Source organism: Pseudomonas sp. PDM01 (assembly GCF_014852325.1).
In the GTDB taxonomy this organism is placed as follows: Bacteria; Pseudomonadota; Gammaproteobacteria; order Pseudomonadales; family Pseudomonadaceae; genus Aquipseudomonas; species Aquipseudomonas migulae.
Map to the genome: position 1 here is coordinate 115,344 of NZ_JACVBK010000013.1, position 41,342 is coordinate 156,685.

At 61.4% G+C, this 41,342-nt stretch carries 38 protein-coding genes (1 of these 38 only partly in view); 21 read left to right on the forward strand and 17 right to left on the reverse strand.

The features are described 5' to 3' along the window. The 4 genes in view from lpdA to IB246_RS27175 are tightly spaced (at most 3 nt apart) and all read right to left on the reverse strand, a layout consistent with a single transcriptional unit that may run on beyond the window. On the reverse strand, nt 1-183 hold the beginning of the coding sequence (gene lpdA, locus IB246_RS27160; protein WP_008040034.1) for a dihydrolipoyl dehydrogenase. The gene continues 1,200 nt to the left of window position 1, outside the view; the window shows 183 of its 1,383 coding nt (coding positions 1-183); its start codon is at nt 181-183; its stop codon lies beyond the left edge, outside the window. A gap of 3 nt (nt 184-186) precedes the next feature. Then, the gene (locus IB246_RS27165; protein ID WP_008040033.1) at nt 187-1,458 is read right to left on the reverse strand and encodes a dihydrolipoamide acetyltransferase family protein; all 1,272 of its coding nucleotides are present in this window, start codon (nt 1,456-1,458) and stop codon (nt 187-189) included. Next, complete coding sequence (locus tag IB246_RS27170; protein ID WP_008040031.1) at nt 1,459-2,517, reverse strand: alpha-ketoacid dehydrogenase subunit beta; 1,059 nt, start codon at nt 2,515-2,517, stop codon at nt 1,459-1,461. Nucleotide 2,518: 1 nt separating this feature from the next. Further along, complete coding sequence (locus tag IB246_RS27175) at nt 2,519-3,754, reverse strand: 3-methyl-2-oxobutanoate dehydrogenase (2-methylpropanoyl-transferring) subunit alpha (RefSeq protein ID WP_008034068.1); 1,236 nt, start codon at nt 3,752-3,754, stop codon at nt 2,519-2,521. A gap of 186 nt (nt 3,755-3,940) precedes the next feature. On the opposite strand from IB246_RS27175, the gene bkdR reads away from it, so the two are divergent. Continuing rightward, on the forward strand, nt 3,941-4,429 hold the full coding sequence (gene bkdR, locus IB246_RS27180) for a Bkd operon transcriptional regulator BkdR (RefSeq protein WP_008034067.1): 489 nt from the start codon (nt 3,941-3,943) through the stop codon (nt 4,427-4,429). 209 nt (nt 4,430-4,638) lie between these two features. On the opposite strand, the gene IB246_RS27185 is transcribed toward bkdR, so the two are convergent. Then, nucleotides 4,639-5,502, reverse strand: a complete 864-nt coding sequence (locus tag IB246_RS27185; RefSeq protein ID WP_008040030.1) for an MBL fold metallo-hydrolase — start codon at nt 5,500-5,502, stop codon at nt 4,639-4,641. 160 nt (nt 5,503-5,662) lie between these two features. Here IB246_RS27185 and IB246_RS27190 point away from each other — a divergent pair, with 160 nt between their 5' ends. From IB246_RS27190 to nahK, 4 genes are all read left to right on the forward strand, one after another. Next, nucleotides 5,663-6,469, forward strand: coding sequence for a sulfite exporter TauE/SafE family protein (locus IB246_RS27190; protein ID WP_008034065.1), 807 nt, complete (start codon nt 5,663-5,665; stop codon nt 6,467-6,469). A gap of 175 nt (nt 6,470-6,644) precedes the next feature. After that, entirely contained in the window at nt 6,645-7,829 is a 1,185-nt protein-coding gene (locus tag IB246_RS27195) for a porin (protein WP_008040029.1), read from the forward strand. Nucleotides 7,830-8,465: 636 nt separating this feature from the next. Continuing rightward, complete coding sequence (nosP, locus tag IB246_RS27200; protein ID WP_008024902.1) at nt 8,466-9,629, forward strand: nitric oxide-sensing protein NosP; 1,164 nt, start codon at nt 8,466-8,468, stop codon at nt 9,627-9,629. Then, nucleotides 9,559-12,192 (forward strand): hybrid sensor histidine kinase/response regulator NahK/ErcS', encoded by a 2,634-nt coding sequence (gene nahK / locus IB246_RS27205; RefSeq protein ID WP_162130703.1) that lies wholly within the window; start codon nt 9,559-9,561, stop codon nt 12,190-12,192. The genes nosP and nahK overlap by 71 nt, the downstream gene beginning before the upstream one ends. Nucleotides 12,193-12,512: 320 nt before the next feature. Here nahK and IB246_RS27210 read toward each other — a convergent pair whose 3' ends face one another. The 6 genes from IB246_RS27210 to IB246_RS27235 form a co-directional block, all read right to left on the reverse strand. Then, the gene (locus IB246_RS27210; RefSeq protein WP_008024898.1) at nt 12,513-13,178 is read right to left on the reverse strand and encodes a response regulator transcription factor; all 666 of its coding nucleotides are present in this window, start codon (nt 13,176-13,178) and stop codon (nt 12,513-12,515) included. A 56-nt stretch (nt 13,179-13,234) separates the two neighbouring features. Continuing rightward, a complete protein-coding gene (locus IB246_RS27215; protein ID WP_008036724.1) occupies nt 13,235-13,792 on the reverse strand; it encodes a PQQ-dependent catabolism-associated CXXCW motif protein in 558 nt (185 codons plus the stop codon). Between the two features lie 626 nt (nt 13,793-14,418). Next, on the reverse strand, nt 14,419-15,210 hold the full coding sequence (locus IB246_RS27220) for an ABC transporter permease (protein WP_008024895.1): 792 nt from the start codon (nt 15,208-15,210) through the stop codon (nt 14,419-14,421). Continuing rightward, on the reverse strand, nt 15,207-15,938 hold the full coding sequence (locus tag IB246_RS27225) for an ABC transporter ATP-binding protein (protein ID WP_008036725.1): 732 nt from the start codon (nt 15,936-15,938) through the stop codon (nt 15,207-15,209). The genes IB246_RS27220 and IB246_RS27225 overlap by 4 nt, the downstream gene beginning before the upstream one ends. Then, nucleotides 15,935-16,894 carry a YVTN family beta-propeller repeat protein gene (locus IB246_RS27230; protein WP_008036726.1) on the reverse strand — a complete coding sequence of 320 codons (960 nt, stop codon included), beginning with the start codon at nt 16,892-16,894 and terminating at the stop codon, nt 15,935-15,937. The genes IB246_RS27225 and IB246_RS27230 overlap by 4 nt, the downstream gene beginning before the upstream one ends. A 29-nt stretch (nt 16,895-16,923) precedes the next feature. Continuing rightward, entirely contained in the window at nt 16,924-18,108 is a 1,185-nt protein-coding gene (locus tag IB246_RS27235) for an ABC transporter substrate-binding protein (RefSeq protein WP_008036728.1), read from the reverse strand. Between the two features lie 157 nt (nt 18,109-18,265). On the opposite strand from IB246_RS27235, the gene IB246_RS28870 reads away from it, so the two are divergent. Genes IB246_RS28870 through IB246_RS27245 form a run of 3 tightly spaced genes read left to right on the forward strand, consistent with a single transcriptional unit; the run spans nt 18,266 to nt 20,288 of the window. Beyond that, nucleotides 18,266-18,388, forward strand: a complete 123-nt coding sequence (locus IB246_RS28870) for a hypothetical protein (RefSeq protein WP_008024888.1) — start codon at nt 18,266-18,268, stop codon at nt 18,386-18,388. A 2-nt stretch (nt 18,389-18,390) separates the two neighbouring features. Then, entirely contained in the window at nt 18,391-19,653 is a 1,263-nt protein-coding gene (locus tag IB246_RS27240; protein ID WP_032832317.1) for a histidine kinase, read from the forward strand. Next, a complete protein-coding gene (locus IB246_RS27245) occupies nt 19,650-20,288 on the forward strand; it encodes a response regulator transcription factor (protein WP_008036736.1) in 639 nt (212 codons plus the stop codon). Before IB246_RS27240 ends, IB246_RS27245 begins: the two co-directional genes overlap by 4 nt. Nucleotides 20,289-20,411: 123 nt before the next feature. Here IB246_RS27245 and IB246_RS27250 read toward each other — a convergent pair whose 3' ends face one another. Both IB246_RS27250 and exaA read right to left on the reverse strand, forming a co-directional pair. Then, on the reverse strand, nt 20,412-21,059 hold the full coding sequence (locus IB246_RS27250) for a pentapeptide repeat-containing protein (RefSeq protein WP_008036737.1): 648 nt from the start codon (nt 21,057-21,059) through the stop codon (nt 20,412-20,414). Between the two features lie 138 nt (nt 21,060-21,197). Continuing rightward, nucleotides 21,198-23,090 (reverse strand): quinoprotein ethanol dehydrogenase, encoded by a 1,893-nt coding sequence (exaA, locus tag IB246_RS27255; protein WP_008036738.1) that lies wholly within the window; start codon nt 23,088-23,090, stop codon nt 21,198-21,200. Nucleotides 23,091-23,344: 254 nt separating this feature from the next. On the opposite strand from exaA, the gene pedF reads away from it, so the two are divergent. The 13 genes from pedF (at nt 23,345) to IB246_RS27320 (ending at nt 36,825) form a co-directional block, all read left to right on the forward strand. After that, the gene (gene pedF / locus IB246_RS27260) at nt 23,345-23,806 is read left to right on the forward strand and encodes a cytochrome c-550 PedF (RefSeq protein ID WP_008036739.1); all 462 of its coding nucleotides are present in this window, start codon (nt 23,345-23,347) and stop codon (nt 23,804-23,806) included. A gap of 3 nt (nt 23,807-23,809) precedes the next feature. Then, nucleotides 23,810-24,688: a substrate-binding periplasmic protein gene (locus IB246_RS27265; RefSeq protein WP_008036746.1), complete on the forward strand. Its 879-nt coding sequence runs from the start codon at nt 23,810-23,812 to the stop codon at nt 24,686-24,688. Continuing rightward, nucleotides 24,685-25,446, forward strand: coding sequence for a quinoprotein dehydrogenase-associated SoxYZ-like carrier (locus IB246_RS27270; RefSeq protein ID WP_008036748.1), 762 nt, complete (start codon nt 24,685-24,687; stop codon nt 25,444-25,446). The genes IB246_RS27265 and IB246_RS27270 overlap by 4 nt, the downstream gene beginning before the upstream one ends. Nucleotides 25,447-25,462: 16 nt before the next feature. Beyond that, entirely contained in the window at nt 25,463-26,404 is a 942-nt protein-coding gene (locus IB246_RS27275; RefSeq protein ID WP_008036749.1) for a quinoprotein relay system zinc metallohydrolase 1, read from the forward strand. Between the two features lie 248 nt (nt 26,405-26,652). Continuing rightward, entirely contained in the window at nt 26,653-28,428 is a 1,776-nt protein-coding gene (locus tag IB246_RS27280) for a PQQ-dependent methanol/ethanol family dehydrogenase (protein WP_008024869.1), read from the forward strand. Between the two features lie 242 nt (nt 28,429-28,670). Continuing rightward, entirely contained in the window at nt 28,671-30,191 is a 1,521-nt protein-coding gene (locus IB246_RS27285) for an aldehyde dehydrogenase family protein (RefSeq protein ID WP_008024867.1), read from the forward strand. A gap of 260 nt (nt 30,192-30,451) precedes the next feature. Next, nucleotides 30,452-30,523, forward strand: coding sequence for a pyrroloquinoline quinone precursor peptide PqqA (gene pqqA, locus IB246_RS27290; RefSeq protein ID WP_003253598.1), 72 nt, complete (start codon nt 30,452-30,454; stop codon nt 30,521-30,523). Between the two features lie 55 nt (nt 30,524-30,578). Continuing rightward, a complete protein-coding gene (gene pqqB, locus IB246_RS27295) occupies nt 30,579-31,493 on the forward strand; it encodes a pyrroloquinoline quinone biosynthesis protein PqqB (protein WP_008036758.1) in 915 nt (304 codons plus the stop codon). Between the two features lie 119 nt (nt 31,494-31,612). Beyond that, the gene (gene pqqC / locus IB246_RS27300; RefSeq protein ID WP_008036760.1) at nt 31,613-32,365 is read left to right on the forward strand and encodes a pyrroloquinoline-quinone synthase PqqC; all 753 of its coding nucleotides are present in this window, start codon (nt 31,613-31,615) and stop codon (nt 32,363-32,365) included. Further along, the gene (gene pqqD / locus IB246_RS27305; protein WP_008036762.1) at nt 32,362-32,634 is read left to right on the forward strand and encodes a pyrroloquinoline quinone biosynthesis peptide chaperone PqqD; all 273 of its coding nucleotides are present in this window, start codon (nt 32,362-32,364) and stop codon (nt 32,632-32,634) included. The genes pqqC and pqqD overlap by 4 nt, the downstream gene beginning before the upstream one ends. Then, nucleotides 32,612-33,754 carry a pyrroloquinoline quinone biosynthesis protein PqqE gene (pqqE, locus tag IB246_RS27310; RefSeq protein WP_008036765.1) on the forward strand — a complete coding sequence of 381 codons (1,143 nt, stop codon included), beginning with the start codon at nt 32,612-32,614 and terminating at the stop codon, nt 33,752-33,754. The genes pqqD and pqqE overlap by 23 nt, the downstream gene beginning before the upstream one ends. A 196-nt stretch (nt 33,755-33,950) precedes the next feature. Then, nucleotides 33,951-35,114: an alcohol dehydrogenase-like regulatory protein ErcA gene (ercA, locus tag IB246_RS27315; RefSeq protein ID WP_008024858.1), complete on the forward strand. Its 1,164-nt coding sequence runs from the start codon at nt 33,951-33,953 to the stop codon at nt 35,112-35,114. Further along, nucleotides 35,098-36,825 (forward strand): NahK/ErcS family hybrid sensor histidine kinase/response regulator, encoded by a 1,728-nt coding sequence (locus IB246_RS27320; RefSeq protein ID WP_008036767.1) that lies wholly within the window; start codon nt 35,098-35,100, stop codon nt 36,823-36,825. Before ercA ends, IB246_RS27320 begins: the two co-directional genes overlap by 17 nt. Here the strand turns inward: IB246_RS27320 and IB246_RS27325 are convergent. From IB246_RS27325 to IB246_RS27340, 4 genes are all read right to left on the reverse strand, one after another. Further along, entirely contained in the window at nt 36,810-37,688 is an 879-nt protein-coding gene (locus IB246_RS27325) for an aldose 1-epimerase (protein WP_008036769.1), read from the reverse strand. The two genes, IB246_RS27320 and IB246_RS27325, sit on opposite strands and share 16 nt — an antisense overlap. Nucleotides 37,689-37,817: 129 nt before the next feature. Beyond that, nucleotides 37,818-38,705 (reverse strand): SMP-30/gluconolactonase/LRE family protein, encoded by an 888-nt coding sequence (locus IB246_RS27330; RefSeq protein WP_008036771.1) that lies wholly within the window; start codon nt 38,703-38,705, stop codon nt 37,818-37,820. A gap of 52 nt (nt 38,706-38,757) precedes the next feature. Continuing rightward, nucleotides 38,758-39,576, reverse strand: a complete 819-nt coding sequence (locus tag IB246_RS27335; RefSeq protein ID WP_008024848.1) for an NAD-dependent epimerase/dehydratase family protein — start codon at nt 39,574-39,576, stop codon at nt 38,758-38,760. A 262-nt stretch (nt 39,577-39,838) separates the two neighbouring features. After that, nucleotides 39,839-41,137: an OprD family porin gene (locus tag IB246_RS27340; RefSeq protein ID WP_008024846.1), complete on the reverse strand. Its 1,299-nt coding sequence runs from the start codon at nt 41,135-41,137 to the stop codon at nt 39,839-39,841. Nucleotides 41,138-41,342: the final 205 nt, after the last annotated feature.

Sequence of the window (41,342 nt, forward strand, 5' to 3'; positions counted from 1 at the left end):
GAACTGCTCGGCAACGTGGATCAGCGCCTTCGACGGAATGCAGCCGATGTTCAGGCAGGTACCGCCCAACGATTCGCCTTCCACCAGTATGGTCGAGATGCCCAGCTGACCGGCACGGATCGCCGTCACATAACCGCCAGGGCCGCCGCCGATGATCAGCAGCGTGGTGTTCAAAATCTGCATGCCTTACTCCACAAACAAGGTAGCGGGTTGTTCGAGCAAGCCACGAACGGCCTGGATGAATTGCGCCGCGTCCATGCCATCGACCACGCGGTGATCGAAGGAGCTGGAGAGGTTCATCATCTTGCGGATCACGATCTGGCCTTTGACCACCATTGGGCGTTCGACGATTTTGTTGACGCCGACGATCGCCACTTCCGGCAGGTTCAGCACCGGGGTGCTGACGATTCCACCCAACGCGCCGAGGCTGGTCAGGGTGATGCTCGAACCGGACAATTCATCGCGGCTGGCCTTGCCGTTACGCGCGGCGTTGGCCAAGCGGGAGATTTCGGCGGCGTTATCCCACAGGCTGCGGGCTTCGGCGTGACGCACCACGGGCACCATCAAACCGATGTCGGCTTGGGTGGCGATGCCCACATGCACCGCGCCGAGGCGGGTGATGACCTGGGCTTCGTCGTCGTAACGGGCGTTGATCTGCGGGAAGTCGCGCAGGGCGACGACCAGGGCGCGGACCAAAAATGGCAACAGGGTCAGCTTGCCACGGGTCGCACCGTGTTTTTCGTTCAGGTGCGCACGCAGTTCTTCCACGGCCGTGACGTCGATTTCTTCTACATAACTGAAGTGGGCGGCGCGCTGGGTGGCGTCCTGCATGCGCTGGGCGATCTTGCGGCGCATGCCGATCACCGGGATCTGTTCTTCGTCGTTGCGCTGAGCATAAGCGGCGGTGGCAGTCGTTGCATTCGACTGACCTTGCGCCAGATAGGCGTCCAGGTCTTCGTGCAGCACGCGACCGGCAGGGCCGGTGCCACGCACCAGGCGCAATTGAATGCCAAGGTCCAGCGCATGTTTACGCACGGCCGGGGAGGCCAGCGGACGCTCGTCGGCTTCGCGAGCCACCATCGGGCCCTGGCAGACGGCCGCTCGCGGCGCTGCGGCAGGAGCCGGTTTGGTTGCCACAACTGCTTCGACTTTGGGTGCCGGTGCTTCTTTCGCGGCGGCAACCGCAGGCTGGGCCGACTCTTTAACGTTGCCCGCGCCTTCGACTTCAATGCTGATCAGGATGCTGCCAACCGCCATGACTTCGCCGGGCACGCCGCCCAGCGCAATCACCTTGCCGTGCACCGGCGAAGGGATGTCGACCATCGCCTTGTCGGTCATGACATCGGCCAGCACCTGATCTTCGACGACCATGTCGCCGACTTTGACGTGCCATACCGACAGTTCAACTTCTGCAATGCCTTCACCAATGTCCGGCATTTTAATAACGTGCGTGCCCATTCAGACCTCCATAACCCGATGCAAAGCCGCGCCCACTCGGGACGGACCAGGGAAATACGCCCACTCTTGCGCGTGCGGGTAGGGGGTGTCCCAACCGGTGACGCGTTCGATCGGCGCTTCCAGGTAGTGGAAGCAATGCTCTTGCACCAGCGCAGCCAGTTCGGCACCGAAACCGCAGGTGCGGGTCGCTTCGTGAACGATCACGCAACGGCCGGTTTTCTTCACGGACTTGGTGATGGTTTCCAGGTCCAGCGGCCACAAGCTGCGCAGGTCGATGACTTCAGCGTCGATCCCGCTTTCTTCAGCGGCGACTTGCGACACATAAACGGTGGTGCCGTAAGTCAGGATGGTCACATCCTTGCCCGGGCGGGTGATGGCGGCGACGTCCAGCGGCACGGTGTAGTAACCGTCCGGGACTTGCGCGGCCGGGTGTTTCGACCATGGCGTGACCGGACGTTCGTGGTGACCATCGAACGGGCCGTTGTACAGGCGTTTTGGCTCCAGGAAGATCACCGGGTCATCGTTTTCGATGGAGGCAATCAGCAGGCCCTTGGCGTCGTAAGGGTTGGACGGCATCACCGTGCGCAAGCCGCAGACTTGGGTAAACATCGCCTCGATACTCTGGCTGTGCGTCTGGCCGCCGTAGATGCCGCCGCCGCATGGCATGCGCAGGGTCATCGGTGCGGTGAACTCGCCGGCCGAGCGATAACGCAGGCGGGCGGCTTCGGAAATGATCTGGTCCGATGCCGGGTACACGTAGTCGGCGAACTGGATTTCGGCCACCGGACGCAAACCGTAGGCGCCCATGCCCACGGCAACACCGACGATGCCGCTTTCGGAGATCGGCGCATCGAACACGCGGGAGGTGCCGTACTTGTTCTGCAAGCCTTCGGTGCAACGGAACACGCCACCGAAGTAGCCAACGTCCTGACCAAACACCACGACGTTGTCGTCACGTTCAAGCATCACATCCATGGCCGAGCGCAGGGCCTGGATCATGGTCATGGTGGTCGTGGTCATGGCGGTTTCCGGTTGAATATTGTTGTTGTGATCGTTCATGTCAGATCCCCAACTCTTGACGCTGGCGCTTCAAGTGCTCCGGCATCTCTTTGTAGACGTCTTCGAACATGGTCGCGGCGCTCGGAATCTGGCCGCCGGCGAGGGTGCCGTACTGCTCGGCTTCTTTCTGCGCGGCGATGACTTCGGCTTCCAGTTCGGCGCTGACGGCGACGTGTTCCTCTTCGGACCAGTGACCGATTTTCACCAGGTGCTGCTTCAGGCGCGCAATCGGGTCGCCCAACGGGAAGTGGCTCCAGTCGTCGGCAGGACGGTATTTGGACGGATCGTCGGAGGTCGAGTGCGGGCCGGCGCGGTAGGTGACCCATTCGATCATGGTCGGGCCAAGGTTGCGGCGGGCGCGCTCGGCAGCCCAGGCGGAAGCGGCATAGACCGCGTAGAAATCGTTACCGTCGACGCGCAGGGAGGCGATGCCGCAACCGACGCCACGACCGGCGAATGTAGTGGCTTCACCACCGGCAATCGCCTGGAAGGTGGAGATGGCCCATTGGTTGTTGACCACGTTGAGGATCACCGGCGCGCGGTACACGTGGGCGAAGGTCAGGGCGGTGTGGAAGTCCGACTCGGCAGTGGCGCCGTCGCCGATCCAGGCCGAGGCGATTTTGGTGTCGCCCTTGATCGCCGAGGCCATGCCCCAGCCGACAGCCTGGACGAATTGGGTGGCGAGGTTGCCGGAAATGGTGAAGAAACCGGCTTCCTTGACCGAGTACATGATCGGCAACTGACGGCCCTTGAGCGGATCGCGCTCGTTGGACAGCAACTGGCAGATCAGGTCCACCAGCGGCACTTCACGTGCCATCAGGATGCTTTGCTGGCGGTAGGTCGGGAAGCACATGTCGTCGATGTTCAAGGCCAGGGCCTGGGCGCTGCCGATGGCTTCTTCGCCAAGGCTTTGCATGTAGAACGACATTTTTTTCTGACGCTGGGCGACCACCATGCGGTTGTCGTAGATCCGCGTCTTGAGCATGGCGCGCATGCCTTTACGCAGGATCTCTACCGGTACGCCTTCGGCCCACGGGCCCAGGGCATTGCCCTGATCGTCGAGCACGCGAATCAGGCCGCGGGCCAGATCGGCCGTGTCGGCGGGTTCAACGTCGATTGGGGGTTTGCGCACCGTGCCGGCATCGGTCAGATGCAGGTAGGAGAAGTCGGTTTTACAGCCGGGACGGCCCGAGGGTTCAGGGACGTGCAGGCGCAGCGGTTCATACGCTTGGTTCATGGCTTCTACGCTCGATCTTGTGAATTTCTTGTAGTGAGCTGACCGTCATTCCACGTGTTATGGAAATCTTGTCCTACAAACATCATAGGCCCGGCGCAGGAGAATATTTATCTGTGTTTCGTTGCGTTGGTGGTCATTTGAGGTTAAAAAATCTGCATAAACAAAAATAACAGGTGGTTTTTTCTCATGCGCAAATTGGACCGTACCGATATCGGCATTCTCAACAGCCTTCAGGAGAACGCGCGCATCACCAACGCCGACCTCGCACGCTCGGTGAATCTGTCGCCGACACCGTGCTTCAACCGGGTCAAGGCGATGGAAGAATTGGGACTGATTCGCGAGCAAGTGACGCTGTTGGACGCCGACCTGTTGGGGCTGCATGTGAATGTGTTCATTCATGTCAGCCTGGAGAAACAGGTGGAGGAGGCGTTGCAGCATTTCGAAGAAGCGATCTCGGATCGTCCGGAAGTGATGGAGTGCTATTTGATGGCGGGTGATCCGGATTATCTGATCCGGGTGCTGGTGCCGACCATTCAGTCGCTGGAGCGTTTCATGATGGACTTCCTCACCAAAGTGCCCGGTGTGGCGAACATCCGCTCAAGCTTTGCGCTCAAGCAAGTGCGCTATAAAACCGCGCTGCCGCTGCCGGCGAATGGATTGACCCTGACCAATTGACCGCCCCCCAACACCACATAACTGTAGGAGCCGGCTTGCTGGCGATGGCGGCGCATCAGCCACCATCATTGTTGCCTGACACACCGCCATCGCCAGCAAGCTGGCTCCTACAGATTTTGTGGTGGGTTCGGGCTGGTGCGGCACCGCGCAATTGTGGGAGCCTGGCTTGCCAGCGATGGCGGTTTCGGGATCGCCATCGCCAGCAAGAGTCAGAGTTTGTTCAGGGGGATTTTCAGGTAGGTGACGCCGTTTTCCTCGGGCGGTGGCAAATTCCCGGCTCGTACGTTGACCTGAATCGCCGGCAACAACAGCGTCGGCATGCCCAGCCCCGCATCGCGCCGGGTGCGCATGGCGACGAATGCCGCTTCGTCGATGCCGTCATGGATGTGGATGTTGCTCTTGCGCTGCTCGCCCACTGTGGTCTGGCACTGGGGCTTGCGATTTTCAGGCGGATAGTCGTGGCAAACGTAAAGCCGCACGCTGGCCGGAAACGCCAGCAGCTTGTGGATCGAGGCGAACAATTGATTGGCATTCCCGCCGGGAAAGTCGCAGCGCGCAGTGCCGACATCCGGCATGAACAACGTATCGCCCACCAGAATGACGCTGCTGTCGATCAAATAGGCCATGTCCGCCGGCGTGTGACCGGGCACGTGCAGCGCCGTGGCCTTGAGGTTGCCGATCATGAACGATTCGTCGGGGGCGAACAGGTGATCGAACTGCGAACCGTCCACGGCAAATTCCGGTTCAAGGTTGAACAGGCCTTTGAACACGCCCTGCACCTTGCTGATCGACTGACCAATCGCAATCCTGCCGCCCAGCTCCCGACGCAGATAAGGCGCGGCAGACATATGATCGGCGTGGGCATGGGTTTCCAGCAGCCATTGCACCTGCAACTGATGTTCACCCACGAAAGCGATGATTTTATCGGCCTGGGTGGTGGCGGTGCGCCCGGCGGCCGGGTCGTAGTCGAGTACCGGGTCGACGATTGCACACTGACCGCCGTCGGCCTCGTAAACGACGTAACTGTAGGTCGATGAGGCGGGGTCGAGGAAGGCTTCAATCAAGGCGGGCATGGTGGCCGTTTCTTTTGGGACAGGTGTTCAGGGTAGTTTCATTTTCCCTGCGCTGACCAGCCCCGATCAATTCAATGCAGGAAAAAAGCTGCGCGGGCTCTATCCTGTCAGTCATCGATACCGGGCGTTCCCGGCTCTTCTCACGGATCACGAGCGTTTTATGTTGCTGGCAAGTTTTTTTGGTGTGGCCATGGGCCTGGTCCTCGGATTGACCGGTGCCGGTGGCGGCATTCTTGCGGTTCCGGCCCTGGTGCTGGGGTTGGGTTTGACCATGACACAAGCGGCCCCCGTTGCATTGTTTGCGGTGGGCAGTGCGGCGGCGGTCGGGGCCGTCGATGGGTTGCGCCATGGCCTGGTGCGTTATCGCGCAGCGTTGTTGATCGCCTTGCTGGGGGCGATTTTTTCCCCGGTCGGCATCTACTTTGCCCATCAACTGCCGGAAAAAATCCTGATGATTCTGTTCAGCCTGCTGATGGTCATGGTGGCCTGGCGGATGCTGCGCCGCGAGCGCCATGAAGAAGGGCCGAGCGACCACGGCCACGCCAACTGGGGTCAGAAAAACTGCATGCTCGATCAACAGACCGGGCGCTTTTCCTGGACCGCCAAATGCACCGCAACCCTGGCCGCACTTGGCGCGGTGACCGGCGTGGTCTCCGGGTTGCTCGGGGTCGGCGGCGGGTTTCTGATTGTCCCGGCGTTCAAGCAACTGACCGATGTGCAGATGCGCGGGATCGTCGCGACGTCCTTGATGGTCATCAGCCTGATTTCTGCCATCGGCGTGATTGGTGCATTTCATGCCGGGGTGCGGATCGATGGTCTGGGGGTGGCGTTCATTGTTGCGAGCGTCATCGGCATGATCGTTGGCCGACAGCTGTGCGCCCGAGTACCGGCCCGGGCCTTGCAGATCGGCTTCGCGAGCCTCTGCGTGGTGGTCGCGGCCTACATGCTGTTCAAGGCCGGCATCTAGGCGTCTTACACCTTAAGTTCCGGGCCCTCGTCGTGGCCCGGTCTTACACCGAACTTGCTGCACGCCACCGGCCACGCCAAAGCACTTCAAAACCACCCCCAAGGCAGCGTATGACGCCGCCGGTCCGCTTTCGATAATCGCCTCCGACATCCAGTCCCCCGCTGCGGAGCGCGTCATGCACAACAATAAGAATTTCAAGCACCGTTACTTGCCAGCCTTCATCGCCAGCCTGTCAGCCCTGGGTTTGAGCTCAATGGCCGAAGCCGAAATCATGCTGTACGACAAGGACCAGACCACGTTTTCCACCGATGGCTACATCAACGCCTTCTATGTGAACAGCGACGTCGACCGTGCCGGCGAGCAGTTCGACCGTCGGCAGGCGCGGGTGAAAATGGGCTTTTTGCCCAACTACCTGGGCTTCAACATGGGCAAGCAAGTCGATGACCTCAAGCTCGGCGCCCGGGCGTCGTTCTGGGTGACCATCAACGACAGCGAAACCAACGGCACCGACACCGCCATCGACGTGCGGCAGTTCTACGGCACGGTGGCCAACCCGGAATGGGGCGAAGTGCTGATCGGCAAGGACTTCGGTTTGTTTGCCCGTTCCAACATTCTGCTCGATGAGTTGCTGGCCGGTTACGGCCAGGTCAGCGACACGCTCGGGTTGGTGGATGGCGGCGGGGTGTCGTTCGGCAACATCGGCAGCGGCTATCCGTACCCGTTCCCGACGTCGCAGATTACTTACCGCACCCCGGTGATGGACGGCCTGCGAGTCGCGGTCGGGATCATGGACCCGGTGGACACCAACGACAGCAGCGCAACCGGCAAGGCCTATCAGGAAAACCCGCGCACCGAGAGCGAGATCACTTATCAGTTCGACCTCGCCGGGGCGAAGATTTACAGCTGGGTGAATGGCAGCTACCAGACTTCGGACAACACCGATTCCACGGTGCAGTCCGTCACCTCCAAAGGTTTGGGCTATGGCGTGCAGGCGAAAATGGGCGGTTTGTCATTAACCGGTTCCGGATTCCAGGCCAAGGGTATCAACCCGTTCTTCACCAACAACGCTGGCGAACCGACGTTGCGTAATGTCGACAGTGATGGCTACCTGTTGCAGGGCTCGTACAAGCTGGGCAAAAACCGCCTGGCCTTGTCCTACGGCAAGACCAAGGATGACGGCAACGGCGTGGTGGGCAGCGGCGCGGACTATGAGACTCGCGGCATTGCGCTGTTCCATGACGTCAACGACAACCTGAAACTGGTGGCCGAGTACAACCAGTTCGAAATCAATGGCCACCAAACCAGCGCGCAAAACGAAGACACCGACACCTTCGCGGTGGGGGCGGTGTTGACCTGGTAACCCCGCACGCTACGCAAATCCCCTGTAGGAGCCGGCTTGCCGGCGATGACGGTGTATCAGTCAACATCATTGTCGCCTGACAGTCCGCTATCGCCAGCAAGCTGGCTCCTACAGGTTTTGTGTCATGGCAGAAAATGGCGCGCCGGGCGCGGATTTGTAGTAGCCGGCTTGCCGGCGATGACGGACTGTCAGTCACCATCATTGTTGCCTGACCCACCGCTATCGCCAGCAAGCCGGCTCCTACAGGTTTTGTGTCATGGCAGAAAATGGCGCGCCGGGCGCGGATTTGTAGGAGCCGGCTTGCCGGCGATAGCGGCGCATCAGTCACCATCATTGTTGCCTGACCCACCGCTATCGCCAGCAAGCTGGCTCCTACAGGTTTTGTGTCATGGCAGAAAATGGCGCGCCGGGCGCGGATTTGTAGTAGCCGGCTTGCCGGCGATGACGGACTGTCAGTCACCATCATTGTTGCCTGACCCACCGCTATCGCCAGCAAGCCGGCTCCTACAGGTTTTGTGGTGTTTGCTGGGACTCTCATCCCATCGAAGCGCCTGACCGCTACCCAAGTAGCATACGTCGCCGACCGCTGCCTTCGTACACTCCAACCTCACACATGCGCACCTGCGGGAGGCGACGATGCAGCAGGTTCAGAGCGACGGGGTCGTCAGTGCGATGTCCCAGGCGACCGATGCCCAGCAGGTGGCTCAGGAGCTGGCGCGGCAGTTGCTGCATCCGCATTTGGGCTTTGTGCTGTTTTTCTGCTCCGCCGAGTACGACTTGCAGGCGCTGGGCCAGGCCTTGCAGCAGAGCTTTGGCGGTATCCGTCTGGTCGGTTGCACGAGCGCCGGTGAAATCACCCCGCTGGGTTACGGGCGCAACTGCGTGACGGCCGTGGGTTTCGACCATCGGCATTTTTCCATCGATGCCGAATTGATCGACGAGATGGAGCGCTTCAGCCTGATCGACGCCCAGCAAATGGTCGAGCGTCTGGTCAGTGGTTGTCGCAGCAACACCCTGGCGCCGATCAAGGGCAACAGCTTCGCCCTGACCTTGCTCGATGGTTTGTCCAGCCGTGAAGAAATGGTGCTCGCGGCGTTGAGCGCGGCGCTGGGCGACATTCCACATTTCGGTGGCTCGGCCGGCGACGACAATTACCTGACCCACACCCACGTTTACTTCGGCGGCGAGTTCCACAGCGGCGCGGCGGTGGTGGTGCTGGTCAACACCTGGCTCGACTTCGAAGTCTTCACCACCCACCACATCCTGCCGAGAGCGGAAAAACTGGTGGTCACTGGCGCCGACAGCGCCTCGCGCCGGGTCTTCGAACTGAATGCCGAACCGGCCGCCGAGGAGTACGCCCGGCACATCGGCGTGCCCGTGGCTGAACTCGATCACCGGATCTTCGCCGCCCACCCGCTGGCAGTGCGGATCAACGATCAGTATTACGTGCGGGCCATCCAGCAGGTGCACCCGGACTTGAGCCTGAGTTTCTACTGCGCCGTGGAAAACGGCATCGTCCTCACCGTCATGACCCCAGGGCCGATGCTGCCCAATCTGCAAACCCTGTTCGACGGTTTGCAGGAACGCCTCGGTGACCTGTTGTTGACCATCGGCTGCGACTGTTTTCTCAGGCGCCTGGAACTGGAAGACGGCGGCAATCTGGAGCAGATCGGCAGGTTTTTGCGCGACCAGCGGGTGATGGGTTTCAACACCTACGGAGAACAGTTCAATGGCATGCACATCAACCAGACCTTCACCGGGGTTGCCATTGCCCGAGGCCGCTCCCCTGGACATCGCTGAGCTTGCGGCTCAAGTCGCCAGCCTGCGGCACGAAAACCACAAATTGCAGCGCATCAATGCTGCGCTGATCGAACGGATCGAGTCCGGCATCACCCGCGGCAACGACCCGTACGCGGCGTTCCAGCATTCGGTGGTGCTGGCCGAACAGGTACGTGAGCGCACCGATGCCTTGAACCAGGCCATGGCTGAACTGAAGTCAGGCAATCACTTGCTCAGCGAAGCGCGTCTGCGAGCGGAAACTGCGCATCAACACCTGATCGACGCCATCGAGAGCATTTCCGACGCCTTTGTATTGTTCGACGCGGAGCAGCGGATCGTGCTGTTCAACAGCCGCTTCAAGGCGTTCTGGGGTAACAGCCGGGTGCGAATCAACGCCGGCATGCGCCTGGCCGAGGTCAAGCGGCTGATGCTGTCCACCGGCCTGTTCACCGAAGAACCGCGCGGGCAGGCCGACGAGAACCTGCTGTTCCGCTTGCAGGACGGTCGTTGGCTGCAAGTCAGCGAACGGCCGACCCAGGAAGGCGGGCGGGTGATCCTGTTCACCGACATCACCGACGTCAAACTCAGTGAAACCGTGCGCCGCGAGCAGGCCGTGGCGCAGAAATCGCATTTGTTGCAACGGGCCGTGGACAACCTGTCCCAAGGCGTAGCGATGGTCAACGCCGAGGGCATTCTGGAGTTGTGGAACCGGCGCTTCCTTGAACTCAGCGGCCTGGCGCCGGTGGCGGCGCATCGACCGTTCGCCGAAGTGATCGCCGACAGCGAGTTGAACCTGTTGACCCCGGCCAGCCGCGACGGCAACGGGCGCCCGGTGCAGGAATGCGAGCAGCGTCTGTACGATGGCCGGGTCCTGGAAATCCGCACGCATCCGTTGCCCACCGGCGGCTTCGTCAACACCTTTACCGACATCACCGAACGCTACCAGCACGCCGAAGCGCTGAGCGAAAGCGAGCGCTGGATTCGCCTGATCACCGACCACGTTCCGGCGTTGATCGCCTACCTCAATGCCGACCTGGTCTACGAATTCACCAACAAGGTCTACGAAGAATGGTACTGCTGGCCACGCGGTGTAATGCTCGGGCAGAGCCTGCGCGAAGTACACAGCGAGCAGCATTACCAGCGCCTGGAAGCCTATGTGGCGCGGGCGTTGGCCGGTGAGAGCGTGACGTTCGAGTTCGCCGAAACCAATATCAACAACCAGGAGCGTTACATGCTGCGCTCCTACGTGCCCAATCGGCTGGTAACCGGCGAAGTGGTGGGGATTTTCGTGTTGATCCGCGACATCACCGAGCGCCGCCGCACGGCCGAGGCGTTGCACCAGGCCTATCAGAACCTCGAACTGCGGGTGCGCGAACGCACGGCGGAACTGACGACCCTCAATGACCAGTTGCTGCGCGAGATCGACGAACGTCGACGGGTTGAATCACGCCTGCGCGAGGCCAAGCTTGAAGCCGAGCAGGCCAACCTGTCGAAGACCAAGTTTCTTGCCGCCGTCAGCCATGACTTGCTGCAACCGCTGAATGCCGCGCGCCTGTTTACCAGCGCCTTGCTCGAACGCCGGGAGCCGCTGGCCAACGAGATTCTGGTGCGCAACGTCAGCAATTCCCTGGAAGACGTGGAGAATCTGCTCGGTACGCTGGTCGACATTTCCAAACTCGATGCCGGGGTGATCAAGGCCGACATCGCGCCGTTCGCCTTGAGCGAGTTGCTGGAAAACCTCGCCGCCGAGTACACCCAGGTCGCGCGCAGTGAAGGGCTTGAGCTGCATTTCATCGGGTGTTCGGCGCTGGTGCGCAGCGACATTCAGTTGCTTGCGCGGATCTTGCGCAACCTGTTGAGCAACGCGATTCGCTACACCTACAGCGGCCGCGTGGTGCTCGGTTGCCGGCGGCATCATCAGCGGCTGTCGATCGAGGTCTGGGACAGCGGCATGGGTATTGCCGAAAACCGTCTGGAAGAGATTTTCCAGGAATTCAAACGCGGTGATGTGCAACGTCCGGATCAGGATCGCGGGTTGGGGCTGGGGCTGGCAATTGTCGAGAAAATTGCCGGGATTCTCGGGCACCGCATTCACGTGCGTTCGTGGCCGGGCAAGGGCTCGGTGTTTTCCGTCGAGGTGCCTTTGAGCGCGACGGCACCCAAGGCACTGCCGAGCCTGTTGATGAGTGAGCCGATGCTCGAACGCCTGCGCGGTGCGCGGGTATGGGTGCTGGATAACGATGCGGCGATTTGCGCTGGCATGCGCACCTTGCTCGAAGGGTGGGGTTGTCTGGTGGTGACGGCGCTGTCGGAGCAGGATTTGGCGCGGCAAGTGGACAATTATCACGCCGAGGCGGATTTGCTGATTGCCGATTACCACCTGGATGACGATCAGAACGGCGTGGATGCCGTGGCGCGGATCAACGCCCGGCGCGGCTCAGCCATTCCGGCGATGATGATCACCGCCAATTACAGCAATGAACTCAAATTGCAGATTCGAGAGCTGGGGCACACCTTGATGCATAAGCCGGTGCGGCCGATGAAGCTGAAGACGGCGATGAGTCATTTGCTCGGCCGGCCTTGAGATTTTTGTTGATGTTGAGGGCCTCATCGCCAGCAAGCCAGCTCCTACAGGGGATCGCGTTGTTCCTGTAGGAGCCGGCTTGCTGGCGATTTGTTCGGCAGGCCCTGAAATTTGTGCGGGTGCTGATGGCCTCATCGCCGGCAAGCCGGCTCCTACAGGGGATTGCGTTGTTCCTGTAGGAGCCAGCTTGCTGGCGATTTGTTCGGCCGGCCCTGAAGTTTGTGCGGATGCTGAGGGCCTCATCGCCGGCAAGCCGGCTCCTACAGGGGGTTGCGTTGTTCTTGTAGGAGCCGGCTTGCTGGCGATGGGCGCGACGCGGTTTAACGTCGTAGATAAGAGCCGAAATCAATATCCCCGGCACTCAGGATCGCCTGCACCCGATTGTGCACGTTGAGTTTGCGCAAGATCGCCGATACGTGGGCCTTGACCGTGGTTTCAGCGATTTCCAGGGTGTAGGCGATCTGTTTGTTCGACTCGCCTTTGGTCATGCGCTCCAGCACCAGCAACTGTTTGCGGGTCAGGGCCTGGAGCAGTTCCGGCGGGAAGCTCGGGGTGTCGTTCATCCGGCGGTGGGTGCCGCTTTTCTGCGTGCGGATGATGTCCGGCGGCAGGTAGACGTTGCCATTGAGAATCTGCTGGATCGCGTCGGTCATCTGCACCCGTGGCGAGGACTTGGTGATGAAACCCACCGCGCCATAGGTGATGGCTTGCAGCACGATCTGCTTGTCCTGTTCCGCCGAGACGATCACCACTGGAATGGTCGGTGCCTCGTTGCGCAGATTGATCAGGCCATTGAGGCCGTGCATGCCGGGCATGTTCAGGTCGAGCAGGATCAGGTCCAGGTCGTCGTGGTCCTGAGTCAGCGCGAGGGCGCTGTCGAGGTCGGCGGTTTCCATGACCTCGCTGCCCGGGAATCCATCGCTGATGACGTTATGAATGGCTTCGCGAAACAGCGGGTGATCGTCGGCAATCAGAATTTTGTACATAGCCTTTCACCTCATTATTTTGAATATGGTGTGGCAACAACACGCACGCGTAAAGGTCAGGGAAAAGGTTCAGGCAGGGCGGGTGTCACGGGCAGGTTCGCCGCTTGCCAGGCATCCAGGCCATCGCGATACCAATACAGAGTCTTATAGCCCATGGCGGCGGCGCGTTTGACCGCATTCCAGCTCAACCAGCAATCGGACCGGCAGTAAAAGACCAGCGGTTGCCGGGAATCGCCGGCGGTGAATTTTTGCAGATTGCGTGTGAAGTAATCCTGCCAGTCGGGTGTCAGGTCGCCGTCGCCGGTGTTGGCCAGCCAGTGGCTGCCGGGCAGGTTTTCGTGGGGCTGGTCTTCGATGAAACGCCCTTGCAGCCATTGGCGGCGGTAGACATCGATCAACACTGGGCGAGGCGTCTGGGTGAGCAGGGTTTGCAGGGCGGCGGTGTCGATGATGGCGGCACCTTCGGCCTGATTCGGCGTGGGGCTGCGGTACAGGCCGATGCGATAGCCATCAGCGGAGAACAGCGGTGTTTCGGCGTGTGCGACGCCCAGCAACAGGCTCAGCGATAACACAGCGAGGGAAGGGCGCAGCAGAACACGTCGGGCACGCGGCATGGGTTCAGTCCTTATAGTTATGAGCCCATTACATGCCAGTCGCGGTGCGTTGGGAATGCGACGATAGACAGGAAAACCAGTACTAAAGTAGTAATTTTGGTGAGATCAACTGTAGGAGCCGGCTTGCCTGATGCACCGCGTTGCATTGATCGCCGGCAAGCCGGCTCCTACAGTTTGAGGTTGTCCGCGCGATAACGGCAGATCACATCCCTTGTAGGAGCCGGCTTGCCGGCGATGGCGGAGTGTCTGATACACCGCGTTGCCTGGATCGCCAGCAAGCCGGCTCCTACAGTTCGATGTCGCTCACGCGATAACGGCAGATCACATCCCTTGTAGGAGCCGGCTTGCCGGCGATGGCGGAGTGTCTGATACACCGCGTTGCCTGGATCGCCGGCAAGCCGGCTCCTACAGTTCGATGTCGCTCACACGATAACGGCAGATCACATCCCTTGTAGGAGTCGGCTTGCCGGCGATGGCGGTGTGTCTGGTACACCGCGTTGCCTGGATCGCCAGCAAGCCGGCTCCTACAATCCAATGTCGTTCACAAAATAACGGTGTATCCACGATCCTGTAGGAGCCGGCTTGCTGGCGATGGCGGTGTGATTGGTACACCGCAATCCATGGGATCAGCTGGATTTGCGCAGAGCAGCGTGTTGGGGGTTGAAGGTGAGGACTGCCAGTAGCGAGAACAACAGCGTCAGGCCGATGCATACCGCCAATGCCAACGGGTTGAAGCGCTCGTACAAGGCAAACCGCACCAGTTCCACTGCATGCGTAAACGGGTTCACGGCGCACAACCAATACAACCACTCGCTCGACTCGCGCATCTTCCACAGTGGGTAAAGGGCCGACGACAGGAAAAACAGCGGGAAGATCACAAAATTCATCACCCCGGCGAAGTTCTCCAGTTGGCGGATCGCGTTCGACAGCAACAACCCCAACGCACTGAGCATCAACGCCACCAGCAGCAACGCCGGCAAGGCGATCAACAGGCCCATGGCCGGCGGCTGCACGCCGTACACCCAGGCAATCGCCAGAAAGGCGTACACCTGCAACAGCGAAATCAGTGACGTGGCCAACAGTTTGCTGCACAGCAGAAACGTGCGGGGCAGGGGGCTGGTCAGCAGTACGCGCATGCTGCCCATCTCCCGGTCGTAGACCATCGACAGCGAACCTTGCATGCCGTTGAACAACAGGATCATGCAGGCCAGCCCCGGAATGATGTAGACCTCATACGGAATGTAGGTGTCGTAGGGCTCGATGATCGCGATGCCAAGTGCCGCGCGAAAACCGGCGGCGAACACCAGCAGCCACAGCAGTGGGCGCACCAGTGCACTGAGAAATCGCGTGCGCTGCAACACAAAACGCAGCCATTCACGCAGCACGATGCCGCTGAAACATTGCCAATACGCATTCATTGGACGGCTCCCGATGTCGTCAGGCGAGCGAAGGCCGAACCGAGGTCGCCGCCGTGTTCCAGGCTCAACGCATCGGCCTGGCCGCTGGCGACCAAACGGCCTTGATGGAGAATCAGCAAGTCATCGCTGGGCTGCACTTCATCCAGCAAGTGCGTGGTCCAGAGCACGCTGAGGCGGTGCTCGCGGCACAAGCTGCGGATGTGTTGATTGAGCGCCAGGCGACTGGCCGGATCGAGGCCGACACTGGCCTCATCGAGCAGCAACAGGCGTGGCTCATGCAGCAGCGCGCGAGCGATTTCCACCCGGCGACGATGACCGCCATTCAGCTCGCGTACCCGCTCGCGACGGCGTTCGGTCAGGGACTGACGGGCCAGTTCGGCATCGACCCGAATTTTGGTTTCACGCCGCGACATTCCGTGCAGCGCGGCGTGATAACGCAGGTTCTGCTCGACGCTGAGGTCCAGGTCCAGCGTACTTTGCTGAAACACCACACCCAACTGCTTGAGCGCCGGGCGCGGCGCATCCCGCAACGAACAAGCGCCGACACGGATATCACCGCGTTGCACATCGTACAGCCGGGTCAGCAAGGCAATCAGCGTCGATTTGCCGGCGCCGTTCGGCCCCAGCAGCGCCGCAAAACGACCGGGCTCCAGGCTGAAACTCACTTGGCGCAACGCCTCCCGCGCGCCGTAGGCGAAACTCAGGTCGCTGACTTCCAGTGCGTTCATGGCGTCACCACCACGCCCCATGGATAGCGCCCGACCTTTACCGATTTGCTCACTTTGAGGCTGTCGATATCAATCACCGACACATCGCCGCTGACGCCATTGGTGGCCAGCAATTGCTTCTGATCCGGGGTGAATGCCATCTGCCACACGCGGCGGCCGACCAGCAGGTAATCGAGGATTTCGAAGGTTTTGGCGTCGATCACCGCGACGTGGTTGGCCGGGCCCAGCGCGACGAAACCGTACTTGCCGTCAGCGCTGAGTTTGATGCCCACCGGTTGCACCTTGTCCGGGTGCACGCCCTTGATCTGGAAGGTCAGGGTCTTGAGGACCTGCCGGGTGGCGCTGTCAAGAATGGTCACGGTGCCGCCGATTTCCGCCGAGGCCCACAACTGTTTTCCATCGGGCGCGAACTCGACGAAACGCGGGCGCTGATCCACCAGCGTGCTGTCGGCCAGGGTCTGGGTGCCGGTGTCGATCCAGTGCAGCATGTTGGTGGTTTCGCTGGTGTTCACCGCCCATTTGCCGTCCGGGCTGACGGCCATGCCTTCGGGCTCGACGCCGACGTTGATCTGACTCAGCACCTTGGAGGTTTCGGTGTCGATCACCGTCACCAGCGCATCGTCCTCGTTGGAAACGTAGAGCCAGCGATTGTTCGGGTGCAGGGCGAATTGCTCGGGGTCCTTGCCCGAAGGCAGCTCCTTGATGATCTTGCGCGTGGCCACGTCCATCACCTGCACCCGGTCCGAATCGCTGGCGCAGATGTACAGCAGCTTGTTGTCGTGGGACAGCAACAGACCGCGCGGGCGCTGGCCGACGGGCAGGGTGTCGGTGACTTGCAGGGTCTGCATGTCGATCAGGCTGAGGCTGTTGTCTTTTTCGTTGGAGACCCAGGCGGTGCTGGCCGCGGCGTGCCCGGCAGCGAGCAACAGGGCGCATGAAAGCAGGGTGCGGCGCATGGCGGATTCCTTATTGTTGTTGTGGAAGATCAGGGAAAGCGGCAGCTGACCTCGGGTTTGTCGTAACCGAGGCTGTCCATTTCGTTGAAGGGGTGCAGAAAGCCGTCCTGTGGCGAGGTGCTGACCAGCGCCCGCGGCTGCACGATGGGAATCGGCTGGCGCAACTGGCCGTTCCAAGGGCGATAACTGAGCTTGCGACCCTTGAAGCCATCGAGCGGCAATTGGTCGCTGACTTCCAGGTTGCGGATCGCCATCGGATCGGTCTGACGCAGTTTGCTCACCGCGCTGGCGATGCTGCGCACGGCTATCCACGCGGCAAAGTCGCGGTCGTTCATCCAGCGCCCGGCCATAGCTTCGAAGCGTTTCTGCAATTGCGCTGCGCCGTAAGTTTCCACGGTCTTGTGCCAGCCCACCGGGGTCAGGCCTTGAGTGCCGGCCACCGGGCGCGGATACCAGGTCTGGTAGGGCACGTATTCGCCGAAGTCACCGCGTTCATCGGCCACCAGTACCACGTCGTACTCGGCGGTCTGGGTGAACAGCGGCATGTCGGCCTGGGCGCTGCGGCGTTGATCGTTATCGAAACTCCAGGCTTTTTCCGCCACCAGTTGCACGCCGAAGCGTTTCGCCGCGCGGCGCAGGGCGGCGGCATAGGCTTGATCGTCGACGGTCGGGCCGACAATCAGCAGCGCCCGTTGCCATTTGCGCACCACCAGAAACTGCGCCAAGGCATCAGCGAGCATCGCCCGGCTTGGCAGCGTGTGCAGCACGTTTGGCAGGCAATCGGTGGTGCGCAGGCTGTCATCCGGGCTGCCGGCGTTGATCAGCAAACTGTCGGGCAGGGCGGCGCTGAGTTGCCGCAGGCTGGCCACCGGTGCGTTCACCACAAACAGGCGCAGGCCTTGCGCGTGTTGCGCCTTGGCCGCATCGAGCAAGGCCTGCGGGTTGTCGACGTTGGCGTTGGCCAGGCTGTAACTGTGATTGAGAAAGCGCCCGGTGCTGTTGCTGTCGGTGATCGCCAGTTCGGCGCCACGCAGGCCGGCATCGACGGGCTCGGGAATGATGTTCGACAGCAAGGGCCCCGGGTCGGGGCGATAACCCAGGTAACCGATCTGCACTTGCAGCGGTGCATCGGCCGCCTGACTTTGCGTCGCCAGCCCGGCGGCGCAGGCAATCGCCAACAGGTAGATCAGGGCGTAAGGGGCAAGCTGGCGCATAAGGCACTCCATCACGGGTAGCGCCAGCATAGGAAGCCTGAGGACGGGATGAAATATGCAGAAAGTACCAGTGAGGCAGTACCAAGGTAGTAACTCGTCGAGGGCGGCGCGGTTTTAGCATGGGCAACAACGGCCATCACTCTGAAGGAGATCGACCATGCGTATTCTCAAGGCGCTGCTCCTGCCGTTGCTGCTGATCCTGAGCCTGATCGGCGTCGACAAACTCCACGGCCCGCGCCCTGCGTCGCTGCTGGTGATGCCTGCGACACCGGGGCGCTAGGCGTGTCGGCCCTGTGGCGGATCAATCTCTGGGTCTGCGGATTTTTCGCGCTGGTCACTTTGGCGTGCATGGGCTTGCTGATGCACCAGGCGCTGGCGGATGTGGAGCGAGAGCTGCAATCCGCCGAGGCGGTGGTCGAGTACTTGAGCGAAACCGCCGCGCGCGATCCCGCCAGCCTGCAACCACGGCTGACGCAAAGTCTGCGTCACGTGCGGGTGCGCTGGCTCGAACCGGGCGAAGCGGCACAATCGCCAATGCAGGACGGGCTCGACGCCTGGCTCGGGCGATTGCTGTTTGCCGAGGCCCGGTACAGTGCGCGGGAACTGGATCTGCAGGATGGCCGGCGTGTGCTGATTGCGGTCGACCCACGGGATGAAATCGATGAAGTCTGGGATTCCCTCCAGCAATTACTGAGCCTGTGTGGCCTGGCGTTGTTGTTGAGTCTGTTGACCATTCGCTGGGCCGTGCGCCGGGGCATGGGCCTGCTCGATGAGTTGCTGCGCGCATTGCGGCAGGTTTCCGGCGGCCAGCTCAAGGTGCGACTGCGCGCGCAAGGGCTGCCGGAAGCGCAGCAACTGGCGGTGCACTTCAATCGCATGACCGAAGCACTGGAACAGGCGCGCGCCGACAACACGCAACTGACCCAGACCTTGCTCGCGGTGCAGGAACAGGAACGCACTCATCTGGCGCAGACCCTGCACGACGACCTCGGTCAATACCTGGCGGGGATTCGCGCTCAGGCCTGCCTGTTGCGCCTGGTCGCCGATCAACCGGACACCGTGGAGCGCACGGTGCGTGAACTGGAACACAACTGCGAGCACCTGCAACAAGGTTTCAGAGCGCTGGTGCACGACCTCTATCCGGTGGTGTTGCAACACCTGCCGTTGGCCGAGGCTTTCGCGTTACTGGTGGAGCAGTGGCAAGGCCGACAGGGTGTCGATTGTCAGTTGCGCGTCAGCGCTTCGTTGCCGCCATTGTCTGCGCCGGCCAAAACCCATCTCTACCGCCTGTTGCAGGAAGCCTTGACCAACGTCGCTCGCCACGCCGATGCAAGCCAGGTGCGGGTTCGCCTGCAACACTGCGGCGGCCACTTGCGCTTATTGATTCGTGACAACGGTTGCGGCGCCCGCCAGCCACAGCGGCCGGGTGTCGGTTTGTATTCGATGTTCGAGCGCGCCCGCAGTCTGGGCGGTGAGTTACGCATCATCAGCCACCCCGGCGCCGGTTGGGCGCTGGCCTTGAGCATGCCTTTGGAGGCGTCATGAATATTCTGCTGGTGGATGACCATGCGGTAGTCCGTCAGGGCTACGCGAGTTTGTTGCGCGCGTTGCTGCCGGCGATGGAAGTGCGTGAAGCCGCGACGGGTGAAGAAGCGCTGATCAGGGTTCAGGAGGCAGTGCCGAATCTGGTGATCATGGATTTCGGCCTGCCGGGGATCAGCGGGCTGGAAACCACGCGCCGGTTGCGACAGCGTCTGCCACAACTGCGCGTGCTGTTTTTCAGCATGCACGATGAGCTGCCGCTGGTGCGCCAGGCACTGGAGGCGGGCGCTTCGGGTTACCTGACCAAAAGCTCGGCGCCCGAAGTGCTGATCGAGGCGGTGCGGCGGATTCTCGCGGGCCACGCCTACATCGAACAGCCCCTGGCCACTCAACTGGCGTGTCACCCGCAACAGGACGCCAGCGACCCGCGTTTGCAGAGCATGACCCAGCGCGAACTGGAGATTTTCGTGATGCTCGCCAAAGGCACCCCGGCCCGTGTGATTGCCGAACAGCTGAGCATCAGCAGCAAGACCGTCTCCAATCACCTGACGTTGCTCAAGAGCAAATTGCAGGTGAGCTCCCATGCCGAGCTGGTGCATCTGGGGATTGATATGGGCTTGGTGCGAAAGGCGGGGTAGCTGAACTCACACATTCCCCTTGTAGGAGCTGGCTTGCTGGCGATAGCGGTGGATCAGTCGACATCAATGGTGCCTGACCCACCGCTATCGCCAGCAAGCCGGCTCCTACAAAGAGGGGAGGTGCTATTTGTTCCACGTCGTCGGGCAACCGATGCAGCCTTCCATATTCGCATCCTGAAAGTTCGCATAATGCTGACGCGAGCCGCTGAGGTTTGCCTGTTCCAGGTTGCTTTCACCGAACTTGGCTTCCTGCAGATTGGCATCACTGAGATTCGCGCCTTTGAGGTCGGCTTTGCTCAACCAGGTCATTTCCAGGTCGGCCGCCCGCAGGTTGGCGTTGTGCAGTTTGGCGCCGGAGAGGCGGGCGAATTGCAGGTAGACGCCGCTGAGGTTGGCGTCCTGAAACTGCGCACCCTGGGCAAACAAGCCCCAGCCCTGGACCGCCATCAACGTAGCACCGCTGAAGTCGGCCAGGCGCAGGTTGCTTTGTTGCAGGCTGGCGCGGGTCAGGTTGGCGCCTTGCAGTTGGGCTTTTTCCAGGTTGGCGAGGTCGAGGCGGGCGTGACGCAAGTCGGCGTCGCGCAGGTCGGCGCCGCTGAGGTTCATGTTGCGCAGGTCCTGATTGCTCAGGTTGGCGCCTTTGAGATTGGCGCCGGGGCACTGGCTGTGTTCGGCGAGGGTGCAGCCGTTGATGATCAGGGGGGCGTCGTCGCTGTCATCCGCGAAAACCGGAAGGGCGGCGAGCAATAGCATTAGAGGCAGGTATTTCATGGCAAGGTCTCTGGCTTCCCTTGTGGGAGCGAGCCTGCTCGCGATGGTCGTCAACGATGACGCGGGGTGTCTGGTGCCCCGCGGCGGTCTCAGGTTAATCGCGAGCAGGCTCGCTCCCACAGAGGTGGGTGGGGAGAATTACTTCTGCGCGGTCTGGTTATCCCAGCTCGGAATCTTGAACACCCAGAACGACCCGCCCTGAGCCACCGGTTTGGTCAGCTCGGCCATGTCGCCGCCCCACAACGGCACCGCGCCGCCATAGCCGACGGTCACGCCGATGTACTGCTCGCCGTCCTGTTCCCAGGTGATCGGCGGCGAGACGATGCCGCTGCCGGTCTGGAACTTCCAGAGCTCCTTGCCGGTTTTCGCGTCGAAGGCCTTGAAGAAACCGTCGCCGGTGCCGGTGAACACCAGGTTGCCCTTGGTCGCCAGCACGCCGGCCCACAACGGCAAGTGTTCCTTGTGCTCCCACACCACTTTGCCCGTGGTCGGGTTCATCGCCCGCAAGGTGCCGACGTGATCGTCGTACATGCGCTTGATGCGGAACCCCATGCCCAGATAGGCCGAGCCTTTCTTGTAGTTGACCTCTTCGGTCCAGTATTCCTCTTTCCATTGGTTGCCCGGAATGTAGAACAGGCCGGTGTCCTGGCTGTAGGCCATCGGGTTCCAGTTCTTGCCACCGAGGAACGGCGGCGAAACCTCCACCGGTTTGCCCTTGGTTTCCCCCGGCAGCGGCTTGGCCGGACGCTGGCCTTCATTCTCGACCGGCCGCCCGGTCTTCAGGTCGATGTGGCTGGCCCAGGTGATGTTGTCGACGAAGGGAAAAGCGTTCTGCAATTTGCCGTTGTTGCGGTCGACCACGTAGAAGAAACCGTTGCGGTCCGCGTGGCCGGTGGCCTTGACCGTTTTGCCGTCCTTGTCCTTGTAGTCGAACAGCACCAGCTCGTTGTTGCCGGAGAAATCCCAGGCATCGTTCGGGGTGTGTTGGTAGAACCATTTCACCTCGCCGGTGCTCGGATCGACGCCGACCTGGCCCGAGGTGTAGAGGCTGTCGTAATCGTGCGGGTTGCCGTCCTTGGAGGTGCGCGCCCAGGTGTTCCACGGGCCAGGGTTGCCGGCGCCGACGATGATGGTGTTGGTTTCCGCGTCGAAACTGGCGCTCTGCCAAGGGGCGCCGCCGCCGTGGCTCCAGGCTTCGACCTTGCCGGTTTCAGTGGTTGGATCGTTCGGCCAGGACGGCGCCTTGACGTCGCCGGTCGGCGTACTGTCCTTGCCGTTCAAGCGGCCCATGTGGCCTTCGACGAAAGGTCGCATCCACACTTCTTCGCCGGTGTCCGGGTCGCGGGCATAGAGTTGCCCGACCACACCGAACTCATCGCCGGAACTGCCATGGATCAACAGCACCTTGCCGCTGGTCTTGTCTTTGATCAGCACCGGGGCGCCGGTCATGGTGTAACCGGCGGCGTGGTCGCCGAATTTTTTGTTCCAGACCACTTTGCCGGTGTTCTTGTCCAGCGCGATCAGTCGCGCGTCGAGGGTGCCGAAGTAGATTTTGTCGCCATAAATCGCCGCGCCACGGTTGACCACATCGCAGCACGGACGAATGTTGTCCGGCAGGCGATGGTTGTAGGTCCACAGGCGCTTGCCGGTCTTGGCGTCGAGGGCAAATACCCGCGAGTACGAACCGGTGACGTACACCACGCCGTCACTGACGATGGCCTGCGATTCCTGGCCGCGCTGCTTCTCGTCGCCGAAGGAGTAGGACCAGGCCGGTGTCAGCTTGAACACGTTCTTGTCATTGACCTGGGCCAGCGGGCTCCAGCGCTGGGCGTTGGTGCCCATGCCGTATTGCAGAACGTCCTTGGTGGTCAGGTGATCGTTGGCAATGTCTTCCCAGCTCACGTTGTGCGTCGGTGTGGCAGGCGCGGTTGCAGCTTGGCTGGCAGCGCTCAGGGACAGGCTGCTCACCAGCAAAAAGGCTTGCACGGCGAGGGTCAAAGGGGAAAGGGCGGGTAGCGATCTTATTGTCATGGTTGCAGTTCCCAGTGGAGGTTTTGGTCTGCACAGGGTGGTGCGTCCGACGGGGTGGCGAATACGGAAAAAGTCCCGCTGTTGCCGGGAAAATTTCCCAGGCGGCACCTGATTTGGATGTGCGTCGCAAGCCCTACTACCAAGGTACTGGGTGGCGGCCACCAAAGCAGCATGGGGCTTGTGCGAAGTGATTCCTAAGATGGCTGCCATAGCCTCTGTAAAGAGGTTTTGCGTGCAATCCTGAGGGCATAACAATGACAACAAAACGCAACGCCTTGCTCGTTACCGGCCTGCTGGCCGGCTTCATCAGTGCAGGTTCGGTCTGGGCTCACGGCAATGTCGTGCCACAAGCCGTCGAAACCCAGGGACTGACCCCGATCAAGGACGCCGGCGTGCAACTCGATGGCGATGGATGGGCGGCGGTGAACCCTTACCGCACTTCCCCGGAACACGATAAGGCCGTCGAGATCGGTTCATCGGCCTACAACCAGAACTGCGCGGCCTGTCATGGCCTGGAAGCCAAGTCCGGCGGCATCGCGCCTGATTTGCGCATGCTCGATGTCGGCGAGGCCGGTGATGAATGGTTCGTCGAACGTGTGCGCCATGGCGCGGTGCGTGACGGCCGGGTGTACATGCCGAAAATGGCGGACTACCTGAGCCAGGAAGCCCTGTGGGCGGTGCGCACTTACCTGGACAGCGTCCGCGTCGAGGAGTAATGCATGCGCCTGCTCGCGGTGTTGATCAGCGCTGTGTTGCTGTGCTGCCAGACGGTGCAGGCGCAGGTCCGCAGCTATGACGAAATGATCGCTGCCGGGGAGCTGAAAGTGGCGGTCTACAAAGACTTCGCCCCCTACAGTTTCGACAACGCCGGCCAACCCCGTGGCGTCGATGTCGACCTCGCCGAGGCGCTGGCCAAAGCGCTTGGTGTGCGCCTGACGCTGATCTGGGCGCCCGCCGGCGAGAAGCTCGACGACGACCTGCGCGACTACATCTGGCGCGCCAGTCCGTTGCACGATCTGCAACTGGCGGACCTGATGATGCGCGTGCCCTATGACCAGGATTACGCGCGCAAACGCAACGAACTGGGCGAACTGGAAAACAGCCATGTGGTGATGTTCGGTCCGTATCAGAACGAACAATGGCAAGTCGCCTATGACCGTCGTCGACTGGAATCGGTGGCCAGCGTCGCGGTGTTCGAGCATCACCCAATCGGCGTCGAGGTCGACAGTGTGCCGTCGTTCTACCTGACCTCGGTGTTCAACGGCATGCTCGCCGGCAAAACCCATCACTACCCCGGCGTGCCCCAGGCATTCGCAGCGATGAAGGCGGGCGAAGTCGACGCGGTCATGGCCATGCGCGGCGAGATCGACTGGCAGGTTCATGAAGCCGCCGACCCGCAAGTGGCGCTGGCGGAAAACGCCTACCCGAACATGGGCAAGCAACTCTGGGAAATCGGCATGGCCGTGCACGAGAGCAACCGGCAATTGGCCTATGCCGTGGAAGAGGCGCTGGAAGCCTTGATACGCGAGGGTTCGGTGAAAGCCATTTATACCCGTTATGGCCTGCGCTATGACGTCCCGGAGATGTATCAACAGTGAACTGGCGCGCGTGTTGTCTGTTGGCTTGTTGGCTACCCTTGGCCGCGCACGCGGCAGACATCGCGCCGGGCAAAGACCCGGTGCCGTCGGTGATGTGGGCCTTCTATCACAAGCAGATGCTTGGCGACGCGCCGTTCGTGTTTGATGAGCGGGTCAAGCTGCTGGCACCGCCGTTCGCCGAAGACGCCCGGCAAGTGCCGCTGGAAATCGACGCCCGAGCGTTCAAGGGCGAGGTGGTGAAAATCCTCGCCTGGGCCGAGCTCAATCCTTTGCCGAAAATTGTCGATTTCCAACCGCTGGATCGGGTGTTGCCCTGGCTGTCGATCCGCATTCGTGTCGAACAAGCCACGCCGCTGCGCGCGGCCGTCCTGACTCGCGACGGTGTGTGGCATGTCGGCTCGACCCTGATCGATGCGGCGGGCGGTGGATGCACGGCGCCGAGCGTGGTGCGCACCCAGCCGGGCTGGGAAGAGCGCATCGGCGAAGTGCTTGGCGGACGTTATCCCCGTGGCGAGTTCAGCCGCTTGCGTTTGCAGGTGGCGCACCCGATGGATAACGGCATGGTCGGCGGTATCCCGGAATTCTTCATCAACCATGCCGAGCTGCGGGATCAGAACGATCAATTACTGGCTCGCCTCGAACTGTTTCCCGCCGTCAGCGAAAACCCCAACCTGGCCTTCGACATCGAAGGGGCAGGGCAGACGCGCCTGTTGCTGCGCGACAACAGCGGCAACGAATTTGATGCGGCCATACCCTGACTCAAAGGAGCGCGTGATGCGCTGGATGCTGCTGTTGTTCATTAGCCTGAGCCTTCCGGCGTTGGCCGAACTCGACTATTCACTCAAGCCCAGGCAGATCGCCGCCGACACCTGGCTGCTGGAAGGCAGCACCGACAATTTTGCCAAGGCCAACGGCGGCAACATCGTCAACACCGCCTTCATCGTCACCGAACGCGGGGTGGTGGTGATCGACACCGGGCCGTCCAGGCGATACGGCGAAGCGATGCGCAAAGCCATTGCTGCGACCACCGACAAACCGGTGATCCAGGTGTTGCTGACCCATCATCATCCCGATCATGTGCTGGGCAATCAGGCCTTCAGCGATGTGCCGATCGGCGCGCTCGCGGGCACCTGCGAGTTGTTGAAGCAGCAGGGCGACGCCATGGCCGAGAACATGTATCGGCTGGTGGGCGACTGGATGCGGGGCACCGAGGTGGTGTTGCCGACCGAGACGCTGACGCCCGGCGTGCGAAATTTTGGGAATCATGATCTGCGTCTGCTGAGCCTGGGTGGGCATACCGGCGCGGATCTGGCTATTCTCGACCAGCAAACCGGCGTGCTGTTTGCCGGGGATCTGGTGTTTTACCAGCGGGCGCTGACCACGCCCAACAGTCCGGGGTTGTCGGTGTGGCTGGCGGACATCGCCACGCTTCAGGGGCTGCCGTGGACGCTTATTATCCCCGGTCACGGCCCGGTGGCCACGGATGCAAAACCGTTCGAACAGATGCGTGACTACCTCGGCTGGCTCGACCAGTTGATGCGCGAGGGTGCGGCCAACGGCAGCGACATGGCCGAGATGATCCGCAGCCCGATTCCCGAACGCTTCGCCGGGATCAGCCTGAGTCGCTACGAACTGATCCGCAGCGTCAGTCATCTCTATCCGCGCTACGAGCGCACACAAATGAAACGCGTTGACTCCACCACCAACCAACGCTGATCCATTGTGGGAGCGAGCCTGCTCGCGATAGCGGTCTGTCTGTCACATTGATGCTGAATGTGCGGCCGCCTTCGCGAGCAGGCTCGCTCCCACAGGGGATGTGTGTTGGTCAATAACACCCGACCCGGTACTAAGGAACTAGCAATCTCAGCACTGCGGGCAATTGTTGCAAGGGCGGCGGCGCCCAAGAATCTGCACCAGACCGGGAAAATTTCCCGGGTATAACAATAACCGCAGAGGCAGCCGTCATGACCCAACCCGCACGTCGCCAACCCTTCGTCTTGAGCCTGTTGCTCAGTGCCATGCTGTTGTCCGGCACCGCATTGGCCGCCGTCACCGACCAGGACATTCTCCAGGACCCCAAGAACCCGGAGCAGGTCGTCACCAACGGTCTGGGCGTCCAGGGTCAACGCTACAGCCCGCTCGACACCCTCAACGTCAACAACGTGAAAGACTTGCGGCCGGTCTGGGCCTTCTCCTTCGGCGGTGAAAAACAACGCGGTCAGCAAGCGCAACCGATGATCAAGGACGGCGTTATGTACATGACCGGCTCCTATTCGCGGGTGTTTGCGGTGGATGCGCGCACCGGCAAGAAACTCTGGCAATACGATGCGCGCCTGCCCGATGACATCCGCCCATGCTGTGACGTGATCAACCGGGGCGTGGCGCTGTATGGCGACCTGGTGATTTTCGGCACCCTCGACGCCAAGCTCGTGGCCCTGAACAAAGACACCGGCAAAGTGGTGTGGAGCAAGAAAGTCGCCGACCACAAGGAAGGTTATTCGATCAGCGCCGCGCCGCTGGTGATCAACGGCAAACTGATTACCGGCGTGGCCGGTGGCGAGTTCGGCGTGGTGGGCAAGATCGAAGCCTACGACCCGAAAAACGGTGATCTGTTGTGGACCCGACCCACCGTCGAGGGCCACATGGGCTACGTCTACAAGGACGGCAAAGCAGTAGAGAACGGCATCTCCGGTGGCGAAGCAGGCAAGACCTGGCCCGGCGATCTGTGGAAAACCGGCGGCGCTGCCCCTTGGCTCGGCGGCTACTACGACCCGGAAACCAATCTGCTGCTGTTCGGCACCGGCAACCCGGCGCCGTGGAACTCGCACCTGCGTCCTGGCGACAACCTTTATTCGTCGTCACGCCTGGCGCTGAACCCGGACGACGGCACCATCAAATGGCATTTCCAGAGCACGCCCCACGACGGCTGGGACTATGACGGCGTGAACGAACTGGTGTCGTTCAACTACAGCGAAGGCGGCAAAGAAATCAAAGCCGCCGCGACTGCGGACCGTAACGGCTTCTTCTATGTGCTGGACCGCACCAACGGCAAATTCATTCGCGGCTTCCCCTTCGTCGACAAGATCACCTGGGCCACAGGCCTCGATAAACAAGGCCGGCCGATCTACAACGAAGCCAGCCGTCCGGGCGCTCCGGGCACCGAAGCCAAGGGCAGTTCGGTGTTCGTCGCCCCGGCGTTCCTCGGCGCGAAAAACTGGATGCCGATGGCCTACAACAAGGACACCGGGTTGTTCTACGTACCGTCCAACGAGTGGGGCATGGACATCTGGAACGAAGGCATCGCCTACAAGAAAGGCGCGGCGTTCCTCGGTGCCGGTTTCACCATCAAACCCTTGAACGAAGACTACATCGGCGTGCTGCGCGCCATCGACCCGAAAACCGGCAAGGAAGTCTGGCGTCACAAGAACTTCGCGCCGCTGTGGGGCGGGGTGCTGACCACTAAAGGCAACCTGGTGTTCACCGGCACGCCGGAAGGTTTCCTCCAGGCATTCAATGCCAAGACCGGCGAGAAAGTCTGGGAATTCCAGACTGGCTCCGGCGTACTTGGCTCGCCCGTGACTTGGGAAATGGACGGCGAGCAGTACGTCTCGGTGCTGTCCGGTTGGGGCGGTGCTGTTCCGCTGTGGGGCGGTGAAGTGGCCAAGCGCGTGAAGGACTTCAACCAGGGCGGCATGCTCTGGACCTTCAAGTTGCCGAAAGACCTGGTGGCCAAGCACTAACTCCAACCGTAAAACCTGTGGGAGCGAGCCTGCTCGCGATGGGGCCAGTACATTCAACAATGGCGTCAACTGTCAGACCGCTATCGCGAGCAGGCTCACTCCTACAGGGGAATGCGTGAAACCTACTACCAAATAACGAGAGCCCCCCCTGCCAACGGCGCATTCGTCTGGCACGCGGGGCTCTCTACTATCGGTTCATCGCCTGTTTGCCCGACAGGCATCGACCCAGACAGAGGCCCATCATGATCTACGCACAACCCGGAACACCCGGCGCCGTCGTTTCCTTCAAACCGCGCTACGGCAACTTCATCGGCGGCGAGTTCGTCGCACCGGTCAATGGCGAGTACTTCACCAACACCTCGCCGGTAACCGGTGAAGTGATCGCCGAGTTCCCGCGCTCCAGCGCCGCCGACATCGAAAGGGCGCTCGACGCCGCCCACGCCGCTGCCGATGCCTGGGGCAAAACCTCGGCCCAGGACCGCTCGCTGGTGCTGCTGAAAATCGCCGATCGTATCGAACAAAACCTCGAAATCCTTGCCGTCACCGAAACCTGGGACAACGGCAAGGCCGTGCGCGAAACCCTCAACGCCGACGTGCCGCTGGCCGCCGACCACTTCCGTTACTTCGCCGGTTGCATCCGTGCACAGGAAGGCGGCGCCGCCGAAATCAACGAGCTGACCACCGCCTATCATTTTCACGAGCCATTGGGCGTGGTCGGGCAGATCATCCCGTGGAATTTCCCGCTGCTGATGGCCGCGTGGAAACTCGCCCCGGCCCTGGCGGCCGGCAACTGCATCGTGCTCAAGCCTGCCGAGCAGACACCGCTGTCGATCATGGTCTTCGCCGAACTGATCGCCGACTTGCTGCCGGCTGGCGTGTTGAACATCGTGCAAGGTTTCGGTCGCGAAGCCGGTGAGGCACTGGCCACCAGCAAGCGCATCGCCAAGATCGCCTTCACCGGCTCCACTCCGGTGGGCGCGCACATCATGCATTGCGCTGCCGAGAACATTATTCCGAGCACCGTCGAACTGGGCGGCAAGTCGCCGAACATCTTCTTCGAAGACATCATGAACGCCGAGCCACAGTTCATCGAGAAAGCCGCCGAAGGCCTGGTGCTCGCCTTCTTCAACCAGGGCGAAGTCTGCACATGCCCGTCGCGTGCGCTGGTGCAAGAGTCGATCTACGAACCGTTCATGGCCGAGGTGATGAAGAAGATCGTCAAGATCAAACGCGGTAACCCGCTGGACACCGACACCATGGTCGGCGCCCAGGCGTCCGAGCAGCAATACGACAAGATTCTCTCGTACCTGAAAATTGCCCAGGAGGAGGGCGCCGAGCTGCTCACCGGCGGCGCGGCGGAACGGCTTGAAGGCGACTTGTCGAGCGGCTATTACATCCAGCCGACCCTGCTCAAAGGCCACAATAAGATGCGCGTGTTCCAGGAAGAAATCTTCGGCCCGGTGGTGGGCATCACCACGTTCAAGGACGAAGCCGAAGCCTTGGCGATTGCCAACGACAGCGAGTTCGGCCTCGGTGCCGGTCTGTGGACCCGCGACATCAACCGCGCGTACCGCATGGGCCGGGCGATCAAGGCCGGGCGCGTCTGGACCAACTGCTACCACCTGTACCCGGCGCATGCCGCGTTCGGTGGCTACAAGAAATCCGGTGTCGGCCGTGAGAACCACAAGATGATGCTCGACCATTATCAGCAGACCAAAAACCTGCTGGTGAGCTACGACATCAATCCGCTGGGGTTCTTCTAACCCCCGCAAAATCACCACAATCCTCCTGTGGGAGCGAGCCTGCTCGCGATGGCGGCGTGACAGTCAACATCAATGTTGAATGTAATGGCCTCATCGCGAGCAGGCTCGCTCCCACATTGGGTTTTTGTGTGCCTGACGACCGCGCCATACCCCCTACCAACGCACCCCACAACCTCCTTCGAAAGTAGCATTCGGGCGCCTGCCGCCCCGTGCATTAATGGCTCTACCGGAATCGTCCGGCACAAGAAGAGGAATGACCCATGTGGACTAAACCCGCGTTTACCGATCTGCGCATTGGCTTCGAAGTGACGATGTATTTCGCCAACCGCTGATCGTCCACCCGGCCAGCCGCTGCGTTGGCCGGGCCTGCCTTCTGGAGCATCGCCCATGCACATTCGCGTTCTCGGTTCCGCCGCTGGCGGTGGTTTTCCGCAGTGGAACTGCAACTGTCGCCAGTGCGCCGGTATGCGCGATGGCAGCCTGCGCGCGCAACGTCGCACGCAATCTTCCATTGCCCTGAGCGACAACGGTGTGGACTGGGTGCTGTGCAACGCCTCCCCGGATATCCGCGCGCAACTCGAGAGTTTCGCGCCGCTGCAACCGGCACGCCGTTTGCGCGACACGGCCATTGCCGGCGTGGTCCTGATGGACAGCCAGATCGACCATTGCACCGGCCTGTTGAGCCTGCGCGAAGGCTGCCCGCATTCGGTGTGGTGCACCGAGCGGGTTCATGAAGACCTGAGCAGCGGCTTTCCATTGTTCACCATGCTCAAGCACTGGAATGGCGGTTTGCAGTGGCAACCGATCGGACTCGACCGCCAGCCGTTCAGCATCGCGGCCTGCGAACAGTTGCAGTTTCGAGCCATTCCGCTGGTCAGCAATGCTCCGCCGTATTCACCGAATCGGGGCAACCCACAGCCAGGCGACACCATTGGCTTGTTTATCGAAGACCGGCGCACGGGCGCTTCGTTGTTCTATGCGCCGGGCCTCGGGCAAATCGATGACGAGGTGTTGAGCTGGATGCAGCGTGCCGATTGCCTGTTGCTGGATGGCACGTTGTGGCGCGATGACGAAATGCGCGTCTGTGAAGTCGGCCAGAGCCTGGGCAGCGAGATGGGGCATCTGCCGCAGAGTGGGGCAGGCGGGATGCTGGAGGTGTTGGAGGGTTTTACTCGTCAGCGCAAGGTGCTGATCCACATTAACAACACCAACCCGATCCTCGACGAAGACTCGGCTGAGCGGGCGTTGCTGGAGCGGCGGGGGATCGAGGTGGCTTATGACGGCATGGGCATTGTGCTGTAGCGGATGACGCCTTCGCGGGCAAGCCTCGCTCCTACAGAGGTATCGCAAACTTCTGTAGGAGCGAGGCTTGCCCGCGAAGGCGCCAGACCAGACACCGCAAATCCTCCAGGAGACCTGCAATGACTGATACAGCGATGAACCCCACCGAATTCGAACAGGCCCTGCGCGCCAAAGGCGCGTACTACCACATCCATCACCCGTTCCACCAAGCCATGTACGCCGGTCGCGCCAGTCGCGAGCAGATTCAAGGCTGGGTCGCCAACCGCTTCTACTACCAGATCAACATTCCGCTCAAGGACGCCGCCATCCTCGCCAACTGCCCGGACCGCGACGTGCGTCGCGAGTGGCTGCAACGGATTCTCGACCACGACGGCGTGCCTGGCAGCGAAGGCGGTATCGAAGCCTGGCTGCGCCTCGGTGAAGCGGTGGGCCTGGATCGTGAGCAGATTCTGTCCCAGGAGCTGGTATTGCCCGGTGTACGTTTCGCCGTGGACGCCTACGTCAATTTCGCCCGGCGCGCCTGCTGGCAGGAAGCGGCCAGCAGCTCGCTGACCGAGCTGTTCGCCCCGCAGATCCACCAGTCGCGGCTGGACGCCTGGCCAGCGCATTACCCGTGGATCGACGTCGCCGGTTACGACTATTTTCGCACACGCTTGAGTCAGGCGCGGCGCGATGTCGAGCACGGTTTGCGTATTACTCTGGCGCACTACGTCACCGTCGAAGCCCAGCAGCGCATGCTGGAAATCCTCCAGTTCAAGCTCGACGTGTTGTGGAGCATGCTCGACGCCATGAGCATGGCCTATGAGCTGGAACGCCCGCCGTATCACACGGTGACCACCGAGAAAGTCTGGCACCGAGGGATCGACCTGTGAGTCTGATTAACCGCGAAAAATCACCGTCCTTAAGGCAGGGTTTTCGCTTGCAGTGGGAACCTCGTCAGGACTGCCACGTGCTGCTGTACCCCGAAGGCATGATCAAACTCAACGCCAGTGCCGGGCAGATTCTCGACCTGCTGGACGGTCAACGCAGTGTGGCGGCGATCATTGATTTGCTCTCCGCGAGTTTTCCCGGTGTGCCGGGGATCGACGAGGATGTGCTGGCGTTTCTGGAGGTGGCCCATGCTCAATTCTGGATCGAATGATGCGCCGCCGGGGCCACCGCTGTGGCTGCTGGCGGAGCTGACTTATCGCTGCCCGTTGCAATGCCCCTATTGCTCAAATCCACTGGATTTCGCCCAGCAAGGCGCAGAGCTGAGCACTGACGAATGGATTCGCGTGTTCCGCGAAGCGCGTGCGATGGGCGCTGCGCAACTGGGGTTTTCCGGCGGTGAGCCGTTGGTGCGCCAGGACCTGGCGGAGCTGATAAAAGCCGCACGGGACATGGGTTACTACACCAACCTGATCACCTCGGGCATCGGCCTGACCGAGCAGAAAGTCCATGATTTCAAGGTCGCCGGGCTCGACCATATCCAGATCAGCTTCCAGGCGGCCGACGAAGCGGTCAACAACATGCTCGCCGGTTCGCGCAAGGCGTTCGCGCAGAAGCTCGCCATGGCCCGTGCGGTGAAAGCCCAGGGTTATCCGATGGTGCTGAATTTCGTCACCCATCGGCACAACATCGACCGCATAGACCGCATCATCGACTTGTGCCTGGAGCTGGAAGCGGATTTTGTCGAGCTCGCCACGTGTCAGTTTTATGGGTGGGCCGAGCTCAATCGCGTGGGCCTGTTGCCGACCCGCGAGCAATTGCAGCGCGCCGAACGCATCACCAATGAATATCGCGAACGGCTTGAGGCGCAGGGGCATCCGTGCAAGTTGATCTTCGTCACCCCGGATTACTACGAAGAACGCCCCAAGACCTGCATGAACGGCTGGGCCAATCTGTTTCTCGACATCACCCCGGACGGCACGGCGTTGCCCTGTCATAGCGCCCGGCAATTGCCGGTGACATTCCCCAATGTGCGCGAACACAGCATCGAGCACATCTGGAACGACTCCTTCGGTTTCAACCGCTTCCGTGGCGACGACTGGATGAAGGAGCCGTGCCGCTCCTGCGATGAAAAACACAAGGACCTGGGAGGTTGCCGCTGCCAGGCGTTCATGCTGACTGGCGATGCCGCCAATGCCGACCCGGTGTGCAGCAAGTCACCGCACCATGGCGTGATCCTCAAGGCTCGCGAGGAGGCCGAAGCGCCGGGGCAGGGCATGGAGCACCTGACCTTGCGCAATGAGAAGGCTTCCCGCTTGATCTATCGCGGATAACCCACCCAACACACAACCCCTGTAGGAGCCGGCTTGCTGGCGATGGCGGCCGCACTGGCGACGCATAACTCGCGGGCCTCATCGCCAGCAAGCCGGCTCCTACAGGGAATCTGACTACCCATTGGTCTGATTGCATTCACAGCCGGATGGGTTAGTGTGGTTCTTACCTTCCAAAACAATAAAAACAGGCTTTCCAATGAGCCAGAGTCTCAGCCAGCTGCGTAAATTCGTTTCGCCTGAAATCATCTTCGGTGCCGGTTGCCGGCACAACGTCGGCAACTATGCCAAGACCTTTGGCGCGCGCAAGGTCCTGGTGGTCAGCGACCCCGGCGTCATTGCCGCCGGGTGGGTTGCCGATGTCGAGGCCAGCCTGCAGGCCCAGGGCATCGATTACTTTTTGTATAGCGACGTTTCGCCCAACCCGCGTGTCGAGGAAGTCATGCTCGGTGCCGAGTTGTACCGGGAAAACCACTGCGACGTGATCGTCGCCGTTGGTGGCGGCAGCCCGATGGACTGCGGCAAGGGCATCGGCATTGTCGTCGCTCACGGGCGCAGCATTCTCGAGTTCGAAGGGGTGGACACCATCAGCGTGCCCAGCCCGCCACTGATCCTGATCCCGACCACCGCCGGCACCTCGGCGGACGTCTCGCAATTCGTGATCATCTCCAACCAGCAAGAACGCATGAAATTCTCCATCGTCAGTAAAGCGGTGGTGCCGGACGTGTCGCTGATCGACCCGGAAACCACCCTGAGCATGGACCCGTTCCTGTCGGCCTGTACCGGCATCGACGCGTTGGTGCATGCCATCGAAGCCTTCGTTTCTACGGGGCACGGGCCACTGACCGACCCCCACGCGCTGGAAGCCATGCGCCTGATCAACGGCAACCTGGTGCAGATGATCGCCAACCCGACGGACATCGCCCTGCGCGAGAAAATCATGCTCGGCAGCATGCAGGCCGGGCTGGCGTTCTCCAACGCGATCCTCGGCGCGGTGCACGCCATGTCTCACAGCCTCGGTGGCTTCCTCGATTTGCCCCATGGCCTGTGCAACGCGGTGTTGGTGGAGCACGTGGTGGCCTTCAATTACAGCTCTGCGCCGGAACGCTTCAAGGTGATTGCCGAGACGTTCGGCATCGATTGCCGTGGCCTCAATCACCGGCAAATTTGCGGGCGGCTGGTTGAACATCTGATCGCGTTGAAACACGCCATCGGCTTCCACGAAACCCTTGGCTTGCACGGCGTCAGCACGGCGGACATCCCGTTCCTGTCGCAACATGCCATGCACGATCCGTGCATCCTGACCAACCCGCGTGAATCCAGTCAGCGTGATGTCGAGGTCGTCTATGGCGAAGCCCTCTGACGAGCAACAGGCGGCGCTGGCCGGCTTGCTCGGATTGGGCAGCCATTCGGCGCGCAAGAGCCATTACCCGGAACTGGCCGCCCGCCTGGAAGACCTGGAAACCGAGCGCAATCGCTACAAGTGGTTGTTCGAGCACGCGGTCTACGGGATTTTCCAGGCCAGCCTCGACGGCGGCATGCGGGCAGCCAACACGGCGCTGGCACGCATGCTCGGCTATCAGGACCCGCAAGACGTGATGTTTTCCAAGGCAGACCTGGCCAGCCAGCTGTTCGTCGGCGGTGAGCAGGAGCTGGAAAACATCGGCGAGATCCTTCGGCATCAAGGCAGCCTGCATGGCTATGAAACCCAGTTGCGCCGCCAGGACGGCAGCAGCGTCGATGTGCTGATGAACCTGTTGCTCAGGCCCGATAAGGAACAACTGGTGGAGGGATTTGTCGCCGACATCACCGAGCGCAAACAGGCCCAGCAACGGTTGCAACAGCTCAATGACGAACTGGAGCAACGCGTCACCGCGCGCACCGACGAATTGCTTGAAGCCAACCGCAACCTGCAGCAACAGATCACCCAGCGTAAACAGATCGCCGAAGCCTTGCGCGATGCCCGTGATGCCGCCGAGGCCGCCAATCGCAGCAAGGACAAATATCTCGCCGCCGCCAGTCATGACCTGCTGCAACCGCTCAACGCCGCGCGTTTGCTGATTTCGACCTTGCGCGAGCGCAAACTGCCGGACGTCGAACAGGTACTGGTCGAACGCACGCATCAGGCCCTGGAGGGGGCGGAGGATTTACTCACCGATTTGCTGGACATCTCCCGGCTCGATCAAGCGGCGGTCAAACCGGATGTCGCGTTGTACCGCCTCGATGAATTGCTCGGGCCGCTGGTGTCGGAATTCCAGTCAGTGGCCGACGCGGCCGGGCTGCGCTTGCGCGTGCACATGGGCGATTACGCCATTCGCACCGACCTGCGCCTGATGACGCGCATCCTGCGCAATTTCCTCAGCAACGCCTGTCGCTATACCGACGAGGGCAGCATCCTGCTCGGGGCCCGGCGTCGCGGTGACAGGCTGCGTCTGGAAGTCTGGGACACCGGGCGCGGGATCCCGGCGGATCGCCTCGACTCGATCTTCCTTGAGTTCAATCAACTGGACGTCGGCCGTGCCGCCGACCGCAAAGGTGTGGGGCTGGGGTTGGCGATCGTCGAGCGCATCGCCAAGATTCTCGACTACCGGGTCCAGGTGCATTCGCTGCCGGGACGCGGCTCGATGTTCAGCATTGAGGTGCCGATTTCCCGTGAGGTTCCGTTACCCATCAGCCTCGCGGCGCCCCAGCCGGGCACGGGCAATCCGCTGCCGGGCCGGCGTTTGCTGGTGCTGGACAACGAGGTCAGCATTCTGCAAAGCATGAGCGCGCTGCTGGGGCAATGGGGCTGCGAAGTGGTCACCGCCACCGACGAAGCCTCGGCGCTGGCCGCGTTGCAGGGCCACGCGCCGGAGCTGATTCTGGCGGATTACCACCTCGATCATGGGGTGGTGGGGTGTGAGGTGGTCCGGCATTTGCGCGAGCATTTCAGCCAGACAATTCCGGCGGTGATCATCACCGCCGACCGCACCGATCAGTGCCGCCGCTCCTTGCAGCGACTGGATGCGCCGTTGCTGAACAAACCGGTGAAACCCGGCAAGTTGCGTGCGGTGCTGAGTCAGCTGTTGGGGTAGGCGCGGTATTGCAGGCTGAAACCCAGCTCGGCGGATTGACCTTGTTCCAGCAATACCAGCCCCGGCCGACCGGGCAAGTGGTGCGCATTGACCGGATGGCTCACCGGTTCGATGCAGAAAAACCCCAGGTCCACCGGGCAGTAGAGCAGGAAGTAATCGCTGCCGCTGGCCTGGCATTCCAGTTCATAACCGAGGTCGGGTTGCTGGATCAGGCAATGGCCATCCCATTGGCAGAAACCGTTGTCGACCAGCGTGTCGGGCAAGGCCTTGAGCTGGCGAAAATCCCACTCGGCAGGCAAAGGACCGAGTCGGGTCGGCAGTTTCGAGGCGTCGCACCACCACACCTGCTCAGCCTTTGCCTGCAACCGAGTGCCGGCGGTACGCGGCAGGTACGGATGCAGCCCCAAACCATGCCACGCGGCGCGCTCGGCCAGATGCGTGACGTGCAACCCGATGCTCAGTTTGCCCTGGCTCAAATGAAAACGCTGCCGGGCGCGATAGGCGAACGGCCTGATGCTGTCGAGTTGCAGGACGACTTCATCACGGGTCTGCGAAACCACCTGCCACGGTTGTTGCCAGGCGCTGCCGTGAATCGGCAGGGGATCGGTGAGGCTGTTTGGCTCGAGCGCGAGCCAGCCGTCCGGGCGATCGAAACCACCGTCGGAAATGCGGTTGGACCATGGCGCCAGCGGAAAACAGCCGAGCTTGCCCGGCAGACCGGTGTTCAGCGCGTGCGCGTCACTGTGGCGCAACAGCGGCTGCCCCGAACTGTTGACGGTCCAGTTGACGATGCTGCCACCGGTTTCGGGGGCGAGGGTGAGGTGGGTGAATTCGTCTTCGAGTTCGAGCAGTGTTGGCGTCATGGTGACCTGCGAAATCTATGAATGCGTGGACTATCCGTAGGAGCCAGGCTTGCCGGCGAAGGCGTCCTTGAGATCGCCTTCGCCGGCAAGCCTGGCTCCTACAGGTACAGCGTTGTCTGGCGAATTCGATCAGTGGCTGAAAAGGGGTTCCGGCAAACCTTTTACCCCAGGATCAAGGGCGAACACACCGCCCGCCAGTGACTGTTCGTCATGGTCGTCGCCGGGGCGGATCGAGGTCACGAACAGGGTGTCCAGTCGACTGCCGCCGAAGGCGCACATGGTCGGCTTTTTCACCGGTACGGTGAGGGAGCGGTCCAGGCGTCCGTCGGGGGTGAAACGGTGAATCAGCCCGGCATCGTTGGCGCAAATCCAATAGCAGCCTTCGGCATCCACGGCAGCGCCATCGGGGCGACCGCAGAAGTGATTCATGTCGACGAACAGCCGGCGGTTTGTCGGCGTGCCGCTGTCGATGTCGTAATCGAAGGCCCAGATTTGCTGGGCCGAGGGATGCGAGTCAGACAGGTACATCGTGCGCCCGTCCGGGCTGAAACCCAGGCCGTTGGGGACGATGAATCCTGAAAGTAGCGCGTCGAGCGGCCCGCGCTGGCCGTCGGCGTAGCGATACAGCGCACCGTCGGCCGCGTTGGCGCCCATGTTCAACACCATGCTGCCGGCCCAGAAACGCCCCTGACGGTCGCAGCGACCATCGTTGAGGCGCATGTCGGTGCGCGGGTGATCGACGTGGGCCAGCAACTCACTGTCGAGGCTGCCGTCATTGTGCGGCTGGAGGCGGAAGAATCCGCTTTCCATCCCGCCGACCCAGCTGCCATCGCGGTGACGCGCGATGCAGGCGAGCATCTCCGGCGCCGTCCAGGCCTCGACATGCCCGGTTTCGGCGCTCCAGCGTTGCAGGCCCCCGGCGGGAATATCGACCCAGTACAGGGCGTTTTCTTCCGGGAGCCAGACCGGGCTTTCACCGACCGTGTTGCGGGCATCGACAATCAATTCGGCTTGCATGGCAACTCATTCCCTGGGTTTTTGTTGTGGGGATCAAGTGAACAGCGCTGACTCAATCGCCGAACGGACCGGACGCGACAAACGCGCCACCCTGGTAAACCATCGCCGGGTCATCAGCGGCCGGCATCGGCTGGGCGTCGATTTTTGCACGGAACACTTCAGAGGTGTCCTGCGGTGCATAACCCAGCGCGGTGGCGTAGCGGTTGTCCCACCAGAGATTTTTGTTGTCGGAAGCGCCATAGACCACGGTGTGGCCGACGTTCGGCGCGTACAGGGAACGTTCGATCAGTTGGGTCAGGTCGCCGAAGCTCAGCCAGGTGCTCATCATTCGGCGGTTTAGCGGTTCCGGGAACGAGGAGCCGATACGGATGCTGACGGTCTCGATGCCGTAGCGATCGAAGTAGAAGCTGGCCATGTCTTCGCCATAGGACTTGGACAAACCGTAGTAGCTGTCCGGGCGGCGAGGGGATCGGCCGTCAATCACTTCATCCTGTTTGTAGAAACCGATGACGTGGTTGGAACTGGCGAAAATCACCCGCTTGACGCCATGACGGCGCGCCGCTTCGTAGATGTGGAACACACCGCAGATGTTGGCGCCGAGGATGTCTTCGAACGAATGCTCTGTCGACACGCCGCCGAAGTGCAGGATCGCGTCCACGCCTTCGACCAGGTGATGCACGGCTTGCTTGTCCGCGAGGTCGCAGGTCACGACTTCTTCGCGGTCATCAATGGCGGGGGCGATGTCGGCGATGTCCGACAGGCGAATGACCTTGGCGTAAGGGCGCAGGCGTTCGCGCAGCACTTTACCGAGGCCACCGGCGGCACCGGTCAGCAGCAGGCGATTGAAAGGGGCTTGGGAAGTGGTGGTCATGGAAGTTCCTGGGCGCGAAATTATTGTTGTTGAATTCGTTGTAGGTTGTCGTACGACTGTGCCGAAGTATCGTTAGGGTTTCCGGGTCTTGTCAACGCAACTTTGGTTGAAAATGACGGAGGGTTAACCACTACCCCTGTAGGAGCCGGCTTGCCGGCGATGGACGTTAACGATCACGCGTAATAACTGGATATACGCGTCGCCCTTGGGTTCATCGCCAGCAAGCTGGCTCCTACAGGGTATGGATCAGCCGGGCAGCGTATTACAACAACGAAATCGGGTAGTTGATGATAATGCGGTTTTCATCGAACTCGTTGTTGCTGAAGTCTTTGCGAATGCTCGCGTTGCGCCATTTGACGTTGAGGTTCTTCAGCACGCCGCTCTGTATGGTGTAGGCCAGTTCCGATTCGCGGCCCCATTCCTTGCCGTCGGTGATTGCGCCGGTGTGCACGTTATCGCCGCTGATGTAGCGGTTCATCATCGTCAGGCCGGGAATGCCCAGGGCGACGAAGTTGTAGTCATGACGCAGTTGCCAGGATTTTTCCCTGGCGTTGTCGTAGCTGGAGTTGTAGCTGTCGTTGGCCAGGGTGCCGCCACTGGTGCCGTTGACGCGCATCCAGGCATTGTCGCCGGTGAGCTTTTGCAGGCCGACGTAAAAGGTGTTGCCGCCGTATTTGGCAGACAGCATGGCGAACGTGGTTTTGTTGTCCAGGTCACCGGCCAGGGCACTGCCATCTTCCTTGCCGTTGAAGAAGCCGAGGTTGGCGCCGAGGGTCCAGTCGCCGATGGGTTGGCTGTGGCTCAGGTTGAAATACTGCTGCTGATAAATGTCGCTGAGTTCTGCGTACCAGACGCCGACCTGCGTGCGCTTCTCGTTGAACAGGTATTCACCACCACCGAAGTTGAAACGGTCCGAGGTGAACGCCGCTTTGCCGTTCATGGACATGTCTTCCATGCTCGCATCGTTGCGCGGGCTGTTCTGCCGGAACTGGCCGCCGTAGAGCGTCAGGCCGCTGATCTCGGTAGAGGTCACCTGGCCACCGCGGAAGGTTTGCGGCAGGGAGCGGCCGTCATCCGAACGCAGGATCGGCAGTATCGGCATCCATTCGCCGACCTTCAATTCGGTTTTCGAGATTTTGCCTTTGAGCGCCACCCCCATCCGGCCGAAGTTGTCGGCAGGGCGACCGTCATCGTGGATCGGCAGCAGTTGTGTACCGCCGGTGCCTTTGCCGCCATCGAGCTTTTGCGAGTACAGGCCCAGCACATCCACACCAAAACCGACCGGGCCTGGGGTGAATCCTGACTTGGCGTCGAGGATGAAGTTTTGCGTCCACTCTTCGGCCTTGCCTTGTGGGTAGGTCGGGTTGGTGAAGTTGCGGTTGATGTAGAAGTTGCGCAGGTTCAGCGTGGCCTTGGCGTCATCGACGAAACCTTCGGCGTGGCCGATCACAGGCATGGCGAGTACGGCCAGGCTGCTGCAACCGATCAGGCTCAGGGTATGCCGGCGTGCGAAGACAGGGCGAGAAGTGCGGATGGAGGAATTGCGGGCGAGTTTGCTCACTGTGACGTTCCCTGGGTATTTGTTGTTTTTATTTTTGTTATACGTCGTCGTACAACATCGGGGCGATTATTTGCGAGTGTTTCAGGGGATGTCAATCAGAAGTTATACGATGACTCGAATGGCCCCACACGATCCTTGTAGGAGCCGGCTTGCTGGCGATCCAGGCACCGCGGTGTATCAGGAAGACCGCGTCGCCTGGATCGCC

Bases quoted from the DNA above. Each gene is read 5' to 3' on its own strand.
- IB246_RS27165 (WP_008040033.1), bottom strand. From the start codon at position 1,458: ATGGGCACGCACGTTATTAAAATGCCGGACATTGGTGAAGGCATTGCA.
- IB246_RS27170 (WP_008040031.1), bottom strand. From the start codon at position 2,517: ATGAACGATCACAACAACAATATTCAACCGGAAACCGCCATGACCACG.
- IB246_RS27175 (WP_008034068.1), bottom strand. From the start codon at position 3,754: ATGAACCAAGCGTATGAACCGCTGCGCCTGCACGTCCCTGAACCCTCG.
- bkdR (WP_008034067.1), top strand. From the start codon at position 3,941: ATGCGCAAATTGGACCGTACCGATATCGGCATTCTCAACAGCCTTCAG.
- IB246_RS27185 (WP_008040030.1), bottom strand. From the start codon at position 5,502: ATGCCCGCCTTGATTGAAGCCTTCCTCGACCCCGCCTCATCGACCTAC.
- IB246_RS27190 (WP_008034065.1), top strand. From the start codon at position 5,663: ATGTTGCTGGCAAGTTTTTTTGGTGTGGCCATGGGCCTGGTCCTCGGA.
- IB246_RS27195 (WP_008040029.1), top strand. From the start codon at position 6,645: ATGCACAACAATAAGAATTTCAAGCACCGTTACTTGCCAGCCTTCATC.
- nosP (WP_008024902.1), top strand. From the start codon at position 8,466: ATGCAGCAGGTTCAGAGCGACGGGGTCGTCAGTGCGATGTCCCAGGCG.
- nahK (WP_162130703.1), top strand. From the start codon at position 9,559: ATGGCATGCACATCAACCAGACCTTCACCGGGGTTGCCATTGCCCGAG.
- IB246_RS27210 (WP_008024898.1), bottom strand. From the start codon at position 13,178: ATGTACAAAATTCTGATTGCCGACGATCACCCGCTGTTTCGCGAAGCC.
- IB246_RS27215 (WP_008036724.1), bottom strand. From the start codon at position 13,792: ATGCCGCGTGCCCGACGTGTTCTGCTGCGCCCTTCCCTCGCTGTGTTA.
- IB246_RS27220 (WP_008024895.1), bottom strand. From the start codon at position 15,210: ATGAATGCGTATTGGCAATGTTTCAGCGGCATCGTGCTGCGTGAATGG.
- IB246_RS27225 (WP_008036725.1), bottom strand. From the start codon at position 15,938: ATGAACGCACTGGAAGTCAGCGACCTGAGTTTCGCCTACGGCGCGCGG.
- IB246_RS27230 (WP_008036726.1), bottom strand. From the start codon at position 16,894: ATGCGCCGCACCCTGCTTTCATGCGCCCTGTTGCTCGCTGCCGGGCAC.
- IB246_RS27235 (WP_008036728.1), bottom strand. From the start codon at position 18,108: ATGCGCCAGCTTGCCCCTTACGCCCTGATCTACCTGTTGGCGATTGCC.
- IB246_RS28870 (WP_008024888.1), top strand. From the start codon at position 18,266: ATGCGTATTCTCAAGGCGCTGCTCCTGCCGTTGCTGCTGATCCTGAGC.
- IB246_RS27245 (WP_008036736.1), top strand. From the start codon at position 19,650: ATGAATATTCTGCTGGTGGATGACCATGCGGTAGTCCGTCAGGGCTAC.
- IB246_RS27250 (WP_008036737.1), bottom strand. From the start codon at position 21,059: ATGAAATACCTGCCTCTAATGCTATTGCTCGCCGCCCTTCCGGTTTTC.
- exaA (WP_008036738.1), bottom strand. From the start codon at position 23,090: ATGACAATAAGATCGCTACCCGCCCTTTCCCCTTTGACCCTCGCCGTG.
- pedF (WP_008036739.1), top strand. From the start codon at position 23,345: ATGACAACAAAACGCAACGCCTTGCTCGTTACCGGCCTGCTGGCCGGC.
- IB246_RS27265 (WP_008036746.1), top strand. From the start codon at position 23,810: ATGCGCCTGCTCGCGGTGTTGATCAGCGCTGTGTTGCTGTGCTGCCAG.
- IB246_RS27275 (WP_008036749.1), top strand. From the start codon at position 25,463: ATGCGCTGGATGCTGCTGTTGTTCATTAGCCTGAGCCTTCCGGCGTTG.
- IB246_RS27280 (WP_008024869.1), top strand. From the start codon at position 26,653: ATGACCCAACCCGCACGTCGCCAACCCTTCGTCTTGAGCCTGTTGCTC.
- IB246_RS27285 (WP_008024867.1), top strand. From the start codon at position 28,671: ATGATCTACGCACAACCCGGAACACCCGGCGCCGTCGTTTCCTTCAAA.
- pqqB (WP_008036758.1), top strand. From the start codon at position 30,579: ATGCACATTCGCGTTCTCGGTTCCGCCGCTGGCGGTGGTTTTCCGCAG.
- pqqC (WP_008036760.1), top strand. From the start codon at position 31,613: ATGACTGATACAGCGATGAACCCCACCGAATTCGAACAGGCCCTGCGC.
- pqqE (WP_008036765.1), top strand. From the start codon at position 32,612: ATGCTCAATTCTGGATCGAATGATGCGCCGCCGGGGCCACCGCTGTGG.
- ercA (WP_008024858.1), top strand. From the start codon at position 33,951: ATGAGCCAGAGTCTCAGCCAGCTGCGTAAATTCGTTTCGCCTGAAATC.
- IB246_RS27320 (WP_008036767.1), top strand. From the start codon at position 35,098: ATGGCGAAGCCCTCTGACGAGCAACAGGCGGCGCTGGCCGGCTTGCTC.
- IB246_RS27325 (WP_008036769.1), bottom strand. From the start codon at position 37,688: ATGACGCCAACACTGCTCGAACTCGAAGACGAATTCACCCACCTCACC.
- IB246_RS27330 (WP_008036771.1), bottom strand. From the start codon at position 38,705: ATGCAAGCCGAATTGATTGTCGATGCCCGCAACACGGTCGGTGAAAGC.
- IB246_RS27335 (WP_008024848.1), bottom strand. From the start codon at position 39,576: ATGACCACCACTTCCCAAGCCCCTTTCAATCGCCTGCTGCTGACCGGT.